Below are 49,502 nucleotides of genomic sequence, written 5' to 3' on the forward strand. Positions count from 1 at the left end.
CTATTCAAGAAAAATTAGATAAAATAATGGCTAATGCTGATGTTCTAATTACTGGAGTTAATAATGTCTTAGATAAGAAAGCGCAAGAGGATTTAAGAAAAAGCCTTGCTGAATTAAGTGCCACAATGGAGCAATTCCACAAAGCTTCTTTAAGTATGAATACTATTTTAGACGAGAATAAAACTCAAATAAAAGGTGTTGTAACAAACTTTAATAAAATTTCTTCTGATTTTTCTAAAATTTCCGATTCATTAAATAAAGCCGACTTAGGTAAATCGGTAAAAAATCTAAATGCAACATTAGCTAAAGTTGATGGTATAATGAATGGTTTGAAATCTGGAAATGGAACAATGGGTAAATTGTTGAATGACGATGCCTTATATAATAATTTAGACAAAACTTCAAAAGAGTTGGAGCTTTTACTGCAGGATATTAGACTTCATCCTACGAGATATGTAAATATTTCTGTTTTTGGAAAAAAAGATAAACCTTATAAAGCACCAGTTAAAGACACAATTTCATCAACCCAAAACTAAATTAATGAGCTATTTAGACAATATATTATTTGCCATATTATTGGTTATCGGATTTGGTTATTTTTTTAGCAGTATAAAAAAAATCAAGCGAAACATAAATCTAGGTATAGAAGTGGATCGTAAAGACAATCCGTCTGCACGTTGGAAAAACATGGCTATGATAGCTATGGGACAATCCAAAATGGTTAAAAGACCGATAGCGGGAGCGCTTCATATTGTTGTTTATTTAGGATTTATTATTATTAACATTGAGTTGTTAGAAATTATCATTGATGGTTTGTTTGGTACGCACAGAGTTTTTGCCTTCTTAGGTTCTTTCTATGATGTATTGATTGGTTCTTTCGAGATATTGGCGCTACTGGTTCTTGTCGCAGTAACTATTTTTTGGATAAGAAGGAATGTGATAAAATTGAAACGTTTTGTTATGGGGGATTTAAAAGGATTTCCTAAAAATGATGCTAATTATATACTTTATTTTGAAGTTGTTTTAATGACTTTGTTTTTACTAATGGACGCTTCTGATCTGCATTTGCAAAACGTATCAGGAGGTTTTTCTCACTTTATAAAAGCAGGTTCTTTTCCGGTAAGTCAATTTATTGAGCCTTTATTTAATGGAATGGCAAATGAATCTGTGATGCTTCTTTTTGAAGCTTTCTGGTGGCTGCATATTGTAGGTATTTTAGTTTTTATGAACTATTTGTATTTTTCGAAACACTTACATATACTCTTGGCTTTTCCAAACACGTATTTTGCCGACTTGAATCCTTTAGGACAGTTTGATAATTTAGGAGCAGTAACCAAGGAAGTTAAAATGATGATGGATCCAAATGCTGATCCATTTGCAGCAGCACCTGCACCAGCAGAAGGAGAAATTCCTGCTAAATTTGGAGCTAGTGATATTCAGGATTTGAACTGGGTACAGCTGTTAAATGCATATACTTGTACTGAATGTGGTAGATGTACATCAGCTTGTCCAGCAAATATAACGGGTAAGAAACTGTCTCCTCGTAAGATTATGATGGATACCAGAGATAGAATGGAAGAGGTAGGTAAAAATATTGATGCTAATAAGGGTGTTTTTATTCCAGACAACAAAAGTTTGCTAAATGATTATATAACAGCTGAAGAACTTTGGGCTTGTACATCATGTAATGCATGTGTTGAGGAATGTCCAGTAAACATTAGTCCTCTTTCTATTATTATGGATATGAGACGTTATTTAGTTATGGAACAAAGCGCTGCTCCAATGCCTTTAAACGCAATGATGACCAATATAGAGAATAACGGAGCGCCATGGCAATACAACCAACAGGATAGGTTAAATTGGAAAAATGAAAGCTAGGAATAAATAATGTTTTTGAAAAAGTATGATTAGGATTATTTTAAGATAAATACATTAAAAAGGAAGTCAACATAGTTACAGCGAATGATCTTTAGCTTTAACAAAGTTATTATTCGGCTTTTTTTATCACAGGCAACAGTAATAAATATTAGATATCAGATTTTTATAATTTGATCTTTAAACTTTAAAAAAAAATATATGTCAGAGAATTTAATAGTGCCAACCATGGCAGAAATGCTAGCTCAAGGGAAGCAACCAGAGGTTTTATTTTGGGTAGGTTGTGCAGGAAGTTTTGATGATAGAGCAAAAAAAATAACAAAAGCATTTGTGCGAATTTTAAACCGTACAAATGTTTCCTTCGCGGTGCTTGGTACGGAAGAAAGCTGTACTGGAGATCCTGCAAAAAGAGCTGGAAATGAATTTTTATTTCAAATGCAAGCGATGATGAACATTGAAGTTCTGAATGCTTATGAAGCAAAAAAAATAGTTACTGCTTGTCCGCATTGTTTTAATACTTTAAAAAATGAATATCCTGAATTAGGTGGGAAGTATGAGGTAGTGCATCATACTGAGTTTTTGAAATCACTTTTAGATGATGGAAGATTAACTATTGAAGGAGGACAATTTAAAGGAAAAAAAATCACATTCCATGACCCCTGTTATTTGGGACGAGCTAATAAGGTTTATGAAGCTCCAAGAGATTTAATTAGGAAACTAGATGTCGAATTAGTTGAAATGAAACGTTCTAAAGCTAATGGTTTATGTTGTGGTGCAGGTGGAGCGCAAATGTTTAAAGATGCTGAGCCTGGAAACAAAGAGGTCAATGTGGAAAGGACCGAAGAGGCATTAGAAACTAAACCAGATATTATTGCCGCAGGTTGTCCGTTTTGTAATACAATGATGACTGATGGTGTAAAAAACAAAGAAAAAGAAGGTGATGTAAAAGTGATGGATATTGCGGAGTTAATTGCTAACGCCGAAGATTTGTAATTAACCAGCCTAGGATATAATGAAAAGGTTAAAACGTCATTCGTTTTAACCTTTTTTGTTTTTAATAACTTTCCAAAGTAGGTTAATGTTTTTTTTCAAAAGCATTTCATGTTAGAATTGTTTTTTTATAGTGATAGATCAAATTATATAAATGTAAAGCCTTATTTTTGTAAAATAAACAATCATTATGCTAGTAGATTTTAATACACTTCCTGAAGAATCCAGAATATGGATCTATCAATGCAATCGCAAATTTTCGGACGCTGAGTTTGCAGAAATTGAAATTGACTTGAAATCCTTTCTTGAAAGTTGGGCTGCACATGGCACTGGGCTGGCTTCATCATATCAACTAAAATACAACCGTTTCATAATTATTGCTGTTGATCAAGAGGTACAAGCGGCAACAGGATGTTCGATAGATTCATCAGTTGAGTTCATACAAGGTTTGGAAAAGAAATACAATGTTGATTTACTGGATAAAATGAATGTTACCTTTAAACTAGGAGAGCACATTGCACATAAGCCATTAATTGATTTCAAAAAAATGGTAAAGGATAAAGCAGTTACTGAAAACACTATTGTCTTCAATAACTTGATCAATAATATTCAGGAATACAATGAATCTTGGGAAGTTCCGGCTATCGATAGTTGGCACAGCCGTTTTTTCTAAAATAAATACATCATAATGAAAAATACAGGCATCAGAATTTATTTTCTTTATGTCTTATTTTTTTTTATCGCCAGTTGTAGTGGCGTAAAAAAAAATAAGGCGAAAGTTGTTTTTTCTCATATTCCTACCGAAGTGGCTGATGTAGAAATTGATAAATTAGATAATACGTCCACACTTTTTGAAGTATCGGAACAAGGTAAAAAATGGGTAGACAGTATTTATGATGCAATGCCCATAGATGAGAAAATAGGGCAATTATTTATGGTGGCTGCGTATTCGAACAAAGACGAAGCTCATTTTAAAGCCATTGAGAAACTTGTTACCGAAAATAAAATTGGAGGAGTGATTTTTTTTCAAGGTGGACCAGTGCGGCAGGCTAAACTGACTAATCGTTTTCAAGCTAAAGCAAAAACGCCATTATTTATTGGAAATGATGCCGAATGGGGATTGTCGATGAGACTTGATTCTACCTATAGTTATCCCTATAATATGACACTTGGTGCAGTTCAAGATTTGAAACTCATTGAAAAAATGGGAGTTCAAATAGGAGAACAAAGCAAAAGACTAGGGCTGCAGTTTAATTTTGCTCCGGTGGTCGATATTAATACTAATCCCAAAAATCCTATTATTGGTTTCCGTTCTTTTGGTGAAGACAAGTATAAAGTCACCGAAAGGGCGATTGCTTTAATGAAAGGACTGCAGAGTGAGGGTGTTTTTACCACTGGCAAACATTTCCCAGGTCATGGTGATACGGAAGCAGATTCCCACAAAACGCTGCCTACAGTTAAATTCTCTAAGGAAAGGTTGGAAATGATGGAATTTTATCCTTACAAAAAAATGTTTGCAGAAGGACTTTCTTCTGTAATGGTGGCGCATTTGGATGTACCAAGTTTAGAATCAAGAAAGAATTATCCAACTTCAATTTCTTATAACGTGGTGACTGATATTCTGCAAAAAGAGCTTGGTTTTGATGGTCTCATTTTTACCGATGCACTTAACATGAAGGCAGTAAGCAATGTCTATAAAGCAGGCTTTTTAGATTTAAAAGCTTTTTTAGCAGGTAATGATATTTTATTGTTTCCTGAAGACGTACCGCTCGCAATAGAAATCTTCAAGAAAGCCTATCAAGACTCTTTGTTAACTGAAAAAAGAATAGCTTTTTCCGTAAAGAAAATACTTAAATTTAAATATTTGGCAGGTTTGAATTCTTACAAGCCTATAGAATTAAAAAATTTGTATCAAGATCTTAATTCTTCTAAAAACGCGGCCTTAGAATATGAGTTGTATGAGAACGCTATTACCGTTTTAAAAAACACAAATGCTGTTTTACCAATCAAAGAGTTAGAAAAGCAAAAAATTGCCTATGTAAAAATGGGTGATGCTACAAACGGTATTTTCATTTCAACACTCAAAAAATATGCTGAAGTAACGGAGATAGCAGATGGTAGTTTGGATAGTTTGCAATTAAAATTAAAACCTTTTACAACTGTAATTATTGGATACCATAAATCTAATGTAGCATTTAGAAATTACGATTTTACCGACGAAGAATTATCAAAGTTGGATTTTTTGACAAAAAGCAACAATGTAATTCTGGATGTTTTTGCCTCTCCATATTCATTACTTCCTATCACTAATTTTAACAACTTAAAAGGATTAGTAGTTTCCTATCAGAATAGTGCCATAGCGCAGGAAGTTTCTGCTGAATTAGTTTTTGGTGCGATTAGCTCTAAAGGTAAGTTGCCAGTTACGGTCTCTGCAGATTTTGTTGCTAAATCCGGTCTTTCTACTGAAAAGTTAAATGTATTGGGATTTACTGCTCCCGAAAATGTGGGAATGAGCCCGAAAATTTTATCTAAGATTGACGGTATTGCCCAAAAGGCAATCAATGAAAAAATGGCTCCAGGTATGCAGATTCTTGTAGCAAGAAAAGGAAAAGTTGTGTTCCAGAAATCGTATGGCTCTCTTACCTATGAAGGTGAAGCGAAAGTCTCAAATACGGTCTTATATGATGTTGCTTCTTTGACAAAAATTTTGTCTACGTTGCCTAATGCTATGCTGCAATATGATTCTCAAAAAATAAATATGGAAACCAGGTTAGATTCCATGTTGTCTATTTTTAAGAATTCAAATAAAAAAGATATCCGTTTTAAGGAGTTATTATCTCATTATGCTCAATTACAGCCTTGGATTCCCTTTTATAAAGCTACAATTGACCGTAATGGTAATCCTTTAGGTACATATTATAAAAAAGTTATGGAAGTTCCGTATTCAACAAAAGTTGCGGACAGTCTTTATTTAAGGGATGATTATCACGATACCATCATGAAGAGAATCGCTGATAGTAAGTTATTACCTCAAAAAGGATATAGGTATAGCGACTTTACTTTTATAATTCTAAAAGAATATTTGGAAAAGTTAACCGGAAAAAAATTGGATGAATTAAGTTATGAAAATTTCTATAAACCTCTTGGGGCAAATAACACTATGTATAACCCTTTAGAAAAAATCAATAAAAACAGAGTTGCACCTACAGAAATCGATACTTATTTCAGGCACCAAACTATACAAGGCTATGTCCATGATATGGGAGCAGCGATGGAAGGAGGAGTCGGAGGTCACGCAGGAATTTTCTCTAATAGCATGGATGTTGCTAAAATAATGCAACTCTATTTACAAAAGGGGAATTATGGCAATCGTGAGTATTTTTCGCAAAAGACTTTTGATGATTTCAACACCTGTTATTTTTGTGCTGAAGGCAATAGGAGAGGAGTCGGTTTTGATAAACCACAGTTGGGAAAAAGTGGGCCGACTTGTGGATGTGCTTCAATGACTAGTTTTGGTCACACTGGATTTACCGGGACCATGGCATGGGCAGATCCTGAAACTGAAATTGTTTATATCTTTTTATCCAACAGAACTTATCCAAATGATGCTGTAAATAAATTATCAAAAGGGAATATCAGGGAAGACATTCAAGAAATTATTTATGATTCGATTGAGTTTTAATTCTACTCTTGAAAAGTCCGATACTGCTATAATTTAAATTCTAATTTGAGGGTTGTAATTTTTCCATTATAAAAGGAATGGCATCTCTATTTTTCATAAATTCGTTACTTTAATATACATACATGAGAATTGCAATAGTTTGTTATCCCACTTTTGGTGGAAGTGGCGTTGTCGCTACAGAGTTAGGTCTTGAATTAGCTCGTCTTGGTCATGAGGTCCATTTTATCACTTATAGTCAACCAGTGCGTTTAGCATTGTTAAATCCAAACGTACATTATCATGAGGTAAATGTTCCGGAGTACCCTTTGTTTCATTATCAGCCTTATGAATTGGCTTTATCTAGCAAATTGGTGGATATGGTCAAGCTTTATAAAATAGAAGTATTACACGTTCACTACGCCATTCCTCATGCTTATGCAGGATATATGGCTAAACAAATGCTAAAAGATGAAGGGATTGAAATTCCTATGGTTACTACCTTGCACGGTACTGATATTACCTTAGTTGGGAATCACCCTTTCTATAAGCCAGCGGTGAGTTTTAGTATTAATAAATCAGATGTAGTAACTTCGGTTTCCCAAAGTTTAAAAGACGATACCTATAAATTATTCAATATAAAAAGAGATATCCATGTGATTCCGAATTTTATTGAATTGGACAAAAATAATACTGATCCTAGTATTGCCTGTCACCGTTCAGTTATGGCAAAACCTAGTGAGCGTATTATTACACACATAAGTAATTTTAGAAAGGTAAAAAGGATTCCTGATGTAATAAAAATATTCTATAATATTCAAAAGCAAATTCCAGCCAAATTAATGATGGTGGGAGATGGTCCAGAAAAAGAAAAAGCAGAGCAATTATGTCAAGAATTAGGTATACTTGATAAAGTAATCTTTTTTGGGAACAGTAATGAGATAGATAAAATATTAAGTTACACAGATCTATTTTTGCTACCATCAGAAACAGAAAGTTTTGGTCTTGCAGCATTAGAAGCAATGGCTTGGAGCGTTCCTGTGATTTCAAGTAATTCTGGCGGACTCTCTGAAGTTAATTTTGAAGGGATTTCAGGATACTTAAGTAATGTAGGGGAGACAGATAAAATGGCTGAGGATGCTTTGAAAATTTTAAGAGATGATAAAATACTTTTAAAATTCAAGGAAAATGCTTTAGAAGTGGCGAAAAAATTTGATATTAAAAATATCTTGCCGCTATATGTAGAGCTATATCAAAAAGCGATAAAGAAATATTCGAAAAAAAACAAGTCTTCGAACAGTGCAAAATAGCTACTAATTTTTGAGTCTATCTGTAAAAAAAATGAAAAAGATCATTGTATCGTTACTTACTTTATTTTTAGTGGCTTGTGGAGCGAGTACGCCGATAAAATCTGATAGAAAGGCTTTGTATGAAGTTTTGACTCAGCAAAGTGACGGAGGCGGCAATATTCATTTCTTCGAAATTCTGACGGAACCAAATGAAATCAGAATGTTGCAAAACGATAAGAATTTGAGGAATAAAATTAGTCCAATAGATGTTCAAAAATCAAATTTCGTCATCTTGAACATGGGAGAGAAAAATACAGGAGGCTATTCTATTACAATTGAAAGTGTCGTAGAAACAGATAAAAATATAATTATCAGCGTGAAAGAGAAAGAACCGGAACCTGATTCGATAGTTTCCCAGTCTTTAACTTATCCTTTTTGCGTAGTCAAAATAAATTCAAAAAAAGAAATTATCATTAAATAAAAAAACGCCACTATTTCTAGTGGCGTCTTTTGCATTGTATGCTTTTTATTAGAATTGGTATCTAAGTGCTAATGCCACATCAGAACCATAATTGTTTTTGTAATATCCATTTCCACCAATCTCTGGTCTAAAATCTAATGATATTAATAATGGGATATCAAAGTTGTATTCAATACCGATATCTCCAGCTGCGAATACAAACGTGTCATTATAAGAATTCCCGTTGTTGTCGTAATTGTAGCTACCTACACCACCACCTACACCAGCGTACCAATTGAAACCACCATCAATATTCCAAACCCATTGGTATAATGCTGCTAATTTAATAGCGTTGTCATCATAACCATTATTGTTGAAATTACTTCTGTTTCTCCAACCTAAGTCTAATTCTAAACGATTATTTTGAGATAAAGCTCTTTGGTAAGAAAGTTCTCCTCCAAATCCACCATTGTCTCCAAAACGAAGTCCTAATGCATTTTTTGATATGTCTTGTGCCTGTGCGCTAAATGCTAATCCAATTAGCATAACAGCCGATAAAATAATTTTTTTCATAAATAAGTATTTGTTAGTGCAAATTTACAATAAAAGGATATCTACGGAATTATAAAATAAATGTTAATTGTTTCAAAATTCACATGTTTGTATTTGTCAAAATCATGATAAGCCTATTGTTTATAGGGCATGACTGATTTTCATGTAGTGGTAATTAAAAGTTAATATTTAACTTAAAAAGATAGAATTATATAGGTTATTTCGAGAAAACAATTGAATTTGTCATTTGGTGGCTCACAATATCTTCCATTTCAAATAGGTTTTCCTCTGCAGCATAATGTGACTCTTCATAATGGTGTAATTTCCATCGCTTTTTATTGTACTCTAGTGCAGTTAGGTTTTCTACCCAATCTCCAGAATTTAAATATAAGGTAGAACCATTTTTGTTCTCTTTTTTTACGATTTTTGGTTCGTGAATATGCCCGCATATTACATAATCGTATTTTTTTTCTATGGCTATTTCTGTAGCGGTTTCTTCAAAATCGGAAATATGTTTTACCGCTTTCTTTACTCCTGCCTTTATTTTTTTTGAAAAAGAGTAGGGCTCTTTCCCCATTTTTTTCAGACACCAGTTTACAAGACGATTGGTTAGGATTAAATAATCATAGCCTAATCCCCCTAATTTAGCGATCCATTTCGCATGATGTACTGAGGCATCAAATACATCTCCATGAAATATCCAGGCTTTTTTGTCATCCAGTTCCAATACTAATTTATCAACCAGTGCAAAATTGCCCATGTTCATATCGCTAAACTTACGAAGCATTTCATCATGGTTACCAGTTATGTAATAGACTTTAGTCCCTTTGGTTGCCAGGCTTATTATTTTTTGGATGACTTTTAAATGTGATTTTGGGAAATAAGATTTTCTAAATTGCCAAATGTCGATAATATCACCATTCAAAACTAGAATTTTTGGCTTTATGGAACAGAGGTATTTATTGAGCTCTATCGCGTGGCTGCCGTATGTTCCAAGATGTGTGTCAGAAAGCACAACTAACTCAACTTTTCTTTTTTTCAATTGATTCAAATTTGAAGTTACACAAATTAAAGACAGGTTGATCGGATTCGTTTTATTAGAGTGTTATCAATTCTTAACTAACATTAATAAAACGTAATGTTTTTACGTTAGCTAATTGTTAAATAATCCTATTTTTAAATTTTTTACTTTAGGTCATAAAACATATATTTGTTCAAAATTAATTATAATGGCAGGAAATAGCTACGGATCACTATTTAGGATAACAACTTTTGGAGAATCACACGGGGAGGCTCTAGGTGGAATTATAGACGGTTGCCCATCAGGAATACAATTAGATTTAGAGGCAATTCAATTTGAAATGTCCAGGAGAAAACCCGGTCAGTCAGCAATAGTTACACAAAGAAAAGAACCAGATGACGTGCAGTTTTTATCAGGTATTTTTGAAGGTAAAACAACGGGAACTCCAATAGGTTTTATCATTCCAAATACAAATCAAAAATCAGACGATTATTCTCATATAAAAGATAATTATAGACCTAGTCATGCCGATTATGTTTATGATAAGAAGTACGGTGTGCGCGATTATAGAGGTGGCGGGAGAAGTTCCGCTCGTGAAACAGCAAGTAGAGTAGTTGCTGGTGCAATTGCAAAACAGATGTTACCTGAGATAAAAATTAATGCTTATGTGTCTTCAGTAGGTCCTATTTTTTTAGAAAAACCATACCAAGATTTAGATTTTTCTAAAATAGAAAATAATCCTGTGCGATGTCCAGATGAAGAGATGGCGGTTGTGATGGAAGATTATATTCGTGAAATTCGCAAAGAGGGTAATACTGTTGGAGGGACCATTACCTGTGTTATTCAAAATGTACCTGTTGGTTTAGGCGAACCTGTTTTCGACAAACTTCATGCGGAGCTTGGGAAAGCAATGCTGTCCATAAATGCCGTGAAAGGATTTGAATATGGAAGCGGATTTTGCGGTGCCAAAATGAAAGGAAGTGAACATAATGATTTATATAACTCTGATGGTACTACTAAAACGAATCTCTCTGGAGGGGTTCAAGGTGGTATTAGTAATGGTATGGATATTTATTTCCGTGTGGCGTTCAAACCCGTTGCGACCATTATGCAAAAACAAGAGTCTCTTGACAATAAAGGAAATATAACTGAGATGACTGGTAAAGGGCGTCATGACCCTTGTGTGGTGCCACGAGCAGTTCCTATAGTCGAAGCGATGGCAGCGATAGTGCTTGCTGATTTTTATTTAATAAACAAAACCTACACTAAATAACCAAAACCAAAAAACAATAAGCAAGTAAATGACCACAACCCAAGAACCGCAGAAAAAATCAATTTTCGCTAACCTAACAACTCAGATACTAATAGCAATGTTATTAGGTGGAATTTTAGGTATTATAATTCATAATACAATCTCAGCGGAAGCAGCTTTGGGATTTAGTAATAAAATAAAAATACTTGCTACCGTTTTCATACGACTGGTTCAAATGATTATTTCTCCATTGGTATTCACTACACTAGTTGTGGGGATAGCAAAACTTGGAAATGTAAGTGCTGTTGGTAGAATTGGTGGAAAAGCCCTAGGGTGGTTTTTTACAGCTTCTTTTATTTCATTATTATTGGGTATGTTTTTTGTAAACATACTAGAACCTGGAGTTGGACTTAATTTATCAAATGTTGATTTGACATCAGCATCTGAGGTGGCAGCTAAAACTAAAAGTATTTCGTTCGAAAATTTTATTGAGCATATTGTGCCAAAAAGTATTTTTGAAGCCATGGCAACGAATGAAATTCTTCAAATTGTAGTGTTTTCTATTTTCTTTGGTTTAGCAGCAGCTTCTATTGGGGATTATGTAAAGCCAGTTGTTAATGGCTTAGACAAAATGTCTCATATCATTTTGAAAATGGTTAACTATGTAATGAACTTTGCTCCAATTGGTGTATTTGGTGCCATAGCAGGAGTTTTTGCAGTTAGGGATTTTCAAGAATTAGCTATAACGTATTTCAAATTTTTCGGTTCTTTTTTAATTGGAATTTCTTCACTTTGGATTTTGTTAATCATTGTTGGTTATATTTTTCTTAAAAGCAGAATGACCGTACTTTTGAAACGAATTGTGAGTCCTTTAATTATTGCATTTGGGACAACAAGTAGCGAAGCTGTTTTTCCAAAATTAACGGAAGAATTAGAGCGATTTGGAGTGAAAGATAAAATCGTTTCATTTATGTTGCCTTTAGGTTATTCTTTTAACCTTGACGGTAGCATGATGTACATGACTTTTGCCAGTATTTTCATTGCACAAGCTTATGGTGTAGATTTAGACTTGGGAACACAAATGACCATGCTTTTAGTCTTGATGCTTACCAGTAAAGGAATTGCAGGAGTGCCAAGAGCCAGCTTAGTGGTCGTTGCAGCAACTTGTGGAATGTTTGATATTCCGATTGAAGGGATAGCGCTAATATTACCAATTGACCATTTTTGTGATATGTTCCGCAGCGCAACTAATGTTTTAGGGAATGCTTTAGCTACTTCGGTGGTCGGGCAATGGGAAGAAAAAAATGAAATAGATATAATTTCATCAGATTAGATTTAACTAGAAAACTCCTCAAATATGAGGAGTTTTTTTGTTTTACAAGTTCAGTTTATTTAATAAAATTAAAATTAAGTTATGAAAAATCTCGCAATGCATTGGAAAATTCTAATAGGAATGGTATTAGGACTGCTTTTCGGATTATTAATGAAAAATTTAGAGCAAAATGGATTTGTAGTTGATTGGATTAAGCCCTTTGGGACCATTTTTATCAATCTGCTTAAAATGATAGCCGTTCCGTTAATTGTCGTTTCGTTAATAGTAGGATTAGCCGATTTGAAAGATATTTCTAAACTTTCTAAACTGGGAAGTAGAACAGTATTGTTTTATTTATGCTCAACTGTGGTAGCAGTGACTATTGGTTTAGTATTAGCCAATTTAATAAAGCCGGGTAGATATATCAATGACGAATCGAGGAAGAGTCTTATAGAAAATTTTTCAGTCGATGCGTCACAAAAAATAGAATTGGCGGTTAAAGCCAAGAATAGTGGACCTCTTCAGCCTTTAATAGATATTGTTCCTGATAACTTTTTCAAAGCCTTGAGTGATAATGGCAGTATGTTACAAGTTATATTTTTCGTGATTCTGATTGGGATTGGACTTATTTTAATTGAAGAAAAAAAATCTAAACCAGTTGTGGATTTTTTCAAGGGATTAAACGATGTAATCATGAAAATTATTGATATTATAATGCTGTTTTCACCTTATGGCGTTTTTGCGCTGATGGCTTCATTGATGGTGGAAATTCCAGATTTTTCGACATTAGGTGCATTAGGGATCTATGGATTAACGGTATTGTTAGGTTTGTTTATAATGGCTTTTATATTCTACCCGACATTGCTGATGATTTTTGCTAAAGTAAATCCGATTAAATTTTTCAAGGCAATTGCACCAGCCCAACTTCTTGCTTTTTCTACCAGCTCAAGTGCAGCTACACTTCCTGTTACCATGGAATGTGTGACTGACAACCTAGGTGTTGATGAAGAAGTATCTAGTTTTGTATTGCCATTGGGAGCAACGGTGAATATGGACGGGACAAGTTTGTATCAAGCAGTGGCCGCAATATTCATTGCCCAGGCTATGCTTCCTGAGGCACTAGATCTTCAGACACAGTTAATGATTGTTGTAACGGCAACCCTAGCATCTATAGGTTCAGCTGCGGTGCCTAGTGCCGGTATGGTGATGTTAGTTATTGTTCTTGGCCAGGCTGGTATTCCAGAAGCTGGCTTAGCGCTTATTTTTGCTATTGACAGGCCACTAGATATGTGTAGGACCGTTGTCAATGTTACAAGTGACTCTACAATCGCAACTATTGTTGCAAAATCAGTAGGAAAATTAAAAACTCCTCAAGGATTTTAATTTTCCAAGTTTTAAATTAGGTTGTAGATGTATTCACTATTATTCAGTGTTGATGTAGCCGGTTTAACAATTCTACTGCTGAAAAAGCATTTTATTTGGTCATAATTTTTAATAATAATCTAGTTTATCTAATGCTTTCTTTTTATTTATTAAAACAAATCTAAATAGTTCATTAATTTGTTGATAGTTGCTGATCAAAAGTGTTAAACATCAAATATATAGATGTATGTTTGTAATCTAATAGCTACCTATGTTTTTCATACGAATCTTTTTATTTCTTTTTATTTCATCCAATATGTTCGGTAATGAAACCATTACTGATTCGAATTTGCCTACAATAAAAGAAGCTACCATACTAGCAAAGGAGGCCGAAGGTTACCTACATAATGCTGATTATGAAAAATCTTTTTCTACCTCAAGACTTGCGTTGGAGCAAGCCTTGATGATAAATGATGATTACCTTATCGCGAGGTCCTATAGAAATATTGGCTCCACTTATGAAGAGTTATTTGAATTTGAAAAAGCTGTTTTTTACTATAAAAAAGGATTAATTTATGCTGATAGAACATTAAACGACACAATTAAAAATGCGTTGAATAATAATTTGGGTAATATCTATTGTTTTGAAAGAAAGCAATTTGATAAAGGATTAAATTATTATAAGAAATCACTTGAATATGGACATAAGATGGCTGATAATAGTCAGATATATATTACAGAATTAAATTTGGCATGGGCTTATTTCTATTCTAAAAATTTTGAAAAGGGTAAGTCTCACCTTGATTTTATAAACACCTACAAAAATAAATATGGTAATAAAGTAACAATTGTTGCTTTAAATATGCTAAATGGAATGTATTTTGGAAATAGGTCAGAATTTGAAAAGGCAAGTTTATTTTTTCTAGAAGCTATTAAGTTAGGTAATGAAGGGGATGAAAAATTGGATTTGTCCTATGCGCACGAAGAGTATGCTATTTTATTGATGAAAATGGGTAATTATAAGGAAGCTTATGAAAACTTAGTTCTATTTAACAAAATTACAGAAGAACTCGATAGTTCAAATGAACAAAAGAAAGCCAATGCAGCAGGTGTTAACGTCGAATTGGATGAATACAAAAGAAAAGTAGATGCTATTGAGCATGAAAATGAGCTGCAGTACAAAAGTTTACAACAATCCAGAATTATTGTTACACTATTTGTTATTATTTTGGCAGTGTTTTTGCTTTTGTTCTATTCGCTGTATAAAAATTATAACTTTAAAAAGAAAAAGAATGCCGAACTTATTATTGCTAATGAGCAATTAAGTCTCGCTAAGGAGAAAGCCGAAGTGGCATCGCAACTTAAATCTCAGTTTGTCTCGACAATTACCCATGAGTTAAGAACTCCGTTATATGGAGTTTTAGGAATCACAAATATGTTGTTAGATGAACATAAGGAACTAGCTAATAGCCCTCATTTAATGTCTCTTAAATTTTCAGCGAGGTACTTGTTGTCACTTGTAAACGATGTTCTTCAAATTAATAAAATTGAAGAAAACAGAATTGTTCTTGAAAATTTGACGTTCAATATTGCCGATGAAATTAATATGATTAAAAATTCATTGTCATTTATTGCCAAGAATCACTCTAATGTTATCAATGTTAATATTGATCCTGAAATCCCTGAGTATTTGATTGGGGATAAATTAAGATTCTCACAAATTCTTATAAATTTAGTTAGTAATGCATTGAAATTCACAAAGAACGGTGAGGTAAATATTAATGCAAATTTGATAAATGTTGAAAATACATTGCATTATATTGAATTTAAGATTAAAGATAATGGAGTCGGAATTGCGGAAGAGGATCAGGATAAAGTATTCGAAAAGTTTGTCCAAATAGGAAGAAAAGAAATCGATTATCAAGGTACAGGTTTAGGATTATCAATCGTGAAACGATTATTGGAATTATTTAATAGTACAATTTCACTTGAAAGTAAAACCGATGAGGGAACTACATTTACCTTTACTATTGCATTTGACTACGACCCTTTTAGAACCATTAGCTTAATAAATAATATTCAAGTTGATTTAACTGCAGGCCAGATTTTTAAAGTTTTAGTGGTTGATGACAATTCGATCAATCAATTAGTTACCAAAAAAATTATCGAGAAGCACAATTATAAGTGTACGGTTGTGGATTCTGGGTTAGCAGCTCTTGAAATGCTCGATACATTACAATTTGATGTTATTTTAATGGACATAAATATGCCATTAATGAATGGCTTTGAAACCACTAGGAGAATTCGTAAAAAAGGTATAAATACACCTGTAATAGCTTTAACGGCATATGATAAAGAGGAGATTTCAGAAGAAGCCATTTCTGCTGGAATTAATGATATTCTTATTAAGCCATTTGCACCAGCATTATTGGTCAAGACAATTAATCAACTTATATTTAAGGCAAAGGAAGTTCCATTTGTATAATAAATTTCATTTTGAAAAAAAAATCGCAAAATCATTTTAATATGATTTTGCGATTTTTTTTTCAAGACTTTTTGCTTTTTAAGCATAATCCTTTTTATTTAATAGCAATTGTCTTAGTTATATTTTGTTTTCCCCCTTCTTTTTTATCAATTTCTATATGAAGGATACCATCTTTATAATTGGCGCTAATTTTATTTTCGTCCGCATATTCTGGTAAACTAAAGGATCGTCTGAATGATTGGTAGTTAAATTCTTTTCGATAGTAATTGTCTTTCTTTCTGGTTTCCTCTTTTTCTTCTTCTTTTTCTGAAGATATAGAAAGCATATTATTATCAACTTCCACTTTAAAGTCTTGTTTTTTCAAACCGGGAGCAGCTAATTCGATTTCAATTTTTTTATCCGTTTCTTTTAAGTTTACTGACGGTAAATTGCTACCCATTGAAGCGAGATTTCGATCAGTCCAATCCATTAGGTCTAATGGTGCGAAATCATCAAAAAACGAATCTACTGATGGTAAAAACGGACTTGTAACTACAGGCGCGAAGCCATTTCTTTTTACTAAAGTTTTCATAATTTAAAAGTTTAAAGGTTTGTTAATCATTTAATTAAAATTACAAAAGTAAAATATGTTTTTAAAAAAAATAACACTTAATTAACTATGTATTAGGTATTTACCTAATAAAAAAAATACCTCTTACCATAATGGCAAAAGGTATTTCTTACACTTTGATAACTAGATGTACAATTTATATTAGTACCAGCGTTTTTTATTTTGTTTTGAAGCATCAGATTTTCTGGATTTATGGGCACCACCACTTCTATTTGAATTTTTTGGTTTGGTTGACCCGCCTGAAGCGGTCTCAGGATTACCTGAATGCCAAGGATAAGGATGATCGCTAACGGTTTTAACGTCAACTTTAATTAATTTTTGAATATCCTTCCAGTAGCCGTGTTCATCTTTACTACAAAAGGAAATTGCTACTCCACCGTTTCCGGCACGACCAGTTCTTCCAATTCGGTGTACATAGGTTTCAGGAATATTGGGTAAGTCAAAGTTGATAACGTAGGGCAATTGGTCAATGTCAATTCCTCGAGCAGCTATATCTGTAGCTACAAGGACTCCAACTTCTTTGTTTTTAAAAGCTTCTAGAACGCGTTGTCTTGCATTTTGCGATTTGTCACCATGAATAGCCTCGGCAGCGATATTATTTTTGCGTAAAGCCTTCACCACATTATCTGCTCCATGCTTTGTTCTTGAAAAAACCAATACATCTGTCAAGTTTTCATTCTTGATTAGGTTGTATAATAAGTTACGCTTTTCGGTTTTTTCAACAAAATAGACACGTTGCTCTACATTTTCTGCAGTAGATGAAACGGGTGATACAGTTACTGTTTCGGGCTTGGTTAAAAACATTTCAGCCAGTTCGCGAATAGCAATTGGCATCGTTGCAGAGAAAAACAGGGTCTGTCTGTTTTTAGGAGTAAGTTTTACGATTTTTTTGACATCATTTACAAATCCCATATCAAGCATTTGATCAGCTTCATCTAGAACTAGACAATGCAAGTGGTCTAGATCAATAAAACCTTGCTTATGCAGGTCTAGTAACCTTCCTGGGGTTGCAATTAAAATGTCTACACCATTTTTTAGCGCATCTACTTGTGGGTTCTGAGAAACACCTCCAAAAATGGTCAGCTGTGTTAAATTAGTATATTTTCCGTAAGTGTCAAAACTTTGGCCTATTTGAACCGCTAATTCTCGTGTAGGAGTTACTACTAGAGCACGAATTTGCTTGGCTTTCTTTGACGATCCTACAATGCGGTGTAATTGGTGTATAATTGGTATAGCAAATGCTGCTGTTTTTCCAGTTCCTGTTTGTGCACAGCCTATTAAATCTTTACCCGCTAAAACTAGGGGAATTGATTGTTCTTGGATAGGAGTGGGGTTAGTATAGCCTTGTTCGTATACGGCTCTTTGGATACTTTTTGAAAGTGATAATTCTTCGAATAACATATTTTTGAAATTAAATATCTTGTATTAAGTACATAGATAGTTCTGCAAAGATAGTATTATTATTTTTGATGGGTATTTCTTGTAGTTGTGTGAATTAAGTTTTGCTTATTATATGCCAGATACACAGTTACAAGTTTGTATTAAGCAATGCTATTGTTTGCTTTTATAAAGTCAGTAACTAAGTAACCTATCAATTTACCTATTAGGTGTTTGTTTTTTTCGTCATCCAAATCAGGGGCACCCTCACATATGTGTATATAGGTAGCATTTTTGTTTTTACCGAAAAAGGAAATAAACTGCCTCAGTTCTTCCACAGAAAAACCACTCAGGGTCATGGCGCTACTGGCTATATTGGGAAGTGCATCCAAATCAATTTCGATTCCGAAGCCATCGGTTTCGACAAATGCTAATGCGGTATTCATTTCCAGATTAAAATCCTTTTCTTTTCTAATTTTTATACTGTCATACGTATTATAGCGAACGCGATCTTCGGTTTTTTTAATTATGTCTAGTACACTTTTGGAAGTATAATTTTCGTGCAAACCAAAAACGAAATACTTTTTCAAAAATCCTTCTTCAAAAGCATAGGAGAAGCCATTTCCGCTATGACGCCCTTCTAAAATTCTAAAATCAGAATGTGCGTCAAAATTTATGGCATTTATAGGTTTGCCTTTAGCCAATGCTGCTCCTTTAATATTACCGTAAGAGTTGTTGTGTCCACCTCCAATAATTATTGGGGTTTTTCCGGCTTTGATAATGTTAAATATTAGATGAGAAACATCTTTGTCAATTCTTTCCACTAACTGACTTAATTTAGATCGATCATCAATATCGTGGAAGTCCAAATGCTCTACTTCTTTCATTTCTTCGCGAACATTAACCTGTCCCAAAACGATAATTTGACTTCCTTTACAAAAGCGATTGTGTTGAATGTTGGCGATGTTTTTTATGGCGCTATCCCAAGCAGATGCGGCTCCAGGTCTTCCATAATTAGCTCTAACACCAATATCTTCTGGAATTCCAAGTAGGACATACTTTGCTTCAGAGGTTTTTAAAAATGAAATTGGATCAGTCCCTTTAGGGACAGTAATCATCTTTTCACCAAATTTGATTTCTCCACTTCTGTGGTTTGTAATTTTGGCGAGATCATTCATTGTAAAAGGCAAAAGCTTTTCCATAAAAAAAAATAATTTTTTCAAAAATACTATAATTGTGTTAACTTTCGTTAAACTTTAATATATATTGTTAAATTTGAAAAAAAAAGTAATTAAAATGGAAAATCAAAAAAGTAGTTCAAGTCTTAAAGCGGTAATTGCAGTATTAGCGGTTTTACTAGTGGGGAGTTTAGTCTATATTTTTAAAGTTACATCTGATGTGACTACAGTGCAAACTGAATTAAAATCTACAATGACTGAAAAAGAGACGGTTATGAAGGATTTGGAGGATTTGAAAGCAACATATGATGCTGCAATCGGTGAAAACACTTCTATGTCTGATGAGTTGATCCAAGAAAGAGATAAGGTTGTGAATTTAATAGCAGACTTAAAGAAATCTAAAGGAGACGTTGCTTCACTTGCAAAATACAAAACTCAGTTTATTGCTTTGCAAGGTAATATGAAGACTTTAATGGCAGAAAATGAAGGTTTAAAAATGCAAAACACTACCTTAACAACTCAACGAGACAGTACTGTTGTAGTATTGACTGAAACTAAGAAAAATGTTGAGGTATTAGCAGGACAAAACGAGGAGTTAGCAAAAGCGGTTGAAAAAGGTTCAAAACTAACAGTATTGAACACAACGGGATCTGCTTTTAAATTAAGAAATTCTGGAAAACAAATAGAAACGGACAAAGCAAGCAGAGCTGATGTTCTAAGAGTAAGTTTTACAATTGCTGAAAATCAAATTGCTCAATCAGGTGATAAAACTTATCAAGTGCAGGTTATTGACAGTAAAAACAATGTTTTAGGTGATAAAAAAACAGAAACTTTTGGAGAGAATACTTTAACGTATAGTTTTGCGACTAATGTTGCTTACGAAAACAAAACGGTTAAAGTTACACAAGATTTAAAAGGAAAAGATTTTGCTAAAGGAACTTATTATATTAATATTTTCAATAAAGGAGAAATGGTTTCTAAAACAAGTTTTGTTTTAAAATAACAGTAGATGACTAAGTTAAAAAAAGAGGAGCCTAATAGCTCCTCTTTTTTTATGTAATATTTTGTCCTTCCAGCATTACGGTATCAATTAAATTACTACCAAAGGCGTAGGGCAATTGATAGTAGGAGGGAATTGACTTTGTAATAATTAGATTCGCTTTTTTTCCTATGGTTATACTTCCATGTGTATCTGAAAGTCCCATAGCGTAGGCACCATTTATTGTAGCTGCGTTTATCGCTTCCTCAGGAGTCATTTTCATTTTGATACAAGCAGTGGCTACAACAAAATTCATATTTCCAGATGGAGTTGACCCAGGATTGTAATCAGTTGCTAGGGCAATCGGAAGACCGGCAGCGATCATTTCTCGTGCTGGTGTATATGGAATACTTAGAAAATAGGAGCAAGAAGGCAAAGCAACCGGCATGGTGTCCGTGTTTTTTAAGGCAATAATGTCTTCTGTTTTCATGACTTCAAGATGGTCCACAGAAAGGGCATTATATTTTATGGCTGCTTGGACCCCTCCAATTGAATTGAATTGATTCACATGAATTTTTGGCTTTAAGCCAAAACGAATTCCTGCTTCCATAATTTGCTCCGTCTCGGCAACTGTGAAATAACCTGTTTCGCAAAAAACATCAATATAGTCAGCGAGTTGGTTCTTTGCAATTTCGGGAAGCATTTCATCAATTATTAAATCAATATAGCCTTTTCTGTTTTCTTTGTATTCTAATGGAATAGCATGCGCTCCCAGAAAAGTAGCTTTTATGGTTATGGGATACTGCTTAGATAATTGTTTGATAACTCTAAGTATTTTTAGTTCCCCATTTAATGATAGTCCATAACCGGACTTAATTTCTAACGCTCCAGTTCCCAATCGTATTACATCTTCCAATCGCTCTTTTGACTGTAGGTAGATTTCTTCTTCTGATGACTCATTCAGTTTTTTAGCTGAATTTAGTATACCTCCGCCACGGTTGGCTATTTCTTCATAGGTAAGACCGTTGATTCGATCTACAAATTCCTGTTCGCGATTTCCTGCATACACAATATGCGTATGGCTGTCACACCAAGTGGGTAATACAATTTTTCCAGTAGCATCAATAATGGTATCTGCTTTTAGTATGGGCAAGTTTTCCATAGACCCAAAATCAGCAATCAAATTGCCTTTGATTAGTAAGTAGGCATTTTTGATAGTTGGAAGGATAGCCATTTCAGCACCAGAAACTTTCGAAACTGAAGTTTCTCGAACTTGAAGCAATTCTTTGATATTGGTAATTAGTGTTGTCATTTTATTTTTCGTTATTCTGAAACTGTAATTTCAAAAAGTTTGTCCCAGTTTTTTCCGGTTACAAAAATGGTTTTAGTTTTTGGGTTGTAAGCGATACCGTTTAAATAATCATCAGGAGTAGCCTTGATTAGTTTTCTTAAACCTGACATGTCTAGAATTCCCTCGACAGCTCCATTTATAGGGTTTACTACTGCAATGGCATCTTTTTGCCAAACATTAGTATAGATTTTTCCGTTAATCCACTCTAATTCATTGATAGCTTTGATTTTTGAGCTACCAGAATAAACGTTAATATAATCAATCATTTTTTGGCTTTCTGGGTCCATTTTCCAAATCTTCTCGGTTTTATCCGTTTGATAAATATATTTCCCGTCATTTGTCATTCCCCAACCTTCGATATCTTTATCGTAGGCAAATGTTTTTTCTAGTTTTAATGTTTTAGCATTGTAAATAAAACCAGTTTTTTCCTGCCAAGTCAATTGGTATAATTTGTCGTTAACGAATGTAATTCCTTCACCAAAGTATTTTGCATCTAGATCTACTTGTTTATATACTTTTCCAGTTTTATAATCGTACTTTCTGAAATAGGATTTACCATTAAGTCCGGTACTTTCATATAAAGTGTCTTTGTAAAACTCTAAACCTTCAGTAAATGAGGTAGTGTCGTGAGGGTAAGTGTTTACAATTTTATACTGTAATAGTTTTGGCTGTACATTTGAAACTAATTCTACTCTTGCAGTCGCCTCAGAGTTTTCTCCTTCATAATATACCAATGCTTTTAGGTTTTGGTAGCCTAATTTTTGGTCTTTCAATTCAAAAGTAAGTTGATCTACGTCTTTTCTTGAAGCTATCTTTTTATCATTGATATAGTATATGATGCTGTCGACTTTCTTTGATTCTGGATTCAAAATAGCTAAGTCAAGTGTGTCTTGAGGTTTGTATTTAGCAGCAAATTCCGAAGTATTGAAATTAAATATGGTATTTTCTCCTTTTTTTTTATCGCCACAATTAGAAAGAGTGATTCCTAATAAAATGATAGATAGTAAGTTATATTTTTTCATCGTTTAAATTTTGTATAGACCAATATACAATGTTATTTTAAGAGCACAAAGCGCTTGCAAAAATATAAAAAGATTGTATATTTGCAGCGGCAAGTCCTACACGACCAGCTCCTGCAGACTCCCCCAGGATGGGAACATAGCAAGGGTACGTGGTTGAGCGGTGCGATGTAGGTCGCTTGCCATTTTTTTTAATCTGTTCGTTAAGGCGAGTCAGATTTTTTTTATGCCAATTTTGAAATGTTTTCAAAATAAAAATAATAACGGTCTTCCTTATGGAGGATTTTTTTATTTTTGGTCTCTACTAAAATGCAGCTAAACAACAAGCAATATGAGTAAAGTGGTTTTAATTACAGGAGGTTCCTCCGGAATAGGGAAGTCTATTGGGGAGTTTTTACATAATAAAGGTTTTGTTGTTTATGGAACTAGTAGGAATCCAGAACGAATTCTTAACTCTGTTTTTCCATTAGTTAGTTTAGATGTTAGGGATATTGCTTCAATTCAGACGGCTGTTGCTAAAATTATTGCCATATCTGGAAGGCTAGATGTTGTAATTAATAATGCAGGAGTTGGGATTACTGGACCTTTGGAAGAAATTCCAACTGAGGAAATTAAGAATAATTTTGAGATTAACTTATTCGGTCCTATTGAAGTCATGAAAGCGGCTTTGCCACAAATGCGGTCACAAAAATCAGGTTTGATTATCAATATTACTTCTATAGCTGGTTATATGGGATTGCCTTATCGAGGTGTTTACTCTGCGTCAAAAGGTGCGCTGGAGTTAATCACAGAAGCAATGCGAATGGAGGTGAAATCATTTGGAGTCCATATTACTAACGTAGCGCCTGGTGATTTTGCAACGAATATTGCTGCGGGTCGCTATCATTCTCCAGTAGTTGAAGGCTCAGCGTATGAAGTTCCTTACGGTAATACCTTAAAAACAATGGATGAACATGTGGACAATGGCAGTAATCCGAACGAAATGGCCGAAGCGGTTTATAAGGTGATACAAGCTAAAGAGCCCAATGTACATTACAAAGTGGGGGTTTTTATGCAGAAGTTTTCTATTGTACTGAAACGGATACTTCCTGATAAAGTATATGAAAAAATGCTAATGAATCATTATAAGTTGTAGTTTTGCACCGAATTTGCGTGACTGATTGCGCCATGGGACTTTGTTTTTTATTGAAATTCGATGAATTACATCTGAAGTAAAAATCCTTTTATTATCCTTGGCCAATAAAAGATTGTATCGGAAAACCCGATCCGATCCCGATAGCTATCGGGATTAAAGAGGGTCACGCTCAAAAAAAGAACACACAATTTAATATATAAATATTATGAAATTTTTTATTGACACGGCTAATTTAGCTCAAATTAAGGAAGCACAAGCATTAGGAGTTTTGGACGGAGTAACGACTAACCCATCATTGATGGCGAAAGAAGGAATTACTGGAAAAAACAACATTATGAAGCATTATGTTGACATTTGTAATCTTGTTGACGGTGATGTAAGTGCTGAAGTGAATGCGCTTGATTATGATGGAATGGTTAAAGAAGGTGAAGAATTAGCTGATTTACATGAGCAAATCGTTGTTAAATTGCCAATGACTAAAGAAGGTGTTATGGCTGCTAAATATTTCTCTGATAAAGGAATTAAAACGAATGTAACATTAGTATTCTCTGCAGGTCAAGCTTTATTAGCTGCAAAAGCGGGTGCTACTTACGTTTCTCCATTTATCGGTCGTTTAGACGATATTTCTACAGATGGATTAGCATTAATCGAAGAGATTAGATTGATTTATGACAACTACGGTTATGAAACTCAAATTCTTGCTGCTTCTGTTCGTCACACAATGCATATTGTAAACTGTGCTAAAATTGGTGCTGATGTTATGACTGGGCCACTTTCTGCTATTTACGGATTGTTGAAACACCCACTAACTGATAGTGGATTAGCTCAGTTTGTTGCTGATTTCGAAAAAGGAAACAAGTAAGGAGTAATATTTGGGTGATTCATTTTTAGTGATCACCTATTGAAATAGAAAAGTCCCATTCGCCGCGGCGAATGGGACTTTTTTGTATTTATGATTTGGAGAAAATTATTTTCGTACAAACGGTGGTAATAGTTTGGAAGAAACTTCTCCAAAACCTATTCTTACCTGCCCGTTTTTACAAAAACCTTTCATGATTACCGTGTCATTATCGTTGATGAATTTACGCTCTGTGCCGTCTATTAATGTAATTGGGTTTTTTCCTCCCCAAGTTAGTTCTAACATAGAACCATAGCTATCAGGTGTAGGTCCTGAAATTGTCCCTGAACCCATCATATCGCCTGAATTTACACGACAACCGTTTGATGTATGGTGAGTCAATTGCTGGCTCATAGTCCAATACATGTATTTGAAGTTGGTTTTGCTTATAACTGTAGGTTCTACATTCTCTGGCTGTATAGCAACTTCTAAATTGATGTCAAATGAATGTTTTCCTTTTTGTTGTAAATAGGGTAACGGACTAGGGTCTTGTTTAGGACTTAGAACTCTAAACGGCTCCAAAGCATCCATAGTCACAATCCAAGGCGATATAGACGTAGCAAAGTTTTTTGCCAAGAACGGCCCTAGTGGCACATATTCCCATTTTTGAATGTCGCGCGCGCTCCAATCATTCAATAATACCATTCCGAAGATATATTCTTCTACTTCGTTAATTGGGATCATTTCCCCCATTACATTAGCATCAGTGGTAATAAAAGCCGTTTCCAGTTCGAAGTCAATTAAACGTGACGGACCAAATACAGGTGTAGTTTCACCAGCAGGCAATGTTTGTCCTATAGGTCTGTGAATAGGAATTCCTGATGGAACAATAGTAGAACTTCTTCCGTGATATCCTACAGGTATGTGAAGCCAGTTTGGTAATAATGCATTATCTGGGTCTCTGAACATTTTTCCTACATTTGTAGCGTGTTCTTTGCTTGAATAAAAGTCAGTATAGTCACCTATCAATACGGGTAACTGCATTTCGACATCATCGATCTCGAAAATAACAATATCACGATGCTTTAAATTATCTCTTAATTTTGAATTGGTCTCGTCAAAAATTTCGGCAATTCGGTTTCTGACTAATCTCCATGTTTTTTGTCCATCGGAAATGAAGTCATTAAGAGTGTCTTGCATGAACATATCATCAGTCAATTCAATACCTGCAAAGTAATTCATTTGCTGCAAAGCCCCTAAATCAATAGCAGAATTACCAATTCTAGTTCCTACAGTTACTATGTTTTCTTTAGTTAAGAAGACGCCGAAGGGAATGTTTTGAATAGGGAAATCACTGTTTTCTGGTACTTCTAACCATGATTTTCTGTTTGTATCGTTTGCTAATATTGGCATAATATGTTAATTATTTTGTTGAAAATTATACTTCAAATATATTATAATCTAACAGTTTCACAAACGTTTTTTCGTATTTTTGCTTCAAATTAACTAAAATCAAAGAAATGCAACGCGACAAACAAATTTTTGACCTTATTCTAGAAGAACAAGAAAGACAAATACACGGATTAGAACTTATTGCCTCAGAGAACTTTGTCAGTGACGAAGTGATGGAAGCGGCTGGCTCTGTCTTAACAAATAAATATGCAGAAGGATACCCTGGAAAAAGGTATTATGGTGGTTGCGAAGTAGTAGATGTTGTAGAACAAATTGCTATTGATAGAGCAAAGGAATTGTTTGGTGCTGTTTATGCAAATGTACAGCCGCATTCAGGTTCGCAAGCTAATACTGCCGTATATCATGCTTGTTTGAAACCGGGAGATAAAATTCTAGGTTTTGACTTGTCTCATGGAGGACATTTAACTCATGGTTCACCAGTAAATTTTTCAGGACGTATATACACTCCAGTATTTTACGGAGTTGATAAAGAAACAGGACGTTTAGATTATGATAAAATTCAAGAAATTGCTACAAAAGAGCAACCAAAATTAATTATTGCAGGAGCTTCGGCTTATTCTCGTGATATGGATTTTGAGCGTTTTAGAGTGATTGCTGATAGTGTAGGTGCAATTTTATTTGCTGATATTTCTCATCCTGCAGGTTTAATTGCTAAAGGATTACTTAATGATCCAATTCCACATTGTCATATTGTATCGACTACAACTCACAAAACATTGCGCGGACCTAGAGGTGGATTAATTTTGATGGGGAAAGATTTTGAAAACCCAATGGGATTAACTACGCCAAAAGGGGAGATTAGAATGATGTCATCTTTACTTGATTTAGCTGTTTTTCCTGGAAACCAAGGAGGACCTTTAATGCATATCATTGCTGCAAAAGCAGTTGCTTTTGGTGAAGCTTTGAAAGATGAGTTCTTTACTTATGCTATGCAATTACAAAAAAACGCTAACGCTATGGCAGAAGCTTTTGTAAAAAGAGACTACCATATCATCTCTGGAGGAACTGATAATCACATGATGTTGATTGATTTAAGAAACAAAGGAATATCTGGTAAAGAGGCAGAAAATGCTTTAGTTAAAGCTGAAATTACCGTTAATAAAAATATGGTTCCATTTGATGACAAATCACCATTTGTAACTTCTGGAATTCGTGTTGGAACTCCAGCTATCACCACACGTGGATTAGTTGAAGAGGATATGGAAACGATCGTTGCTTTGATTGATAAGGTTATCATGAACCACACAAACGAAGATATTATCGAAGAAGTAGCTAATGAAGTGAATGAAATGATGAGCGAAAGAGCAATCTTCGTTTTCTAAGAAAGTTTAATAGTTTAAAGGTTTAAAGTTTAAGGTTTTGTAATCTGCAAAATATTAAATTTTAAACCTTTTTTAGTTTTTGCCAAAACCCTAAACTTTTAAACAATTTTAAACCTTAAACTAAAAAAAATGTCTGTATTACGATTAAAGTTGCCAACCGACCCAAGATGGGTAAATATTGTCGAAAAGAACATCGAGGAAATTCTAACGGATCACGCTTGGTGCGAACAAAAAGCGGCAACAAATGCGATTACGATAATTACCAATAATTCAGAGCATCAAGACTTAGTGCAAGATCTATTAGCTTTAGCTAAAGAGGAAATTGATCATTTTGAACAGGTACACAATATCATAATCAAAAGGGGATTGAAGTTAGGGCGCGAGCGCAAAGACGATTATGTAAACGAATTGTATTTGTACATGAAGAAAAATGGTACTGGAAGTAGAGTTTCTAGTTTAGTGGAAAGACTGCTTTTCTCGGCCATGATTGAAGCCAGAAGTTGTGAACGTTTTAAAGTCCTTTCGGAAAATATTCAAGATGAAGAGCTGTCTATATTCTATCGAGATTTGATGGAAAGTGAAGCGGGACATTACACTACTTTTATCACTTATGCTAGAAAATACGGGACTGGAATAGATGTAGAGAAGCGCTGGAGAGAATGGATCGAATATGAAGCTTCTATTATTGCTAATTATGGCAAAAACGAGACAATTCATGGCTAGATTTACTTTTTAAGTCTTTTTTTATTTGAGTTCGAATAGATTTAAAATCAATTATTTGTAATCTTAAAACTATAAATTTAGATTTGTTTTTCGCTTAAAGAGCATTTTTTTTTCTCCAATTATTATTTTTGATATATATTTATCTCTTGAATGTTAAATAAATATAACTTGTAACATAAATGAAACTATATATAAAGTATGATGGAATCGTTGCATGCAGGGTAATTTTGCAGGAACAGTTAGAACGATTAGATATAAAACACAAGCTTCTAGATCTTGGAGAAATTGAAATTAGTGATAGCGTTTCGGATGAAAGTTTTGCTGAACTTCAGACGGAGTTAAATAGATATTCTATTTTCATTGTTGATAATGAAAAGAGTCAGCTGATACAGAAAATAAAAGACACTATTGTAGAAATGATTTATCAGAATGATAAATTGCCTACAATTACCATTTCTCAATATCTAGCAGAGAAATTGAATTTTAGTTATGGGTATTTGACTAATATTTTTTCTGAACACACCTACTCGTCAATTGAAAATTTTATTATTATCCAAAAAATTGAAAGGGCCAAAAAATTAATTATTGAAGATCAATTGACCTTAACTGAGGTTTCGTATAAATTGAACTATAGTAGTGTGGCTTATTTATCAAGTCAGTTTAAAAAAGTTACAGGATTGACTCCCTCTGCTTTCAAAAGAATCGTAGATAAAAGAAGAAATTTATCAAATTTAAAAAAATAAAATAAATACCCCAAATAGTATGATTTCACATAAAGATTCAATGCGTATTTTGATTGCAGATGACGATGAGGATGATCGCACATTTTTTAGTGATGCAATGATGGAGCTTAAAATGAATAATAAGTTAACCTTATTTAATGATGGTAAAGAATTGATGGATTATTTAGCAAATCCGGATGTTATTTTACCGCATTTACTTTTTTTGGATTTAAATATGCCTCGTAAATCGGGCTTTGAATGTTTAAAAGAAATTAGGGCCGATCTAAGATTTAAAGATGTTTCAATTGCTATTTACTCTACATCATCATCTGAAAAAGATATAGAAGAAACTTTTATTGAAGGGGCAAATATTTATATAAATAAACCTAATGACTTCACTGAACTTAAGAAAGTAGTCAAAGAAGTGTTAAATATCAATTGGCAATTCCACTCATCTGGTTTAAATAAAGAGACATTTTTCTTTAGTATTTAAAAAAAGCAAAGAGTATGAAGCTAGCAAAATTCTATAAAAATTCTCAAGTCTTCAAAATAGCTTTAAGTATTGCTATAGCGGTAGTATGCTATATAGCATCCGTTTTTTACACTCAAATGCGCAACTTGGACTCTTCGGTTAATTTAATTGCTAATGCGACCGAGACGCAACTCGAATTAGAAAAAGTATTGTCCATTATCAGTATTTATGAGACAAACCTTAGGAGTTATATTATCACGAAAGATGAATCCTATTTAGAAAACAGATTTTTGAGAAGGGGTGAAATAGAAACCAATCTTAAACGAATTAATGTATTAGTAGCTAATAATCCAGCTCGGGTTAAGGATGTTAAACGACTTAATGAACTTATTGATTATCGATTTACACTTTTTAGAGAAACGCTACTTCTAGCAAAAAGTAAAAGTCCAAACATCGAAGCGCTAAAAGCAAAGCTTCAGCAAAGTAATAATTTTACGGAGTTGATGAAAAACTATGTTTATAAAACGATAAATGCTGAGGGTGACAAGGTCAAAATTCACAATGATAACCATCAATTTGAGTTACAAGACTCCATAATAAGTGCCTTTTTGCTAGTTATTCTTTCATTATTGATCTTGTTGTTGTCTTTTAATAAAATGAATGTTGACATCAATGAACTTAAGAGAGCTAATGATGAATTGCAATTCCTAAATCATTCTTTCAATAATGCGGAGAAAATTGCCGGTTTTGGTCATTGGAAAATTAATTTAGAAACGAATACTTATTCTTTTTCAGATAATTTCTTCCGCCTTTTGGGAATGGAACCACAATCATTCGTACCTAGCTTAGAGAATATTTCAAAATACTTGCATCCTGATGATATTGACTATGTCACACAAATGCACTTAGAGTCTTTACAGAGTTATAAACCGACTTCATTAATGTACCGTTTTGTATTACCAAATGGGGATTTACGGTATGTTATGTCTGCTGGTAGTTTTACCAGAAATGGTAAAGGACAAATGGTTAAAACGGGTGTGAACTATGATATGACTGAGCAACATAAGCGAACCATTGAATTAGAAGAAAATAACAAGGAATTGATAAGTATTAATGAAGAATTAGAATCTTTTAATAATATCGTTAGTCATGACTTGCAAGAGCCACTTCGAAAAATTCAAATGTTTATTTCAAGAATTGAGTCTACAGAGATGGATTCTATTTCGGAGAAAGGGAGGTTATATTTTAATAAAATAAGAATCTCGGCAAATAGAATGCAAACCTTACTCATTGATTTGGTAAATTATTCCAGAACGATTAAAGGAGATAAGGTTTTTGAGGATACCAATTTGACAGAATTAGTTCATCATATAATTGAGGATTTATCCTCTGATATTGACGACAAAAAGGCCAAGATAGATTTAGGTAATTTACCCACTGTTAAAGTTATTTCTTTTCAAATGGAACAACTTTTTATTAATTTGATTTCTAATTCACTTAAATATAGTCAAGAGGATATAGCGCCTGAAATATCAATATTTTCTAAAAAAATTGATCAAAATGAGGTTTTTGATAATGAAATTATTACTGATGAAGACTATTATAAAATAGTGGTAAAGGATAATGGAATTGGATTTAAACAAGAGTATGCCGAAAAGGTATTTGTTTTATTTCAGCGTTTAGAAACAGGTGCTAAGTATTCAGGAACTGGCCTTGGTTTAGCCATTTGTAAGCGAATTGTAGACAACCACAATGGGTTTATAAAAGTGGTTTCGGAACCCAATATAGGTTCTACTTTTTCTATTTTTTTACCTAAAAAAGCTTAGTTTTTGATTTTAGACCATTTTAAGACAATAGTTAATGTTCTTAATTTAGGTTTTAAGTAAGAATAAACGGAAGAGCAAAGTTCATTCTAATTAGTAATTCATTTCTTCTAAAAATATAATATGATAACTGTTTCCATAGCCAGTGCTAACGACTACAAAATAATTCAAGAAATTGCTTATCAAACTTGGCCGGAGACCTATGGTGCAATCTTATCCAAAGAACAATTGGAGTTTATGCTGGATGCTTTTTATTCAGTATCTGCTTTAAACGATAATGTGGTTTCTAAAGGGCATCATTTTTTGCTGGCAAAGGAAGACGATGTCGTTTTGGGCTTTGCCTCTTATGAGCACAATTATCAAAGAAATAACAGAACGCGTATCCACAAAATATATGTTTTGCCTAAAACGCAAGGAAAAGGGATCGGGAACACGCTTATTAGTCATATAGAGAAATTGGGTATAGAAAATAAATCTACTGCACTTTCACTAAATGTAAATAGGTTCAATAGTGCCTACACTTTTTACCAAAAAAAAGGTTTTGTAGTCATTGAGGAAGTAAATATCGAAATAGGGCACGGCTATTTGATGGAGGATTACGTGATGGAAAAGCAGTTGTAGTTTAGCGATCCATAAACATATTTACTCAGCCATTTTATAAAAAAAAAGTATCCTTCTTTTACGAATAATACTAGATTCGACTTTTAAATTTATTAAAAGTTATTTTGTTAACTACCTGTTTTAAAGAAAAAAGCAGTAAATTTAAGTGTTTGTTTATCAGTTGTTTTCTTAAAACTACCAAGATGAAATTTCTAAACTTTTTTTTATTTTCCATTTTACTTTTGACGCTTTCTTGTTCTAAAAACGGAGATGGTATAAAACCTACTGAGGGCAGTATAACAGAAAGTGTATACGCTTCAGGGGTCATAAAAGCAGATGATCAGTACACCGTTTTTTCTACAGTAAATGGTGTTTTGCAAAAGATAAACGTTATTGCAGGGCAGCCCATCATTCAAGGGCAGCTGCTGTTTAATATTGAAAGTGAAAAGGCTGCATTAAACACTGAAAATGCACGCTTGACCTATCAATTGAGCCAGGAAAACAGTCGCTACGTCAAAGATAAAATTGCCGAAATGGAATTAAAGGTCCAATCGGCGAAAGACAGAATGATTTTAGACGAGTCTATATTTAGCCGAAATAAAAAGATAAGAGCTCTTGAAGGTATTTCTGAAATTGATTTTGAAGGAATCGAATTAGCTTATAAAAGTTCTAAACTGACTTATGAAAGTAGTAAAAAGCAATTGGCACAACTCCGAGCACAATTGGAAAACGATCAAAGTCGCAATAGCGTCAATCTTAAATTAAGTCAAAAATCCCAAAGCGATTACAGTGTGAAAAGTGCTTTTACTGGTCAACTGTTTGATGTTTTAGTAAAAGAAGGGAGCTTGGTAACTACTCAGACGCCACTAGCTATTATAGGGAAATCAAACACATTTGTTTTAGAACTGGAAGTCGATGAAAATGATATGGTGCGTGTGGCTCTTGGTCAAAAAGTACTCGTAACTATGGATAGCTATAAAGACGAAGTCTATGAAGCCATTGTGGATAAAATCTATCCAATAATGGACGAGCGCTCACGGACCTTTAAGATTGAGGCTCATTTTGTAAAACTACCTAAAAAACTCTATCCTAATCTCACCGCAGAAGCCAATATTGTTATTAGGACAAAGGAAAATGCGATCACGATTCCTAAAACGTATTTAATCGATAATGAATATGTTTTAGTTAATAAAAATGAGCGGAGGAAGGTTAAAATAGGTTTAGCTGATTACCAAAAAGTGGAGATTATAGAAGGCTTAAAAGAAGGAGAAACCATTTATCGACCCCAATAATGAACTTTAAACTTATTTTAAATGTTGCATTCCATTTGCTGAAAGCGCGGTTAAAACAGACCGTCGTTGCTGCGGTGGGGGTAACTTTTGGGATAGCTATGTTTATTGCTTTGGTGAGTTTCATGAATGGTTTAAATGAATTATTAGACGGTTTGATGCTCAATAGAACACCGCACGTCCGTTTGTATAACGAGGTAAAACCTTCTGAAAATCAGCCGCTGGATTTATCTGAGGAATATAAAAACAATGCGAACTTTATTAATTCGATTAAGCCGAAAGACAGAGGCAAATCGATATACAATGGTAAAGCAATAATCAAAGTTCTTAAAGAGGACCCCCGCGTGATAGACGTTGCGCCCAAAGTGACTTCATCTGTTTTGTTCAATTCTGGCACTATCGAAATTTCGGGTTTTGTGAATGGAATTGATATAATTGGAGAGGATAAGCTATTTAAGATTAGTGATTATATTAAGCAGGGAAAAGTCACTGATTTGACTCAAAATAACAGCATTATTATAGGAAAGGGGCTAGCTGATAAGATGCTGCTTACGGTGGGAGATATTATAAAGGTATCGACTTCCAACGGGAATTTAGCTTCTTTAAAAATTGTAGGGTTTTCTGAGATAGGAATTGCGGAAATTGACAATGTGATGAGTTACACCTCCTTGGCAACAGCCCAAAAAATAGTGGGACAACCTAAAAATTATATTACAGATATTCAGCTGAATTTGTACGATAAGGAAACTGCGTCAGCAGTGGCTAAAGAGTTTCATAAAGTATTCAATTTAGATGCTATGGACTATCAAACGGCAAATGCGCAATTTGAAACGGGTAGCACAATTAGGAGTATCATATCCTATTCAGTAGGAATTGTGTTGCTGATTGTAGCCGGATTTGGGATTTATAATATCTTGAACATGATGATCTATGAAAAAATGGATAGTATCGCGATCCTAAAAGCTACTGGCTTTTCAGGGAATGATGTAAAATGGATCTTTATTTCACTGTCAGTAATTATAGGATTTACTGGTGGGGTTTTCGGACTGCTGTTTGGGTATATATTTTCTGTTATTATTGACAACGTACCTTTTGAAACCACTTCTTTGCCTACAGTTAAAACATATCCTATTGATTACAACGTCATTTATTATGTCATTGGGATAAGTTTTGCCCTTTGTACAACTATTATTGCAGGTCTTTTTCCAGCTTTGAAAGCGAGTAAAATAGATCCTGTTGAAATCATTAGAGGGAAATAGCTATGGATAATAATAAAGTAATAGAAACCATTGGGCTAACGAAATATTTTTATGATCCAGTTAAATTTCAGGTGATTAAAGAAGTCGACTTAAGCATTGATCATGGTGAATTCGTTTCGATTATAGGCAGGTCCGGCTCCGGGAAATCAACTTTACTGTATTTGCTTTCTACCATGGATACGGATTATGAAGGACAACTGTATATTCATAACGAACTTGTAACGGGGAAGATGGACGCACAATTAGCGAAGATACGAAGCGAGAAGATTGGTTTTGTATTTCAGTTCCATTACTTATTAACGGAATATAATGTGCTTAAAAACGTGATGCTTCCTGGTCTAAAGTTAGGGAAATATTCCAACGATGAATTAGAACATCGAGCTATCGGACATTTAAAAACCTTGGGTATGGACAGGCATGCTCTTAAAATGACAAATCAGTTGAGTGGCGGGGAGAAGCAGCGCGTGGCGATAGCTAGAGCACTAATCAATGATCCTTTGATAATCATGGGAGATGAACCTACAGGAAACTTGGACCGGAAAAATGGTGATCTAGTGTTTGATATTTTTAAGAAATTGACTGAAGATTTCAAGCAAACCATACTAATTGTAACTCATGATACTGATTTTGCGGATAAAACGGATAGAATAATTACAATGGAAGATGGTAGAATTCTTTCATAAGACCACTTAATTGACAATAATGTCGTGTTTTGCCAATAAGCCTTTTAAACCTGCCATAGAAAACTGTGCCTTTTTGAGTTTTGTTTTCGTTGGGTCAATTGTATAATTATAACTGCTTCTAAAATCGGCTTTATTCGCAATTGCTTTTTCAAATTCAGCGCGGTACAAATCACAATTATCAAAAATAGCTTCCGTCAAGTCCGTACTCATAAAATCAACAGCTACAAGGCTACTATCCATAAATGTGGTACCTTTTAGCTTTAAGGTGTAAAATTTGGAGAAATCCAAATTGCATTCTTTAAAATGGATTTCAAAAATAAGTTTATCGCACATGGAAAAATTGATTTCCATCATTTTACAGTTATTAAAAAATACAGTTCTTAAAGCGACATGATTTATTTTTGAAGTATTGAAATCACAATCGTTAAAGGTACAATCAATGAAGATTACCGCAATAAAATTGCATTGGGAGAAATCACAGCTGTTAAAAACGCAGGATTCAAATTCCTTGAAATTGACTTCCTCTATACCGTAAGTGATGTCATTGTATTGTATGTCAAGGAAATATTCAGGCATTGTATGTGTGGGGATTGCTTTTGTATAAAAAGATTTCTAAGATGGCAAAATTATTATTTAATTGTGTAAAGCACACTATTTATCAGCTGTTGTTTTCAAATTTATTTAGGGTTACTAAAAATCTCAATTTGTTTTTAAATCGATTCGGTCGAGATATTTGTCTAGTAACTCACCTTGCTTGAATGTTTTTTTATAAAGACGTTCTGTGGTGTTGCGCTCATAATAAATTTCGACATAAAAATTATTTACGGCATACAGCTCGATTGCAATATTATCCTTTAAATAGAGGTCTACATAAGCACCTTTTTTCCAAGTCGCAGTGTATTGCTCTTCCTCTGAAAGTTTTAAAAATTCAAAAAGTTTCATTTGCTGTAATTTTTAAAGTTTTATTCCAATTTATATTCTTTAACTCTAATAGAGATAGGGCTAAAGTATTTATTCTAGTTTATCTCTCATCAATTTTGTAATAGAACAGTTTTCTAATTTGTCTTATTCCAAATATAGTGAAAGCATTAATTGTTTCATGGAATATGTGCGGAAACTTCGATTAGATAACAATCATTTTTTGCGTAGTAAGGTCTTGGTGCCTTTGGAATCATTTTCTAATAATACAGTCTAAAATCGAGCAGCTTGCAAAGGGCATATTGTTTTTGATGTAATTCTTCTACAATTTCAATTACGTTATCTTCATCTTGGCATAAGCTAAAAAAAGTTTTGTCAAGATTGATGCTAGTTAGTCTATTATATGCCGTTCCGTAGCCCGAAACAGCTCTTGCACCTGTAACATCTATAAAATATTGTGCTTCTTCCTCACTTAGGTCCAGTATTTTTGTATTTGCAAAGTGCAAAATTTTACCAGTTAATTTTCCTTCAAAAAGTTCGGCAATTTCATCTAGGCTATAATAGTAGTCATTCAAACAGATATTATTTCCTTCACCTTCCATTACTAGATAGATTATTTCATAATCCTTAAAATTATGGTCGTCGTAACGCAATGCATTTAAACTTTCTTCTAATCCTTCAATAGTATCACAGGTTTTGTAAATGCTGGAAATTCCATATTCAATGGCTAACTGTTCTAAGTTTTTGACTACTTCAGTAGTGGTTGCGATTTCTATATCATGAACTGCTTCGAGGCAGAAAATAAATTTTTCATTATCCAAATAATTGGCTTTGTCTAGATGGGTCATTAGCAAGGAATGTTTTAGTCTACTGCTATTTTCCTTAGCAGCATTATATATAGTTGTTTTTAACTTTCAATTCTTTTTTCTTCTTCAGTCCTTTTCTGGTAAGGCGATATGTTTGTTTTGAACTCGTGGGCTTATCTGGGATGGTCATTTCAACCCAACCTTCTTGAATGGCTGGATTAAGATAGTTTTCACGAAAATTATCACGATGTTTTAGTTCTAATGCTTCTTGGATTTCATCACGTTTCATTTCCGCCTCCAATACCCATACAACCCTCTCAATTGACGTTAAATAAGTAAAGACTTGCCCAGTAACTTGCCCGCTGACTTGCCCGCTGACTTGCCCGGTAGTTGGACGATATATTGTAATTGAAAAACCTTCTTCTAAATTAAAAGTAGGCTCGCGTAATCCTGCTGCTGCACACAAACGAAAGATCTCTCCCGTTCCTGTACCAAAACGCTCAATATAACCTGCCTGATATAAGGCTTCTGCTAGATGCGGATTTTTAGGATAGGACGCATGATCGTGTTTTAATTTTTCTAAGGTAAGTTCCATCGGTAAACCGCCAGGATTACTTATTGTCACTCGATCAGAAAACAGCATTACTTGTACACTTCCAGTACTTTGATAATCTCGGTGCGCTACTGCATTGACAATAGCTTCAGCAATCACGGGTCTTGGTATTTCATATTTCAAAGGAGCCTGATTAGACTCCAATCTCATTCCCACACTAACTGCAATTTTGGCTAAAATAAAATCAACGGCTTCGTTTACCTGCATGAATATATCTCCTTTGATTACTCGATGGTCGGGGATGGGTTTAGCAATGAAATCACCATGAAAATGGGCACATTTAACTACGGCGGCAGGGAAAAATTGTTGTGGATTTTTTCCGAAAGCGAGTAAAGCACTGTTGGTTATCCTATCAGCCAAATATAAGTTTAAATGCGATAAGACTTTAGGAACTGCGCTACCTTCTCTGAAAGGGAAACCTCGTTTATAGCGGGCGATATTTATAAAATGATTCAATTTTTCTTCGTCGATATCCAAAAGCGAGGCTTTTTTAGCTATAGTACTATCAAAACCTTCTATTTGAATCAATCCTTTTTGCTGTAGCAGATTGACTAAAGCTTTGGTTACTTCCCGAATCAGTTCTTCGGTAGTTGAAAAGCGTTTGTAGGATAAATTGTTTTGAATTTTGCTTAATAAAGCAGTTTCTTTTGGGTGACGCTTTGTATCGGTATCATTTTTTATAAAAGCTAATGAAAAAACGGCGTCTTTCTGTGCTAGATTGTATTCTAACTCAGTAGGCGAAATACCTGTCGAGGTTTCAAAACCGTATGATTCTCCTATTAAAATAAGGAATACTTCAGCATGAGTAACTTCTTTCAGATACACTTTTTGTGGCTGCTCGCTTAGGGCTGGTAGTTTTTCAAATAAAATAGGCTCAAAAAACAATTGCAACACTGGATCGGACAATAAATGACGGTGCAGTGCCTCTCGTTCTTGGGCAAACTCTTTTTGAACACTAGAAAGAAAAACTTTTTGCTTCATGAGATAGTAAAACTAATAAAAATAAACAAAAGCAGTTGTTTTTTCTAGCTAAAGTCTTGTTGCGAGGCTTGAAGTAATCGCAATTAGTTCACTGCTTGATTTAATGAAAAATCTTTATAAGGGGTTTGCGGAATGTTAATATGGGGATAGGATTGCCGAAATGAGACAAATGCTAGAATGGATAATTATTCCAATCTTTGGATCTACAGTTTAGTCATTATACTCACTTTGTTTTAGCCACTTTAGAACTAAACTGTTTCACAATTACTCTTTAATATACTTGGTAATAATGTACTGCGAAATGGGTTTTAATGGCTTACCATTTTCAGGATGAAAACCCGCCGCATTGAAATATTCAAGTTTGCTATCTTTTTTACAATACCAGATTGCTGCTTTGTTTTTTTGAAAGAAAGGAGTTTTAAGACTTACCTCAATTTTTTTTAATTTCATTTCCTCTTCTATGATAGGTTTTATTTCGTTAATTATTCCAATTCCTTGAGTTGTACTGCTACAATCCACGATTTCATAATGGTCCATTTGCCATTGCATACACTGCTTTTTAGGAGCAATAAGCTCTTTCATTCCATAAGCTGAAACTGCAATAATTACTACCAACAAGAGTATTTTAAAAATTTGTTTTACAGAAATTGTTTTGTGCTGTATTTGCGACAAGGTACTTTGTAATACAACCGTTCTTTTGACTGGATGCTCATGAATTATTATCGGTTCTTTCTTTTTTTCGTCAGTTGTGAAATCAGTGCTTTTATCGATAATAGCATAGGTTGTGTTTTCTTCTTTTCTAGCTGTTGTTGTGGTCCCAATTACTTTAATAAAACGGTTCAGTGGTCTTGGTTCATAGTTTACTAATACCGCTGCTAAATCAACTCCACTAATATCAGTTAAATCTGTTTCACCTTTAAAAAAAGTTTCTAGAGGTCTAAACTTATCTGTTTGTTTTTTTAATTCCTTGCTATTATCTTCTTTAAAGTCAAAACCAAAAAAGTTACGAAAGATTAGAAAATCGTTATGATTTCCATTTCCTTTAAAATGAATATTACATAAGTCTCTAAGTTTTGCACGGGAAGGATTAATTAAAAAGCTACTATAATCCCCTGACTTTTCATCTTCATATTTTGCTTTAATAGCCTGCTTGTAATCTTCTAAAGTATTTTTTTTCATACGCCTTTATTGGAATTAAGCGGAATCTTGTGGAATTATCGGAATCTTAGGAATTCCATATAAATACTCACTTAAAACCCACATTTCTTTGCTTCAGAATTAGTTACTGTCTTGACATGCATCAGAGACAAATGTACAAACTAGTTCTTATATAGTGATGCAGTAACAGTAGGGAATAATTTGTTGGGAAGTCAATTCTTTCTCTACTGTTGCTGAGCACTAAACTTCCCGAACCAAAATACAACGGTATGGCCTTAATGGTATTCGAATCTATAATTCGGACGGCCTAACTCATGTCTAATTTTTAATTATAAGAAAATGAAAAAAAATGTTTTTATCGCTGTATTTACAGTGTGTGGTTTAGTTATGGTATCATGTTCAGCAGATACTGAAGAGCTAGGAAATCCAAGTCAAAATTCAGAAAGAATGGCGACTTCAAAACAAGATAATGGTTTGTTTTTTAAAAATGGAGATAGTATTATTAGCACAACCACATCAGAATCTGGTGATGAAGGGGTTGATGATGGTACAATACTTCCTAAAAAACCCTAAAAAAAATTAAGAAGTGGTTATTTAGTAAATTACCATTATTTTGCTAAATTCGGGGAATGAAATTTAACAGGTTTTATTCCCCTTTTTATATCCTCCTTTTTTGGGTATTTACTCTATCGTGCACTAAAAACAAAAGTTTGCCGTCACAGCAAGAAAAATCTTCTATAGATGCTATATACAGTTATTTGGAACTGAGTAAATCGGACTCTATTTCAACGGAAAAAAAATTAGTGTATATAGATAAGTCTTATCTACTAGCTAAAAAGTTAAATGTAGATTCTGTTATTTTCCAAACCATGAATAGAAAAGGGGAGTTGCTGAATCAGTACAACCCAGATATTGCTCTTCCTTTTTTAAGAGAATTTGAGGAATCAGCGAAAAATAAAAAAGACACTCTTAATATGGGGCATTCTTTTCTTAATCTTGCGGATTATTATTCCGCTAAGCAACAAGACAGTATTGCTTTCAGTTATTTCAATAAGTCCAAAATACAATTCGAATTAAAAAAAGACAGTAGTCTGGTGGTATATTCGTTATTAATGATGTCAGATATCTTAAAGAGCAAAGACGATTATTATGATATGGAGGCTGTGAATACAGAAGCATTAAGCTTTATCAACCAGACGAATAGAAATTACAATTACAGCTGTGTTTATAATAACTTAGGAATTTCCTTAAAGGAAACCTATGACTATAAAAAATCTTTGGGTTATTATAAAAAAGCAAAACAATATGCTGAAGATGAATTTACCAGAGTAATTATTGATAATAATATAGCATCCGTTTTCATTTTAAATAAAGAATATCAAAAAGCGATTGGATTATTATCAAAATTGGAAGGGACAAATAGTGAAATAGTTAGTGAACGGATCAAATCTAACATATTGAATAATTTAGGTTTGGCTTACTTTAAAGTGAATGATTCCCGCGCACTTGGCTATTACTTTAAAGCCTTAAGCATTAGGGAAGATCAAAGGGATGAATACGGTTTAATTGGAAGTTACATTCAATTGGCAAACTATTACAAATCAAAAGAGGATAATTTACTTGCTAAAAAATATGCACTAAAAGCATATGAAAACGCATCAAAAATGAAGAGTATTGATGAGCGGCTTGATGCACTTCAAATATTAGTAAATAGCAGTGCCGAAAATGAATCGAGAGCTTTTTCAGCGTCTCATTTTAGATTAAACGACAGTATTTCTGAAGTACGACAAAGAAACAAAAATCAGTTTGCCAATATCAGATATGATTTTAGCAACCAAAAAGAACAAAACCAAAGACTATCGACTCAAAAGGCAGAAACCACTCTACTATTGGAAAAACAGAAAAATAGTACGCTTCTGATGTATTTTGTAATATTATTTTTGCTAGGGCTTACTGTTGTAATTATTAATTTTTTAAATAGTAAAAGCAAAAAAGAAAAAATCAGAGTGTCCTATGATACCGAGACTCGAATTTCCAAAAAACTTCATGATGAATTGGCAAATGACGTTTACCATGCGATGACTTTTGCGGAAACGCAGGATTTATCGGCACTAAGTAATAAAGAAATGCTACTTAAGGATTTGGATAATATTTATTCTAGAACACGAAATATTTCCAAAGAAAATAGTTTGATTGATACTGGACAAGATTTTGTACCAAGTCTCAGGGATATGATGTCGAATTACGGTAATCATGAGGTGAATATTATAGTCAACGGTCTTGATGTATTACAGAATACGACTGTGGAAACAAACAAGAAGATTACGGTTTATCGTATCCTTCAGGAGTTGCTCGTTAACATGAAGAAGCACAGTCAATGCAGTTTAGTCGTGATTACTTTTAAAAAGATAGACAAGAATATGATTGTAGAATACACTGATAACGGTATTGGAGTAGCAATACAGCAAATAAACTTAAAGAGTGGACTGCTGAACGTAGAAAATCGGATAAAGGCCATAGAAGGAACACTTACTTTTGACAATGCGATTCAAAAAGGATTTAAAGTTAGAATTGAGTTTCCTGTTTAGAAGGGTTTATTAAATTATTAAAGAGGATTGTTTTTGGAGACATCGACAATATAGTTTTATTTAAGCGTGATTAATAAAAAAAGAGCCTAAACTAGAGTAATAGAATAACAGATGGTATATTGAGGAAATAGGTAGAAGAATTACCAAACCTCCTAGTTTCCTTTTACTCGGTTCGCTATTTTTAAAAGCAGACGCTTTCCGTCTCTTTTGCTTTTTGGAACTTCAACTGCTTTTAATTCAGATTCTGTTGTAATAAATTTATAGCTAAAAGCAAATTGAGGATTTTTGGGATTGTCATTTAATAGACCAAAACGCAAATCATTGAAGTATAAAGATTTGTTTTTTTGAGAGATGATATACCATCCCTCACTAGCTTTCTTTAGTTTTTCAAAATCTGAATTCCCTTTTAATTGCGCTTCTAAAGCTTTGTTCTTGTTGTAAGCAGTAAGAGTAATCGCTTGGCTATCTAATAGGGAATAGTCAGCTAATAAATAACTATCTGGTGTCGCTACGTTGGCATTCCATAAAATTATATTGAAAGCTGTGGGTTTTACTATAATCTCAGAATAATGGATTCCTTGTTTATTCAATGCTTTTTCAAATTGGTTTAATGCATATAGTTTTATAAAACAAGATAAAAGTAGATAGGAACTACTGATAATTAATCCTTTAGTTATGTATTTTTTGCGAATTGCAGTATCTTTTGTTTTCCATACCACTATCAAAGAGATGACAAGCGGAATAGTGTAGAGTGGATCTACTACAAAGATTGTTTTTAGTGCAAACCGATAGTCTAAAGGCCATAGAATTTGTGTACCCCAAGAAGTGAACATATCTAATATTACATGGGTAAATAAACACCAAAAAACCATAGTAGAGGCGCGAAGGAAGTTGATCCTGTTTTTTTCTGTTTTTGATATCATCCAACCTAAAACTGGAGAGAGAAATAAAAAGAGAAAAAGGGAGTGGCTGATGCCTCGGTGAATTAGGACAGCATTTACAGGATCTAAAAATAAACCAACCACAACATCTAAGTCGGGAATAGTTCCTAAAACCGAACCATATAAAATCGTTTTGTTTTTAAGTTTTTTGCCTGCAAATATTTCAGCTACGGCAATTCCTAAAGCTATTTGAGTAAAAGAGTCCATAAGACAAAAGTAAATCAAATATTATCTATACGATGTGATTATAGCTTTGCAATTTTAGATAAAAAGCATAAAAAAACCCCAACATCTGTTGGGGTTTTGTGACCTTGACTGAACAATTTACAAACCATTTTATGCAGGATTTGAAGAAGTTGGCTATGTGGAATCCATTTTAGCAAATAAGAATTTGTCCTTAATTATAAGTAAAGTGTCTAGTATTAAATAGTCGATACAGATTTTTACAAAAAAAATATTTAGATGAAACAGTCTTAAATTTGATTTGGCGTAAATATAAAAGTAGATCTAAAGTTTATTGTAAAGATTTTAAAATTCCTTTAGGATTTGATCTGGATTCTTAATTTTTTACGCGTGTAAAATTAGCATGTCCAGTACATCACCATAACTACAAAACACACAACAATCAACCTAGAGTGGCCGTAGTACTTTTTTGCAGTTTTGGTATTCATAAAAAAAACTGACAAATAGCTGTGGGCATTGTTTCTTCTTTTTATAGTGACATACGGGGAAGCTGATTTTCGATTTTAATTTTGTTGTTGGTTACATTTCTAAAAATTTACTACTGCATTACTCTTTGTGCCCAAAGTTTATTGGGTTCACGTTTATATCACATGGTTAATCAATCAAAAACCAGATTTAAGAGATTGTCTTTGTTATTTCTTATTAATTTGCTTTTTTAGCAATTGTGCATTAACGGCTACAATAACAGTACTTAAGCTCATAAAAACAGCGCCAACCGCAGGACCTAAAACGAATCCAGACGAATACAATACGCCTGCTGCAAGAGGAATGGTTACTACATTATAAGCTGTAGCCCATAGTAGATTTTGAATCATCTTACGGTAGGTTGCCTTACCAAACAAAATTAGATTAGCGATATCTTGTGGGTTACTGTTCACCAAGATAATATCAGCAGTTTCAGCGGCTACATCCGTACCAGAACCTACTGCAATCCCCACATTAGCTTGTGCTAGGGCAGGGGCATCATTGACGCCATCACCTGTCATAGCGACAAACTCTTTCTTGCTTTGTAAATCTTTTACGATCTCTACTTTTTGATGGGGCAAAACTTCAGAAAAATAGCCATCTAAGCCTAGTTTATCACTTACGGATTTAGCAGTAATCTCATTATCTCCTGTAGCCATAAATACTTTAATGTTGTTCTTTTTAAATGTTTTGATGGCTTCAAAGGATTCTGGGCGGATTTCATCTGCTAGAGCGATATAACCAGCCAGTTTTCCATCAATTAATACAAACACCACCGTTTCTGCGGCATCGCTGTAGGCGTCTTCTGGAATCGTTATTTTTTCGTCTTTTAAATAACCTGGACTTACCACTTTTACTCGTTTTCCGTCCACATCTGCTTCCACGCCTTTACCGGTAATAGCATTGAAATTTTCAGGTTTTGGTATCGTTACCTTATTTTCTTTTACTTTTTTAATAATTCCAACGGCTATAGGATGTTCTGAACTTTGTTCTAACGCACTTGCAAGTCGTAGCACTTCATCTGAAGTGTATTTTTCATCAACGGATTCAATACGGGTAACTCCAAAATCTCCCTTGGTCAATGTTCCGGTTTTATCAAATAGGAGTAAGGTTATTTTTCTTGATTCTTCGAATGCCGTCCTGTTGCGAATCAACAAACCATTCTGAGCAGAAACTGCCGTTGAAATAGCCACTACCAAGGGAATGGCTAAGCCTAAAGCATGCGGACAAGCGATAACCATTACGGTAACCATTCTCTCCAAGGCAAAAACAAAGGGAAAACCCAAAATAAGCCATACTGCTAAAGTTGCAAAACCAATAGATAGCGCTATATAGGTAAGCCATTTTGCCGCTCTGTCTGAAAGATTTTGCATTTTAGATTTAGTTTTCTGCGCCTCTTCCACCATCTTAATAACCTTACTCAAATAACTGTCCTTTCCCGTGTGTACAACTGTCACTTTCAACGAACCATTTCCATTGATGGAACCTCCAATTACCTTGTCATTTAGTTCCTTTTTTACCGGTTTTGACTCGCCCGTAAGCATGGATTCATTTAAATAACTAGATCCCTCTAGAATAACGCCATCTGCCGGTATTTTTTCACCAGGTTTTATTAAAATAACATCGCCTTTCAGTAAATTTTCTAATTTTATATCAACTATTTTATCACCTTCAACGCGATGCGCATCAGCAGGCATCATACTTACTAATAATTGTAAAGCTTTGGAAGCTCCTAGTACACTTTTCATTTCGATCCAATGCCCCAAGAGCATTATGGCTATTAATGTAGCCAGTTCCCAAAAGAAGTCTACTCCTTTTAAACCAAAAACTGTTGCAGAACTATAAAAATAGGCGACACTTATGGCCATTGCTATCAAGGTCATCATTCCTGGAGCTCCTTTTTTTACTTCTCCTACAAAGCCTTTTAGAAAAGGCCATCCCCCATAAAAATAAACGATGGTTGAAAGAGCAAATAGGATATATGGATTTCCTGGGAGTAAGTAATGATAACCCAGTAAGTCCTGTATCATTGGAGAAATAATCAAGATCGGGATCGTTAGTACGATTACTAACCAGAAGCGTTTTTTAAAATCGGCTATCATCATTTTATGGTGATCGTGCCCTTCCATTCCCATGGGGATACTACTATGATCCATTTTTGAGTGATCCATCTTAGTATGGTCCTCTTTGGTCATATCCATTTTTGAGTGATCCATCTTAGCATGTTCCTCTTTGGTCATATCCATCTTTGAATGATCCATTTCTTTATTCTCGTGCTCTTCGTGATTTTCCATATTTCGGTCTTTTTATTCTATTTTTATTTGAATGCTTAAGGTAAAGTTTCTTTAAAAGTTCACTTATTAGTAGAGCTAGCTTATCGTTATCGTACCTGAATGAGTTTTAAATTATTTATTTAATGTTTCATCTTCAGTTTTTGTATCATTTTTTCATTCAAGTTTTCACTGTATACTCCATAGGCATCGACTAATAAACCCTTAATTCCATTTTTAGACGAAATTGCATATAAAATACTGTTATCGTCTGTACTACTCATTCCTTCAAACCGATAAAATTCATCTACCTCAAAATCTTCTGGATGAATTTCAATGGAAATTGAAGCACATTTAATACAATCCTGATGTAAATTGAAATCGTAGGTATAACCGTTACTTATTAAATCATTAATTGCCTCTGAAAGTGTGTCGTAATTTTTCATTTTTTTTATTTATATAGCATTGTGAAGTAACTACCATCATTTTCGATAAACTTTTGATAGGTGAGTAAACCGTTTGAATTTAACTTTTCAGTTAATGAATAATTTAATTGTTTTATTCTTATACCAAAAGCATATGCTTTGATACTTATTTTTGATTTTATACTTAAACTTCGATTATTAATTTCTTTTTTTCTGTCATAGATTTTTATGGTGCTTTTTGAACCAAAAAAATTCATTAAACCCGAATCAAAACTTATGTCTAAATCAACATTCTCTAGCTTTTCGATATTGTACAATTCTTTAAAATTTATTGATTTTGTACTGATTTCGGTTTCTTTTGATTTTGGGTCTGCAAAAGGAAAAACAAATAAGACAATACTAAACTTTTCTGGTTCGCATTTATATGTTGTTGTGTATTTTTCTTTTAGTGTTTTATTTTTGTCATATAAAGTGGTTGTTACTTTTATTTCATAATAATCCTTTTTTTTCGTGATTTTTCCAGCTTCAAAAAGTTGCTTATTTAGCAAATCGCCTTTATCATTATAATTCTCTCTTTCGATAGTTCTACCTTCTATTTGTTCTAAAAACATGTTGTTTTGAGATTTTGCACTTGTGCAAAAAAACAATATAAAAAGACATAAATAGGATAGAATGGATTTGTTATTACAATTGTATTTGTTTTTTATATTTGACATTTTTCTATACATTATCTAAAATATATTTAACTCTTTCTAAAGGAGGCAAAACAGGCACAAAAACAATTGGAAAACCTAAATCTTTATAAACATCAATTATTAATTGGTGAATAATTTTTTGATCCTCTTTATTTTCTGTTCTGGCATAGTCTTTTGTAAAAGGGAGTCTATCTAAAATAAAAATTTTTTTATAAGAGGATTCGTTTATTGCCTTTATTAATTTTTCATCATAATCTAATTTCAAAAATTGATAATAGGCTAAAGCATCTGGAATGGCTCTATCCAAAAAAACAATATCTTTTGTTTTAATTGAAGCTTCTTGTTCCATTTGCATGTCTAGAACTCCTAATTGAAATTTTCTTTTGTTATTTCTAATTTCTTCAACTGAATGTCCTTCATTTCGCATAGTATCAATGTAATGTCGTGCATGTTCTATTGTAGTAATATATCCTTGTTTTTGAAGTAAATCGATTACCGTTGTTTTACCAGTACTAGGGCCACCAGTGACAACATACCAATTTTTCTGTGTTGAACTAGTCATTCTACTATTCATCATATTACCTTTATTTTATAATTAAACTTCTTCAACACTATATAGCTGTGGTATTTCAGCATCCCAACCATAGGTTTCTTTTATTCCTTTCTGTAGTGCTTCAGCACCTTCTTTCTCCCCATGGACAATAAAAACACGTTCGGGTTTGTTTTTTATTTTACTCATCCAGTCCATAAGTTCTGTATGATCTGCGTGTGCTGATAGCCCTTCGATTTCAGCTACTTGCATTTTGAAAGGTACCCATTTTCCATACACTTTTAATTCTTTTTCACCTTCTAATAATTTTCTTCCACGAGTTCCTTCGGCTTGATACCCTACAAAAAGTAAGGTGTTATCAGGATTTTGAGCTTGCGTCTCCAGATAGTTTAGCATTCTTCCACCAGTAAGCATTCCACTACCTGCGATCACAATTTTTGGTTTACTATCTGTTCGTAATTCCATAGTTTCTTGATAACTACTTACTACTGTAAAATGAGAACACATTTCATCGCATTCGTTATCTTCTAATTTATGCCAATCTTTTGTGCGATGAAATAGTTCTAATACGTTAGCACCCATAGGACTGTCCATTATCATTTGTACTTTAGGAATTTTATTTTCTTTAAGCAATTTCCAAAAAATGAACATCATCAATTGCGCACGTTCTACAGAAAAACTGGGTACAAATAGACTACCACCTCTTTTTATGGTTTCATTGACCAGTTTTTCAATTTGTGGAATAGCTTCTAATTCCTCTTGATGAAAACGACCTCCATAAGTAGATTCTATGAAAAGTACGTCCGCTTTTTTTGGTTTCAAAGGAGAATACAATAATAAATCATTTGTTCTTCCTATATCTCCTGAAAAGACAAAACGTTTTCCGTACACATCCAGTTCTATAAATGTAGCTCCTAAAATATGCCCATTATATTGAAATCGAGCCCTGATACCATCAAATAATGGAATCCATTGTGATTGTGGAACGCTCTTAAAATGAGGAATTGTTTTTTCCACATCCTTTAAATCGTATAATGGTTCTGCTGGACTATGTTTTGAATAACCTTCTTTATTGGCACGTTCGGCTTCCTGTTCTTGGATTTTAGCACTATCATTAAGTATAATTTTAGCAATATCTAAGGTAGGATTAGTACCATAAATGGGACCGTTGAAGCCTTGCTTAACCAATCTTGGTAAATACCCTGTATGATCCATGTGACCATGCGTTAGTAGTACTATATCAATATCTGACACGTTGACTGGTGGATATTCCCAATTTTTAAGACGCAGTTCTTTAAGTCCTTGAAAAAGACCACAATCGATTAATATTTTTTTGTCTCCTGTGTCCACTAAATATTTAGAGCCAGTTACCGTTCCTGCAGCTCCTAAAAAGTGAATTTTAATACTTTTATTTTCCATGATTTCTTAGTTTTTAATGTTTGTTACATAATTGCAGAGAGTCATCCAGAATCTTCTTTTGCCGTATTTTATCAATCCCTATTTCTTCTAGTAGATATGAGTTTTCATAAATATCTTTACACAACACAATGTTTTTATCCAATAATTTTCTTTTTTCCGCTTTTGTCAACGTCGTTAAAGCGGTTAACGGATGTAGTCCTGATTTGTCTATTCGTTCTTTAAGTCCATTTCCCTGCGGGTAGTCCCAACTTGCCAGACCTAAACCTACACAAGTTCCATATTGAATTGCATCAGTTGTGAATCTAGTGTTTGTATAAACCC

General features: G+C 33.7%; 44 protein-coding genes, 1 other RNA gene and 1 pseudogene (1 of these 46 running past the window's edge). 26 read left to right on the plus strand and 20 right to left on the minus strand.

Annotated elements, in window-relative coordinates:
• From HJ01_RS13520 to HJ01_RS13550, 7 genes are all read left to right on the plus strand, one after another.
• Positions 1-536, plus strand: partial view of an MlaD family protein gene (locus HJ01_RS13520; protein WP_007139023.1) — the 3' portion only. Its footprint begins 430 nt before the window's first position; the window shows 536 of its 966 coding nt (coding positions 431-966); its start codon lies beyond the left edge, outside the window; the stop codon is at positions 534-536.
• Between the two features lie 4 nt (positions 537-540).
• Entirely contained in the window at positions 541-1,878 is a 1,338-nt protein-coding gene (locus tag HJ01_RS13525) for a (Fe-S)-binding protein (protein WP_007139024.1), read from the plus strand.
• Between the two features lie 198 nt (positions 1,879-2,076).
• On the plus strand, positions 2,077-2,868 hold the full coding sequence (locus HJ01_RS13530) for a (Fe-S)-binding protein (protein WP_007139025.1): 792 nt from the start codon (positions 2,077-2,079) through the stop codon (positions 2,866-2,868).
• 187 nt (positions 2,869-3,055) lie between these two features.
• Complete coding sequence (locus HJ01_RS13535; protein ID WP_007139026.1) at positions 3,056-3,538, plus strand: hypothetical protein; 483 nt, start codon at positions 3,056-3,058, stop codon at positions 3,536-3,538.
• Positions 3,539-3,553: 15 nt separating this feature from the next.
• Positions 3,554-6,547 carry a glycoside hydrolase family 3 N-terminal domain-containing protein gene (locus tag HJ01_RS13540; RefSeq protein WP_007139027.1) on the plus strand — a complete coding sequence of 998 codons (2,994 nt, stop codon included), beginning with the start codon at positions 3,554-3,556 and terminating at the stop codon, positions 6,545-6,547.
• Positions 6,548-6,669: 122 nt separating this feature from the next.
• The gene (gene bshA, locus HJ01_RS13545; protein WP_007139028.1) at positions 6,670-7,833 is read left to right on the plus strand and encodes an N-acetyl-alpha-D-glucosaminyl L-malate synthase BshA; all 1,164 of its coding nucleotides are present in this window, start codon (positions 6,670-6,672) and stop codon (positions 7,831-7,833) included.
• A 31-nt stretch (positions 7,834-7,864) separates the two neighbouring features.
• Positions 7,865-8,293: a protease complex subunit PrcB family protein gene (locus HJ01_RS13550; protein ID WP_007139029.1), complete on the plus strand. Its 429-nt coding sequence runs from the start codon at positions 7,865-7,867 to the stop codon at positions 8,291-8,293.
• A 48-nt stretch (positions 8,294-8,341) separates the two neighbouring features.
• On the opposite strand, the gene HJ01_RS13555 is transcribed toward HJ01_RS13550, so the two are convergent.
• Both HJ01_RS13555 and HJ01_RS13560 read right to left on the minus strand, forming a co-directional pair.
• On the minus strand, positions 8,342-8,845 hold the full coding sequence (locus HJ01_RS13555; protein ID WP_007139030.1) for a hypothetical protein: 504 nt from the start codon (positions 8,843-8,845) through the stop codon (positions 8,342-8,344).
• Between the two features lie 196 nt (positions 8,846-9,041).
• Entirely contained in the window at positions 9,042-9,866 is an 825-nt protein-coding gene (locus HJ01_RS13560) for a UDP-2,3-diacylglucosamine diphosphatase (protein ID WP_007139031.1), read from the minus strand.
• A 187-nt stretch (positions 9,867-10,053) separates the two neighbouring features.
• Here HJ01_RS13560 and aroC point away from each other — a divergent pair, with 187 nt between their 5' ends.
• From aroC to HJ01_RS13580, 4 genes are all read left to right on the plus strand, one after another.
• Positions 10,054-11,118 carry a chorismate synthase gene (aroC, locus tag HJ01_RS13565; protein WP_007139032.1) on the plus strand — a complete coding sequence of 355 codons (1,065 nt, stop codon included), beginning with the start codon at positions 10,054-10,056 and terminating at the stop codon, positions 11,116-11,118.
• A 28-nt stretch (positions 11,119-11,146) separates the two neighbouring features.
• The gene (locus tag HJ01_RS13570) at positions 11,147-12,430 is read left to right on the plus strand and encodes a dicarboxylate/amino acid:cation symporter (RefSeq protein WP_007139033.1); all 1,284 of its coding nucleotides are present in this window, start codon (positions 11,147-11,149) and stop codon (positions 12,428-12,430) included.
• An 81-nt stretch (positions 12,431-12,511) separates the two neighbouring features.
• Positions 12,512-13,792, plus strand: coding sequence for a dicarboxylate/amino acid:cation symporter (locus tag HJ01_RS13575; protein ID WP_007139034.1), 1,281 nt, complete (start codon positions 12,512-12,514; stop codon positions 13,790-13,792).
• Positions 13,793-14,042: 250 nt separating this feature from the next.
• Positions 14,043-16,256, plus strand: coding sequence for a response regulator (locus HJ01_RS13580; protein WP_040473967.1), 2,214 nt, complete (start codon positions 14,043-14,045; stop codon positions 16,254-16,256).
• Positions 16,257-16,350: 94 nt separating this feature from the next.
• On the opposite strand, the gene HJ01_RS13585 is transcribed toward HJ01_RS13580, so the two are convergent.
• The 3 genes from HJ01_RS13585 to HJ01_RS13595 form a co-directional block, all read right to left on the minus strand.
• Positions 16,351-16,827 (minus strand): Hsp20/alpha crystallin family protein, encoded by a 477-nt coding sequence (locus HJ01_RS13585; protein ID WP_007139037.1) that lies wholly within the window; start codon positions 16,825-16,827, stop codon positions 16,351-16,353.
• Positions 16,828-17,007: 180 nt separating this feature from the next.
• Positions 17,008-18,267, minus strand: a complete 1,260-nt coding sequence (locus tag HJ01_RS13590; protein ID WP_007139038.1) for a DEAD/DEAH box helicase — start codon at positions 18,265-18,267, stop codon at positions 17,008-17,010.
• A 140-nt stretch (positions 18,268-18,407) separates the two neighbouring features.
• A complete protein-coding gene (locus HJ01_RS13595) occupies positions 18,408-19,445 on the minus strand; it encodes a formimidoylglutamase (protein ID WP_007139039.1) in 1,038 nt (345 codons plus the stop codon).
• A 94-nt stretch (positions 19,446-19,539) separates the two neighbouring features.
• Between HJ01_RS13595 and HJ01_RS13600 the strand changes: the two genes are divergently transcribed.
• Positions 19,540-20,424 (plus strand): hypothetical protein, encoded by an 885-nt coding sequence (locus tag HJ01_RS13600; RefSeq protein ID WP_040473968.1) that lies wholly within the window; start codon positions 19,540-19,542, stop codon positions 20,422-20,424.
• A gap of 49 nt (positions 20,425-20,473) precedes the next feature.
• Here the strand turns inward: HJ01_RS13600 and hutI are convergent, their stop codons facing one another.
• Both hutI and HJ01_RS13610 read right to left on the minus strand, forming a co-directional pair.
• Positions 20,474-21,712 carry an imidazolonepropionase gene (hutI, locus tag HJ01_RS13605; RefSeq protein ID WP_007139041.1) on the minus strand — a complete coding sequence of 413 codons (1,239 nt, stop codon included), beginning with the start codon at positions 21,710-21,712 and terminating at the stop codon, positions 20,474-20,476.
• A gap of 11 nt (positions 21,713-21,723) precedes the next feature.
• Positions 21,724-22,773: a glutaminyl-peptide cyclotransferase gene (locus HJ01_RS13610; RefSeq protein ID WP_007139042.1), complete on the minus strand. Its 1,050-nt coding sequence runs from the start codon at positions 22,771-22,773 to the stop codon at positions 21,724-21,726.
• Between the two features lie 87 nt (positions 22,774-22,860).
• On the opposite strand from HJ01_RS13610, the gene ffs reads away from it, so the two are divergent.
• From ffs to fsa, 3 genes are all read left to right on the plus strand, one after another.
• Positions 22,861-22,958, plus strand: an RNA gene (ffs, locus tag HJ01_RS17370) — signal recognition particle sRNA small type.
• Between the two features lie 143 nt (positions 22,959-23,101).
• Positions 23,102-23,905: an SDR family oxidoreductase gene (locus HJ01_RS13620; RefSeq protein WP_007139043.1), complete on the plus strand. Its 804-nt coding sequence runs from the start codon at positions 23,102-23,104 to the stop codon at positions 23,903-23,905.
• Positions 23,906-24,110: 205 nt separating this feature from the next.
• A complete protein-coding gene (gene fsa / locus HJ01_RS13625) occupies positions 24,111-24,767 on the plus strand; it encodes a fructose-6-phosphate aldolase (protein ID WP_007139044.1) in 657 nt (218 codons plus the stop codon).
• A 105-nt stretch (positions 24,768-24,872) separates the two neighbouring features.
• Here the strand turns inward: fsa and fahA are convergent, their stop codons facing one another.
• Positions 24,873-26,156 (minus strand): fumarylacetoacetase, encoded by a 1,284-nt coding sequence (gene fahA, locus HJ01_RS13630; protein WP_007139045.1) that lies wholly within the window; start codon positions 26,154-26,156, stop codon positions 24,873-24,875.
• 107 nt (positions 26,157-26,263) lie between these two features.
• Here fahA and glyA point away from each other — a divergent pair, with 107 nt between their 5' ends.
• From glyA to HJ01_RS13675, 9 genes are all read left to right on the plus strand, one after another.
• On the plus strand, positions 26,264-27,538 hold the full coding sequence (gene glyA / locus HJ01_RS13635) for a serine hydroxymethyltransferase (RefSeq protein WP_007139046.1): 1,275 nt from the start codon (positions 26,264-26,266) through the stop codon (positions 27,536-27,538).
• 129 nt (positions 27,539-27,667) lie between these two features.
• The gene (locus tag HJ01_RS13640) at positions 27,668-28,261 is read left to right on the plus strand and encodes a tRNA-(ms[2]io[6]A)-hydroxylase (RefSeq protein ID WP_007139047.1); all 594 of its coding nucleotides are present in this window, start codon (positions 27,668-27,670) and stop codon (positions 28,259-28,261) included.
• Between the two features lie 179 nt (positions 28,262-28,440).
• On the plus strand, positions 28,441-29,004 hold the full coding sequence (locus tag HJ01_RS13645) for a helix-turn-helix domain-containing protein (protein WP_007139048.1): 564 nt from the start codon (positions 28,441-28,443) through the stop codon (positions 29,002-29,004).
• A gap of 19 nt (positions 29,005-29,023) precedes the next feature.
• A complete protein-coding gene (locus HJ01_RS13650) occupies positions 29,024-29,476 on the plus strand; it encodes a response regulator (RefSeq protein ID WP_100208576.1) in 453 nt (150 codons plus the stop codon).
• A 14-nt stretch (positions 29,477-29,490) separates the two neighbouring features.
• Positions 29,491-31,281, plus strand: coding sequence for a sensor histidine kinase (locus HJ01_RS17190; RefSeq protein ID WP_050855235.1), 1,791 nt, complete (start codon positions 29,491-29,493; stop codon positions 31,279-31,281).
• Positions 31,282-31,401: 120 nt separating this feature from the next.
• Positions 31,402-31,899, plus strand: coding sequence for a GNAT family N-acetyltransferase (locus HJ01_RS13660; protein ID WP_007139051.1), 498 nt, complete (start codon positions 31,402-31,404; stop codon positions 31,897-31,899).
• 182 nt (positions 31,900-32,081) lie between these two features.
• Positions 32,082-33,170: an efflux RND transporter periplasmic adaptor subunit gene (locus HJ01_RS13665; RefSeq protein ID WP_007139052.1), complete on the plus strand. Its 1,089-nt coding sequence runs from the start codon at positions 32,082-32,084 to the stop codon at positions 33,168-33,170.
• On the plus strand, positions 33,170-34,426 hold the full coding sequence (locus HJ01_RS13670; RefSeq protein WP_007139053.1) for an ABC transporter permease: 1,257 nt from the start codon (positions 33,170-33,172) through the stop codon (positions 34,424-34,426). The genes HJ01_RS13665 and HJ01_RS13670 overlap by 1 nt, the downstream gene beginning before the upstream one ends.
• 2 nt (positions 34,427-34,428) lie before the next feature.
• Entirely contained in the window at positions 34,429-35,109 is a 681-nt protein-coding gene (locus HJ01_RS13675; protein ID WP_007139054.1) for an ABC transporter ATP-binding protein, read from the plus strand.
• Positions 35,110-35,115: 6 nt separating this feature from the next.
• Here HJ01_RS13675 and HJ01_RS13680 read toward each other — a convergent pair whose 3' ends face one another.
• The 5 genes from HJ01_RS13680 to HJ01_RS17195 form a co-directional block, all read right to left on the minus strand.
• A complete protein-coding gene (locus HJ01_RS13680; protein WP_007139055.1) occupies positions 35,116-35,685 on the minus strand; it encodes a pentapeptide repeat-containing protein in 570 nt (189 codons plus the stop codon).
• Positions 35,686-35,808: 123 nt separating this feature from the next.
• The gene (locus HJ01_RS13685; protein WP_007139056.1) at positions 35,809-36,051 is read right to left on the minus strand and encodes a hypothetical protein; all 243 of its coding nucleotides are present in this window, start codon (positions 36,049-36,051) and stop codon (positions 35,809-35,811) included.
• Positions 36,052-36,287: 236 nt separating this feature from the next.
• Positions 36,288-36,848 carry a DUF6642 family protein gene (locus HJ01_RS13690; RefSeq protein ID WP_081478718.1) on the minus strand — a complete coding sequence of 187 codons (561 nt, stop codon included), beginning with the start codon at positions 36,846-36,848 and terminating at the stop codon, positions 36,288-36,290.
• Between the two features lie 70 nt (positions 36,849-36,918).
• Positions 36,919-38,427 carry a Fic family protein gene (locus HJ01_RS13695; RefSeq protein ID WP_007139058.1) on the minus strand — a complete coding sequence of 503 codons (1,509 nt, stop codon included), beginning with the start codon at positions 38,425-38,427 and terminating at the stop codon, positions 36,919-36,921.
• 264 nt (positions 38,428-38,691) lie between these two features.
• On the minus strand, positions 38,692-39,606 hold the full coding sequence (locus HJ01_RS17195) for a hypothetical protein (RefSeq protein ID WP_007139059.1): 915 nt from the start codon (positions 39,604-39,606) through the stop codon (positions 38,692-38,694).
• A gap of 318 nt (positions 39,607-39,924) precedes the next feature.
• Here HJ01_RS17195 and HJ01_RS13710 point away from each other — a divergent pair, with 318 nt between their 5' ends.
• Complete coding sequence (locus HJ01_RS13710) at positions 39,925-40,158, plus strand: hypothetical protein (RefSeq protein WP_007139060.1); 234 nt, start codon at positions 39,925-39,927, stop codon at positions 40,156-40,158.
• Positions 40,159-40,295: 137 nt separating this feature from the next.
• A complete protein-coding gene (locus HJ01_RS13715; RefSeq protein ID WP_050855236.1) occupies positions 40,296-42,173 on the plus strand; it encodes an ATP-binding protein in 1,878 nt (625 codons plus the stop codon).
• 152 nt (positions 42,174-42,325) lie between these two features.
• Here the strand turns inward: HJ01_RS13715 and HJ01_RS13720 are convergent, their stop codons facing one another.
• The 7 genes and pseudogenes from HJ01_RS13720 to HJ01_RS13750 form a co-directional block, all read right to left on the minus strand.
• Entirely contained in the window at positions 42,326-43,321 is a 996-nt protein-coding gene (locus HJ01_RS13720) for a metal-dependent hydrolase (protein ID WP_007139062.1), read from the minus strand.
• 668 nt (positions 43,322-43,989) lie between these two features.
• Positions 43,990-46,116, minus strand: a complete 2,127-nt coding sequence (locus HJ01_RS13725) for a copper-translocating P-type ATPase (protein WP_007139063.1) — start codon at positions 46,114-46,116, stop codon at positions 43,990-43,992.
• Between the two features lie 119 nt (positions 46,117-46,235).
• Positions 46,236-46,538, minus strand: a complete 303-nt coding sequence (locus HJ01_RS13730) for a hypothetical protein (RefSeq protein ID WP_007139064.1) — start codon at positions 46,536-46,538, stop codon at positions 46,236-46,238.
• A 5-nt stretch (positions 46,539-46,543) separates the two neighbouring features.
• A complete protein-coding gene (locus tag HJ01_RS13735; protein ID WP_040473971.1) occupies positions 46,544-47,128 on the minus strand; it encodes a hypothetical protein in 585 nt (194 codons plus the stop codon).
• 109 nt (positions 47,129-47,237) lie between these two features.
• The gene (locus tag HJ01_RS13740) at positions 47,238-47,789 is read right to left on the minus strand and encodes an AAA family ATPase (protein ID WP_007139066.1); all 552 of its coding nucleotides are present in this window, start codon (positions 47,787-47,789) and stop codon (positions 47,238-47,240) included.
• 18 nt (positions 47,790-47,807) lie between these two features.
• Complete coding sequence (locus tag HJ01_RS13745) at positions 47,808-49,181, minus strand: MBL fold metallo-hydrolase RNA specificity domain-containing protein (protein WP_007139067.1); 1,374 nt, start codon at positions 49,179-49,181, stop codon at positions 47,808-47,810.
• Positions 49,182-49,194: 13 nt separating this feature from the next.
• Positions 49,195-49,502: pseudogene (locus HJ01_RS13750) on the minus strand (ATPase); the annotation flags it as partial.

It is taken from the genome of Flavobacterium frigoris PS1 (assembly GCF_000252125.1).
GTDB lineage: Bacteria > Bacteroidota > Bacteroidia > Flavobacteriales > Flavobacteriaceae > Flavobacterium > Flavobacterium frigoris_A.

Bases quoted from the DNA above. Each gene is read 5' to 3' on its own strand.
- hutI (WP_007139041.1), bottom strand. From the start codon at position 21,712: ATGACAACACTAATTACCAATATCAAAGAATTGCTTCAAGTTCGAGAA.
- HJ01_RS13525 (WP_007139024.1), top strand. From the start codon at position 541: ATGAGCTATTTAGACAATATATTATTTGCCATATTATTGGTTATCGGA.
- HJ01_RS13720 (WP_007139062.1), bottom strand. From the start codon at position 43,321: ATGGACTCTTTTACTCAAATAGCTTTAGGAATTGCCGTAGCTGAAATA.
- HJ01_RS13740 (WP_007139066.1), bottom strand. From the start codon at position 47,789: ATGATGAATAGTAGAATGACTAGTTCAACACAGAAAAATTGGTATGTT.
- HJ01_RS13585 (WP_007139037.1), bottom strand. From the start codon at position 16,827: ATGAAAACTTTAGTAAAAAGAAATGGCTTCGCGCCTGTAGTTACAAGT.
- HJ01_RS13670 (WP_007139053.1), top strand. From the start codon at position 33,170: ATGAACTTTAAACTTATTTTAAATGTTGCATTCCATTTGCTGAAAGCG.
- HJ01_RS13555 (WP_007139030.1), bottom strand. From the start codon at position 8,845: ATGAAAAAAATTATTTTATCGGCTGTTATGCTAATTGGATTAGCATTT.
- HJ01_RS13685 (WP_007139056.1), bottom strand. From the start codon at position 36,051: ATGAAACTTTTTGAATTTTTAAAACTTTCAGAGGAAGAGCAATACACT.
- HJ01_RS13660 (WP_007139051.1), top strand. From the start codon at position 31,402: ATGATAACTGTTTCCATAGCCAGTGCTAACGACTACAAAATAATTCAA.
- fsa (WP_007139044.1), top strand. From the start codon at position 24,111: ATGAAATTTTTTATTGACACGGCTAATTTAGCTCAAATTAAGGAAGCA.
- HJ01_RS13650 (WP_100208576.1), top strand. From the start codon at position 29,024: ATGATTTCACATAAAGATTCAATGCGTATTTTGATTGCAGATGACGAT.
- bshA (WP_007139028.1), top strand. From the start codon at position 6,670: ATGAGAATTGCAATAGTTTGTTATCCCACTTTTGGTGGAAGTGGCGTT.
- aroC (WP_007139032.1), top strand. From the start codon at position 10,054: ATGGCAGGAAATAGCTACGGATCACTATTTAGGATAACAACTTTTGGA.
- HJ01_RS13745 (WP_007139067.1), bottom strand. From the start codon at position 49,181: ATGGAAAATAAAAGTATTAAAATTCACTTTTTAGGAGCTGCAGGAACG.
- HJ01_RS13530 (WP_007139025.1), top strand. From the start codon at position 2,077: ATGTCAGAGAATTTAATAGTGCCAACCATGGCAGAAATGCTAGCTCAA.
- HJ01_RS13610 (WP_007139042.1), bottom strand. From the start codon at position 22,773: ATGAAAAAATATAACTTACTATCTATCATTTTATTAGGAATCACTCTT.
- HJ01_RS13680 (WP_007139055.1), bottom strand. From the start codon at position 35,685: ATGCCTGAATATTTCCTTGACATACAATACAATGACATCACTTACGGT.
- HJ01_RS13725 (WP_007139063.1), bottom strand. From the start codon at position 46,116: ATGGAAAATCACGAAGAGCACGAGAATAAAGAAATGGATCATTCAAAG.
- HJ01_RS13540 (WP_007139027.1), top strand. From the start codon at position 3,554: ATGAAAAATACAGGCATCAGAATTTATTTTCTTTATGTCTTATTTTTT.
- HJ01_RS13595 (WP_007139039.1), bottom strand. From the start codon at position 19,445: ATGGAAAAGCTTTTGCCTTTTACAATGAATGATCTCGCCAAAATTACA.
- HJ01_RS13590 (WP_007139038.1), bottom strand. From the start codon at position 18,267: ATGTTATTCGAAGAATTATCACTTTCAAAAAGTATCCAAAGAGCCGTA.
- HJ01_RS13640 (WP_007139047.1), top strand. From the start codon at position 27,668: ATGTCTGTATTACGATTAAAGTTGCCAACCGACCCAAGATGGGTAAAT.
- HJ01_RS13665 (WP_007139052.1), top strand. From the start codon at position 32,082: ATGAAATTTCTAAACTTTTTTTTATTTTCCATTTTACTTTTGACGCTT.
- HJ01_RS13580 (WP_040473967.1), top strand. From the start codon at position 14,043: ATGTTTTTCATACGAATCTTTTTATTTCTTTTTATTTCATCCAATATG.
- HJ01_RS13620 (WP_007139043.1), top strand. From the start codon at position 23,102: ATGAGTAAAGTGGTTTTAATTACAGGAGGTTCCTCCGGAATAGGGAAG.
- HJ01_RS13570 (WP_007139033.1), top strand. From the start codon at position 11,147: ATGACCACAACCCAAGAACCGCAGAAAAAATCAATTTTCGCTAACCTA.
- HJ01_RS17195 (WP_007139059.1), bottom strand. From the start codon at position 39,606: ATGAAAAAAAATACTTTAGAAGATTACAAGCAGGCTATTAAAGCAAAA.
- HJ01_RS13535 (WP_007139026.1), top strand. From the start codon at position 3,056: ATGCTAGTAGATTTTAATACACTTCCTGAAGAATCCAGAATATGGATC.
- HJ01_RS13695 (WP_007139058.1), bottom strand. From the start codon at position 38,427: ATGAAGCAAAAAGTTTTTCTTTCTAGTGTTCAAAAAGAGTTTGCCCAA.
- HJ01_RS13675 (WP_007139054.1), top strand. From the start codon at position 34,429: ATGGATAATAATAAAGTAATAGAAACCATTGGGCTAACGAAATATTTT.
- HJ01_RS13575 (WP_007139034.1), top strand. From the start codon at position 12,512: ATGAAAAATCTCGCAATGCATTGGAAAATTCTAATAGGAATGGTATTA.
- HJ01_RS13550 (WP_007139029.1), top strand. From the start codon at position 7,865: ATGAAAAAGATCATTGTATCGTTACTTACTTTATTTTTAGTGGCTTGT.
- HJ01_RS17190 (WP_050855235.1), top strand. From the start codon at position 29,491: ATGAAGCTAGCAAAATTCTATAAAAATTCTCAAGTCTTCAAAATAGCT.
- glyA (WP_007139046.1), top strand. From the start codon at position 26,264: ATGCAACGCGACAAACAAATTTTTGACCTTATTCTAGAAGAACAAGAA.
- HJ01_RS13600 (WP_040473968.1), top strand. From the start codon at position 19,540: ATGGAAAATCAAAAAAGTAGTTCAAGTCTTAAAGCGGTAATTGCAGTA.
- HJ01_RS13730 (WP_007139064.1), bottom strand. From the start codon at position 46,538: ATGAAAAATTACGACACACTTTCAGAGGCAATTAATGATTTAATAAGT.
- HJ01_RS13735 (WP_040473971.1), bottom strand. From the start codon at position 47,128: ATGTTTTTAGAACAAATAGAAGGTAGAACTATCGAAAGAGAGAATTAT.
- HJ01_RS13645 (WP_007139048.1), top strand. From the start codon at position 28,441: ATGAAACTATATATAAAGTATGATGGAATCGTTGCATGCAGGGTAATT.
- fahA (WP_007139045.1), bottom strand. From the start codon at position 26,156: ATGCCAATATTAGCAAACGATACAAACAGAAAATCATGGTTAGAAGTA.
- HJ01_RS13710 (WP_007139060.1), top strand. From the start codon at position 39,925: ATGAAAAAAAATGTTTTTATCGCTGTATTTACAGTGTGTGGTTTAGTT.